This window comes from Tardiphaga sp. GW822-FHT04G09 (genome assembly GCF_058800725.1).
Window position 1 is genome coordinate 224,814 of record NZ_JBXAMO010000007.1, and the last position, 44,786, is coordinate 269,599.

The following is a 44,786-nucleotide window of genomic DNA, read 5'->3' on the forward strand; positions in this document are numbered from 1 at the left end:
TAACCGAGCGCGATGGCGTCCCATTCGTCGAGCGGGAAGGCGCTGGTGAAATCGGGGCTGCCCTCGGCAAGGGCGGCTTCATATTCGAGTTCCCCGATCCGCTGGCCACCGGCGAAGGACACATCGTCGACGTCGATCACGGCCGGCTTCGGCCCGGTCATCAGTGTGAGGGCTTCGCTGATCACGCCGGAGAATTCCGGATCGACCAGCAGCAGCCTGGCGCCGCCATGGTCGAGCTGGAATGCAATGGCCGCGGCGTCGAGCCGGATGTTGAGGGCGTTGAGGACGGCGCCGGCCATGGGCACAGCGAAGTGCACCTCGTTCATCGCGGGCAGGTTCGGCAGCATCGCCGCGACGGTGTCGCCGCGTCCGATGCCGCGCCCGGTCAGGAACGAGGCGAAGCGCCGGCAGCGCTCATAGGTCTGTGCCCAGGTGAAGCGGCGGCCCTCATAGACGGTACTGGTCAGGTCCGGATAGACCGCCGCGCTGCGCCTGAGAAAGCTCAGCGGCGACAGCGGCACGAAGTTGGCCGGTGTCTGGTCGAGGCCGACGCCATAAGCGCCTTGATCTGGGATCATGTTGACACTCTTTTATTTTAATCAGTGAGTTACGGATAATATTTCACTTATTAGTTTATCGCAGGGATGATCTTCCAAAACCACACGAGATATTGGTCGCAACTTTCTGAAATCGAACGGTTTAGAGGAATCCGATCGAAATCCAGGGGAAGATCGCGACGATGATCAGACCGATCAGCAGAGCCAGCAGATAACCGAGGATCGGCTTGATGCCTTCCGCCGGATCGACGCGCCCGATGGCGCAAGCGGCATAATAGCCGACGCCGAACGGCGGTGCGAACAGGCCGATGCCCATGGCGAGGATCACGACCATCGCATAATGCACCTCATGGACGCCGACCAGGCGGGCGATCGGAAACAGCAGGGGGCCGAACAGCACGATGGCCGGGATGCCCTCGAGCACGCTGCCAAGGATCACGAAGGCGACGATGGAGACCGCGATGAAGGTGGCGCCGCCGCCCGGCAGGCCGGTCATGGCCGCGGCCAGCGAGCGCGAAAAGCCGGACTGGGTGAGACCCCATGCCATCCCGGTCGCGGTTCCAATGATCAGCAGGATTGCGCCGGAGAGACAGGCCGTATCGACCAGCATCGGCTTCAGCCGGTTCCAGTCGAACTGACGATAGATCAACAGGCCGGCTAGCACGGCATAGACGATGCCGATGGTGGAGACCTCAGTGGCGGTCGCCACACCCTCGACCACGGCGGCGCGGATCACGAAAGGCAGCGCGATGGCCGGCACCGACACGATGAATGCCTTGCCGATGTCGCGGCCTGACGCCCGTTTGACGTGGCTGAGATCCTCGCCGCGATAGCGCCACCACACCAGCGCGCCCAGCGTGATCGCAAGCACCACGCCGGGCAGCAATCCGCCGGTGAACAGCGCCGAGATCGAGACGCCTGTGACAGAGCCGATGGTGATCAGGACGAGGCTCGGCGGAATGGTCTCGGTCTGCGCGCCGGTTGCCGCGAGGAGGGCGACCAGATCGCCCGGCTTGGCGCCGCGTTGCTTCATCTCCGGGAACAGAACCGGGGCCACAGCCGCCATGTCGGCGGCCTTGGAGCCGGAAATGCCTGACACCAGATACATCGCGCCGATCAGCACATAATGCAGCCCGCCGCGGACATGGCCGAGCAGGCTGGCGAGGAACGCCACCATGGCGCGCGCCATGCCGGTCATCTCGATGAGCAGCCCCAGGAACACGAAAAGCGGCACCGACAGCAGGATCAGATGGCTCATGCCCTCGTCCATGCGGCCGACCAGCACCATCATCGGGGTGCGTGTGGTCAGCGCCATATAGCCGAAGATAGCGAGGCCAAATCCAAAGGCAATCGGCACGCCGGAGAACACGCAGAGCGCCACGACGCCGACGAAGAAGATGATCAGGTTGAGATTGCCGAGGGTGCGCAGCAAGGGTTCGGCGAGCCAGAATACAGCCATGATCGCCACGACCGTCCCGAGCGCCATCAGCACGGTGCGGACCTGCCCGTAGCGCAACAGCCGCAGCACCGCGAAGACGACCATCAGCGAGATGCCGACCGGCAGCGCGGCCGCGCGGAAGCTGTTGGCGATCTGCAGCGCCGGCGTCGTGATGTAGCTTTCCTCATAGGCGTATTCGTAGGACGGCACGACGATCATCAGCAGGAACGCCAGCGCCGCGCAGGTCCCGACGACGTCGAGAAAGGCCCACATCCGGGGGCCGGCCGATGCCACCAGCGCGGTCATCCGCATATGTTCGCCGCGCCGGAACGCAACGGCGGAGCCGAGCATCGCTAGCCACAGGAACAGGATCGAGGACAGTTCGTCCGACCAGATCAGCGGACGGTGGAAGCCGTAACGGGCCACCACGCCGATGAACAGGATGATCACCTCCGCCACCACCAGCAGCGCCGCGGGAATCTCGACCAGATGGCCGAGGGTGCGGTCGACGGATGTCAGGATAGCGTCGCGGCGGGAGAGGGGCGCCCTCTCCACGCTGGACGCCCCGCTTTCGAGGGCGGAGATGTCATGCACGGCCATAATGGTTCCGATCAGCCCAGCTTGCCGACGGCTTTCTCGAGGATGGCCCAGGCTTCGTCGCCATACTTGCCCTGCCATTCCTTGTAGAAACCGGCCGACTTCAGCTTGTCGCGGAACGGGCCCGGCTCGAGCTCATTGAAGGCCAGGCCCTTGGATTCCAGCTCGCCGCGTAGATTGGCGTTGAGCTTGGCGACGTCCTCGCGCTCCTTCATGCCGGCGGCATTGATGTTCCTGGCGACGATGTCGCGCAGGTCGGCGGGCAGCTTCTCCCAGGCACGACGGTTGGCTAGGAACCAGTAGCCATCCCACATGTGGTTGGTCAGCGAGCAGTATTTCTGCACTTCATAGAACTTGGCGGTCGAGATGATCGCCAGCGGGTTTTCCTGGCCTTCGACCACCTTGGTCTGCATCGCCGAATAGACTTCGCTGATATTGATCGAGGCGGGCGCGCTATCGAACGCCTTGAACATCGAGGTCCACAGCGGCGACACCGGCACGCGGATCTTGAAGCCCTTCAGGTCGTCCGGGCTCTTGATCGGCCTGGTGGACGAGGTGACTTCACGGAAGCCGTTGTCCCAGATTTTGTCCATGACCACGAGATTGGCCTTGGTGATCTCCTTGCGGATATAGGCGCCGAGATCGCCGTCCATGGCCTTCCAGACCGTGTCGTAATTCGGGAAGGCGAAGCCGATGCCGTTGATCGAGGCGGCCGGTACCAGAGTGGCCAGGATCAGGCCGGACAGGGTGAAGAACTCGACGCCGCCGGAGCGGATCTGGCTCAGCATGTCGGTGTCGGAGCCGAGCTGGTTGTTGGGGAACACCTGCAGGTCGACCTTGCCGTTGGTTTCGGTCTTGATCGCCGCCGACATCTCGCGGGCGCGGATGTTCATCGGATGCGTATCGGGCAGGTTATTCGCGTATTTGTAGACGTATTCGGCCTGCTGCGCGCGCGCGATAAATGGCATGCCGACGCCGCCAAACGCGGTCGCCGCGGCCGATGCCTTCAACAGAGTCCGGCGTGAAATCGTCATTTTGTTTCTCCCAACCACTTCTTTGTTTGTCTTTGTAAGGCGAAAAGCCCTTGTCGTCTGGTCATCATGCCCGGGCTGCCCGGTCAAGCCTTTTCGCTGTGCGACCAAAGGCCAAGCCCCAATAGCGGACGCCGGCGCACGGCTTTTGCACTGCGCGAATTTGTGGGAAGCATCACGCGAACGAAGCCGCCGGCAGCCAAGACCGGCCAGAGACCGTCTGCAGGAAACGCAAGGACAGCATATGAGCAAGGATCACGGCGTAGCGATCATCACCGGCGGCGCCTCGGGAATCGGCCTGGCGGTCGCCAAGGCCGCCGTCAGCGAGGGCTGGAAGGTCCTGCTGGCCGACCTCACCCAGGACGCGCTGGACCGTGCCCGCGCGCAGGTCGACGCCATCAAGCCAGGCGTGACCCGCACCGTGGTGATGGACGTCGCCAACGAGGACGCTGTGATCGCCGGATTGAAGGATTGTGAAGCCGGCTTCGGCCCGGTGCGCGGTCTGGTGAATTCCGCCGGGATCGGTCGTCAGGTGCCGTTCTTCGAGACCTCCGTGAAACTGTTTCGCGAGATCCTCGACATCAATCTCGTCGGCACCTTTGCCGTGGCACGTGAAGCCGGCAAACTGATGAAGGCCCATGGTGGCGGCGCCATCGTCAATGTGGCGTCGGTGTCGGGCCTGCGCGGCAATATCGAGCGCGCGGCCTATGGCGCGTCCAAGGGCGGCGTCATCACGCTCACGCAGGTGATGGCGTGCGAACTGGCGCCACTGAAGATACGCGTCAACGCGATTGCGCCGGGCCCGTTCGAGACGCCGATGGTGCAGGAGATGCACACGGCCGCAACGCGTGAAGGCTGGATGCAGGTGGTGCCACAGCGGCGCTATGCCGAGCCGGAGGAGGTCGCCGGCGCCGCGATGTTCCTGCTGGATCACAACAAGTCGAGCTTCGTCACCGGGCACGTGTTGAACGTGGACGGTGGTTTTGCGGCCCATGGATTGCTGCCGAAATATCCGTAGGCAGCAACAAAGCTCCGTCATGCCCGGGCTTGTCCCGGGCATGACGATGGCGTTAGAGCGTTAGCCTTTAGCCTTTAGCCTCAATCAGCATCTTCATCCGCTCGGCGTCCGCGGCCGTTGCCGGCGTGTAGACAACCATGCCCAAATTCGGCTGGCCGTCGACCGAGAAGGTCGAATAGGTCATCACGAAAGGCCCGACCACCGGATGGTTCACATGCTTGCGGCCTTCGCCGTAGCTGCCGACGTCATTGGCGTGCCACATGGTCGCGAAGTCGGGGCTGATCCGGCAGAGCTCATCGATCAGTGTCTGCGCACGCTGCGATGCGCCGCTGCGCGTGATATCCGCGCGGAAGGCCGCCACGGCGAACCGCGCATCATTCTCCCAGTCCGGCATCTTGGCGCGAACATTCGGCCGGCAGAACAGGATGCGCAGCACGTTGCGCTCTTCGGGCGCGATGTTCGGATAGTCGCCGAGCACGGCCAGCGCCGCGCGATTCCAGGCGACGATATCCCAGGTCGCATTGCGCACGACGGCGGCGCTGAATTCCATCGCATCGAGCACCCGTTGCAGTGTTGGCGATACGATATCGGAGGGTTCGAAGCGAATCTCCGGCAGCCGGTGCTGCGCCAGCAGAAACAGATGCTCGCGCTCGACGACAGACAATTCCAGCGCGCGTGAAATCCGGTCGAGCACATCGGCCGACGGCGCACCGCCGCGACCTTGTTCAAGCCATGTGTACCAAGTGGCGCTGACATTGGCGCGCTGTGCGACTTCCTCGCGCCGCAGGCCGGGTGTGCGGCGTCGCTCGGACGAAAAACCGAACGCCACCGGATCGAGCTTGGCGCGGCGATCCCGCAGATAAGTGCCAAGCGGATTAGAGCCTGGGCTGGAAGGTGTTGCGGTGACCGTCATGCTCAGCCTGTTAGTCGCCATACCCGTATAACGTCACGGCTTCACGCACCGTATCGCAGGACCGATACATCGGCGCCTTCACAAGAGGAATATCACATGCGTGTCTTCGTTACCGGTGCTTCGGGCTTTGTCGGATCGGCGGTCGTTCAGGAACTGATCGGCGCCGGTCATCAGGTGGTCGGTCTGGCGCGCTCGGACGCATCCGCCAGGGCGCTGGCTGACGCTGGCGCCCGGATACATCGCGGCGATCTGGAGGATCTGGACAGCCTGCGCTCCGGTGCCGCCAATTCAGATGGCGTGATCCATACGGCTTTCATCCACGACTTCTCCAGATTCAAGGAAAACAGCGCGATCGACGCGCGCGCCATCGAGACGCTGGGCGACGTGCTGGCGGACTCCGAGCGGCCCTTGATCGTAACCTCCGGCATGGCCTTTATCGCGCCTGGAGGTCTGGCGACCGAAGACATGGGCCCGTCGAGCGCGTCGCCGAGCCCGCGCGTATCGGAACAGGTCGCCGAGCGTCTGGCAGCGCGCGGCGTGCGCACGTCATCTGTCCGTCTCCCGCCATCGGTGCATGGCGATGGCGACCATGGCTTCGTGCCGCGGCTGATTGCGATCGCGCGGGAGAAGGGCGCCTCGGCCTATATTGGCGACGGCCGCAACCGCTGGCCCGCGGCACATCGGCTGGACGTCGCCCGGCTCTACAGGCTCGTTCTTGAGCGCCGTTCCGTCGACATTCGCTATCACGGCAGCGCGCAACAAGGCGTCGCGTTCCGGGAGATCGCCGAGGTCATCGGCAAGCACCTGAACCTGCCGGTCGTGTCAAAGTCGCGCGATGACGCCGCCGATCACTTCGGCTGGTTCGCAGGTTTCGCGGCCATGGACGCACCGGCGTCCAGTGCCTGGACACAGCAGCAATTAGGATGGCAACCGACCCAGCCGGGATTGATCGCGGACCTCGACCACGTCAGATATTTCGGCGGCGGAGGCCATATGGGGCCACAATGATGTGGGGCCACAAACTGGCTCAAATAGCCGTTGGTTCAAAGACGATACTGCAACAATTTTATCTAAGTCACTGGAATCGCTATGAGATAATATATTCCATAATATACCTTATGCGAATCCGAGATGTGGCATTTCGGGCTGGTGGACGCCTTGTTTGTTGGTCCCCACATAAGATCGGCATCGACCCCATAAGATCGGCCCAGCCCCCACATAAGACCGACATATGTGCTGCTGGAGTGGCAGTCAGTCATCAACTTTAGGTCGAAAGTCACCTCCGAGGAGGTTTGCTTTGCCTCTGGGCCACGCCGGTGAGCACGGGACCGCAGCGGATTGTCCTGGTCACAGGTCGGTTCAAAAATCATTGGATGGCCCTGCTCCGGAACGCGCTCGCTCGCGTTCAAGGACGCCAATGGCTGCCAGACCAATTTCGTCAGCCTTAGGGTCGGCTACCTGCGTGAGTGACGGGATCAGATTCATCACCCACATCATCCCGACGCAGACGCCAATGCCGGTGCTGATTTTTCCGTTTTCGGCGTCGGAAATGACATGGCGATCCACGCCAATCTTGGACGCGATATCGACGTGGGAAAGGTTTCGGCGGAGCCGTGCTGTTCTCAAGTTTGAACCGAGCAGACGTATTGCATCTTCGACGGCAAACGGAGGCGCGGTGGTGAACTGGCTTCGTGGCGGCATGGTAGCTTAAGCCTCCTCAAAAGCCATTTGCGGCACCTTAAGACGCCAAAAACTGTGACCTTGCTCCAAACCATGCGTCAAGTTTGGCGAATGCGGATGGCTTCACTTGGAGATCCATGTCTCCGGGCGGTTTGATCGCCCTTTCAGGCATTCGTGCTGGCTTCGACGAGCCCCTTTTCCACCTTGGCCATTTTCGCTCAATCCTTGCCGCCAGCGCGGACGAATCCGTCCTGGAGCGAAGTTTAGGCCCCTGAATGCTTGTGTATGGGGTTGCGCCCATCCAGAGCCCATTTAATAGATGATGGTATTCCAATGAAGAATCAGGCGGCTGAAGCCGCCGAGATCTAGAACGCCGGGTGACCCAGGGATGTCGGGAAAGATCGATGCCGCATTATTGCTGCGGCTTATTCGCGACCAAGGTACGCTCGAACAAGCGAGTTCAATCCTTCGTGCCAGAGGTCTCGAATATTCCGGGAGCAACTGGGATGACATGGTCGATAGGCGGCTCCTCGCCAACCTGAAGGACGGCAAGCTTACAGAACAGGACCTGATCGCGATCTTGGCCGAGGTTGAAGAGCATGGTCGGCAGCACGTTTTCCTGTACGAACTGAGGCGCGGACAGACAGTTGATGACCTGTTCAATGAGGCGTCATTACGCCGTTTGCTGAAGCGATCGCCGCGCTTTCCGGAACTTGGCGAGCCGTCCTTCGTGGAAAGCCCCGACAATCCTGTCATCGTCGATGTCCGCTATGAGCCACGCGGCAGAGCCGCCTGTCTCGTGATAAAGGTCGTTGAACCCCGCGAGCAGACTTACAATAAGCAGGAAACGGAAAGCGGCGGACGGCGCACGGTCACCTATGACGTGCGGCGATACCGCGCTGTGAACGTCGTCCGTATATGGAAAAGTGGCTTCGTCGATCTGCGCATTTTCTCACACCGAGACGCCATCAGCTATGAAGGTCTGGCGGCCGCACTTTGGGGGCAAATCGACGCCGTCGTTCAAGAAGATATGTTCCGAATTTATGATCTGGCCCCCTTTCGTGGCGCATTTTGGGACAAGGACCGCCGAGAGGATGTTCGACAGATCTTCGCCTTACGCAGTTCCGATCATAAGAATGCCGCCGGAAATCGCGTTCGAGCAGCCGCAACGGCCTCCGACACGACAATGTTCGATGACCCGGATCTCATCGCCAGTATGGACAGCTTCCATAGCGTAAGGAGCGCTGCCGAATGCGAACGAGCCACTGTTTCCTTGCGGCATGAGGCCAGTGATGGGATACTCAATCGGAATGTGAACCTGCTGTTGCACGGCGAAACAAACGAATTCACCATTACGAGTAAAGTAACTCGAAGCGAGTACGAATTCGTCCTGGGTTCGATCCTGAAAAACAACAAATGAGCGCATCATCCGCGAAATCGGACTGGAAGAGTGAGCTCGACCGAGTTGTCGGCGAGCTTGTTCAATCGACGACGCTGTCCCTTCGTCGGGAATACGACATCAATCGCATTCGCCGACGCGTCGGGGCTCCGGACGCCGAAGCGCTGGCTCTGGAGCTTTCCAGACGCGTGATCGGCGGACAACTTTCAGCCGTTTACAGGGTCATTTCGCCCGAAACTAAAAATGGCATCGCTGAGTTCAAGCGCTTCAGCGACATCCCGGAAGAAATCTACGATGAGACTTCGGATCGGACCGTTCACATCGAGCCATATCGTGATGTCGAACTGATTTATCGCGGTCAGCCAACCGCCCTCTCCCCGAACAAATAGGAATTTCCAGTGTCGGTGGGAGACGGCTGGGAGAGCGTTGGCCACCAGCTCAGCAAAGAACTGAAAAAGATCAAGACTGGCCCTGAGCGCGTCGCGTTCGTGAAGGGGCGTATCTCGATGCTTCCGGAAGATCAGCGTGACAAGGTCGAACAGTTTGTCGTTGCCGTGATGTTCGCCTCAAAGGACGATAGCGTCGTGAATGAAGCAGCCCCAGGTAAATGGGAGAAGCCAGCAGCGGTCGGATTCGGGATCGCGTTTATGGTCGGATTGCTGGCGTTGGCCATTTTCGTGCCGAACCCGACCCCGTTTCAGTATGAGGTCTTCCGTGTCGTACTCTCGGTCGGCGTCGCAGGATTTGCGGCATGTATTCCCGGCCTAATAAACGTGCGGCTCGGTGGAGCTATCCAAGCGACAGGAGCACTTGCCGTCTTTGCTGTCGTCTATTTCTACAATCCGGCCAAGCTGGTCTTGGATCAGAGCGGGTCGACGCAGACAACCGCGCCAGCAAAGTTACCCTCGCGATCACCAGAATGAGGATCGACCTCACTCTGCCCGCCTACCGCCGCTTCTTTGATACGATCTTGGCAAGGTCAATGCACTCGAGAAACGTAGCCCTTGATACGCAATAATCTCGGGGTTTGACCTTTTTCCCGCTGGCCCCAAGCAAGTACGGCGAGTCCAGAAACGGTTGGGTTCTCTCTTTCAGTAACTTGAAAACCTCCCTCTCAAGTTCGGATTTCCAGTGCTGGATTTCGGCCTTCTTGGCTTGCTCCTTGGCCTTTTCACCGATCAAGCGTTGAAGCAATCGCTGCGCTTGATAGGCGGCCTCTTCGCCGGAAATCGTGGCCGCCAGTGGCGTCATTCCCTGCAGTTCGGGATGGGCAACATCGATCCATGGAAGCCATTCATCTCCGCACTTTTGCGCATGCGACCTGAATGCCTCTCCTCGGTCGGAAGCGGCCTTCTGCAGCGCGAGTTCTTTCGCGGCTAGTTCAGCTTGCTTGGCGGCTTCTCTCTCGTCCGCCTCCCGTTGCCGCGCCGTCATTTGACGTGTCTGCTCGGTACTGATGGGAAGGCCCAGCATGTCAGTGACCCGAGAGCCTTTACGGAAGATCATGGCCTCCACTTTGCGGACGGGAACGAGCATCGCGTCGAAGCCGTCGTCGTCGGCCTCGATTGCTTCGGCAAACGAAAAGCCCTCGGCTTGAGTAAGCGCAATCCAGTCGTTGAGTGAGAATTCGCCCAGTTCTTCCTCCGGCAGTACCGCAAGGATCTTTTCGATGCGGTCGACGAGACTGCACCTACGGCTCTGCTTGCGCTCAACGCTCTCCCGAAGCTCGGTCAGTTGCTCGAAAACTGCGGCCGACAGGAGGTAAGATTTGAATTTCTGAAGCACCCCACGACTGACCAGTTCATCGAGATAGGCTTCGATGGCGCGATACGGGCTAAGGAACTGCATGTTCCGTTCACGCATCGCCTCCTCCAATTCCGGCCTGACATAGTGAAAGCCGGACCTGAGCAATCCTTTCTCTTTAATCCACTCGAAGATCGCCTGATGGCGATAGGAAAGGCGTTCTCCTTCCTGCGGAATGAAAGCTCGGAGAACCCGGAACTGCCACTCCTGCTCGGTCACCGTGAAGCCGCCCGCACCCCCGACCGAAGAACCGATGTGAGCTCCGAGACCAATCTTGAAGAATTCCTTGGTCATGTCTGGCGGCCTGGCTTTTCGAATGGCCAAGTCTTTCAAACCGTCGTCATACCTCTGGAGATAGCTTGTAACCTCATCGTCAAATCGCTTTTGCCGCGCATTCTCCTTCGCCTGATGTGCCGCTCGCATCTCGGCGATCCTGGCGTCGATCTGTGGGTGAAACAGCCACTTTCGATCCGCCTGTTCGATTACGGCATCGCGCACCAAAGCCCGTGACGCGTTCCGCGGAAACCGAGACAAATCGATTTCGACGGCAGCGACGCCATTTTCCCGGAGGTTGTTGCGTTTAATTTCGTCGCAAGCGTGCGTCACATAGATTTCGATGAAGAGATGGCGCCCTTCCCGTTCGACGTGAAGGTCGGGAACCAAATTCTGCAACAGACGTGGCTCTTCAACCGCGCTGTCGAAGCTGACAAGTTTGCTGTCGTGAAGACGGTCTTCCTTGCCCCTGAAGGTGGCCTTCACTTCCGGGACGAACAGTTGACGCTCGGTCGCGATGATCTCTTTGGCGAGCTTATGCAATGCGGATTCTGGACCGTTCGCGCATGAGAAGGACGAACGGTGGCCGAAGTGGTGAGTGTTGCGATCACCCTTTCTTGCATTGAGCGGTGCTTTACAAGCCGGGCAACGGCAACCGCATGCCGAGCCACTCTCGACCTCGGAAACGTGCCGGATGTGTCCGGCCGCATCTATAGCGTAGACGAGTTCGGCGGAGCCTTCGGAATACTTTCTCGGAACATGGCTCGTCATTTGACAATTAACTTCAGGGGAATTCCGACACGGCCGACAGAAGCTAGGACGTTTCGATGCCCAAGCCTCAGCCGAAAAATCCAACCCTGCCCTGATCCGGGTTTCGCGTAAAGCGGGTGTTCGGATACGGTTCGACGACCTGCTGGTCCGATTTGTGGTTCTCGATGACGATCAATTGCGCGCGGTCGCGAAGGCCATGGAGATGCGCGTAGAAATGGACGGCGAGGTTGGCTCGTCGAAGCTCCATTTCCTCATCGGTCACTTCTCCGTATTCTTCCGTCTCATCGGCCGGGCGATAAGCAAGCAATGGCGAGTCGAGTACGATGAAACCAGGGTGCGGTCGGCCGGCGTCCTTGCAATAAACAAGAAGGGCGACTTTGAACGCCGCGTGAAGGATTGCCCGTATGCCAGCCCCGTTGTTCCGCCTGTTTTTTCCATCGACGACGATGTCCTGATCTTGCGGAGAGAAGTGAACCGCCTCCCCGCCGGGATAATTCCAAGCTTTCAGGACTTTCTTGATGGCCTTGGAGAGTTCGTTGGCCTCACTTGGAGTGAGGTTGAGGTTTAGATCAAGGCCCGCCGCTCGTTGACGGGATTCCACGCGCTGCCTCGACACCAACTCGATTTCCGCTTCGTAGGACGCCAGCAGGCTCCGATCGTTCAACTCGTTCTCAAGCTCACGCATGCGGTCGGACGCTCCAGCGAACACGGAACGGGCGCTGGTTTCAATAAGTTGTGCCTCCTCCAAAAGGCGTTGCGCTTCGGATCGCCTGACTAGAATGGCTTCGATATCCTGCAAGCGATCGCGTCTTTCCGCCTCGGCCCCAGCGATCGTATTGCTGAGTTCGGTTTCTTCTCTGCGTATTTTGGCGATTTCAGCTTCGGCGGCGGTTCGTTGAATCTCGAGGTCTCCAAGACCATGATCATGGTCTTGATGTTCCGGCGCAGCGCCACACACCGGACAGCTCATCTTCGCGAATTTTTGGACCAGGAAACCGCCTTCCTCCAATCCGGAAAGGCGATTGAGGTCCGACGCAAAAATGCTTGCCAGCTCTTCGAAACGAATGATCATCGCTGAGATGTCCGCTATCTCAGACTCCTCCGCCAAGAGCGAAGACGTCTCCGTTTTGACGCGTGTCGTCAATACGTCGATTGCTTCCTGTCTCTCAACCAGGACTGTCTGAAGGTCGTCGCGCTCTTGGCGGGAAATTTCCAACATCGCGTCGACGTCGTCATCGGTGCGGTCCGGATGGATTTTTTCTCGGATTTTCTCCGCCAGTCGGGATAGCAGTTCGACCTTCGCCTCTTTGGCCGCTTTTAGCTGATCGCCTGATCGCACTTGCTCGACCGAGGAGCCATCGACACCCGTGAGCAAAAACTTGATCAGGCCCTTATCTTCCGAAGTGACCGTAGTGCTGTGGTGCAGCAGGATACTTTTTTCGTCAATCATCCTCGTCTCATCGACAATCAGATATCGGATGAGAACCCTGAGGGAGAACGGCGCTTTCTCAGCTCGCTCGTTCTTCAGCAGGCGTGCCTCTCGAAAGCCGCTCTCCTGAAGAATGAACTTCGACACATTTGCCGACTGAACGTGCGTAGCCTTCAGCTCCTCGTAGCCATCAGCTCCGCGATCAGTGGTCTCGGAATGTCCCCTTACGATGTAAATGTCGCCGCCATGTACGGATCGGCGCAGTGAAATCAGTCCCGATTTTGGAGTGGTGAGCCACACGACGAAGTTGTCGTAGCCAATCCCCTCTTGCGGGATATCTACCCGTTCGCCGCCAAAAACATAGTCGATGGCCCGTCTGACGAATGATTTGCCTGCATTGGATGCGCCCCAAATGATGTTCACGCCATCGACGAACCGGACGTCAACGGTCTCCCTGTCGGGACCGGTCATCGCCACGCGATCGATGCGGATGTAGGAAGTCTGGGCGCTCACTGCTGCGTTTCCCCGATAATCTCAAGCGTCCATCGGTCGATCCCTGCCTTCAGGTCTCCGAGGAATGCCTCAAGCCCCTTTTCGCTGGCGCTGTCGGCGAGCCATTGCGCCGCGCCTTTGAGTCGCGTGTTGTATGGCGTGTTCATCAGATCGACCATGGCCCCAGCATTATCGGAGGCACGAAATGAGATACCGGACGCGTCGTGTACCCGGTCTATCAAGAAACTGCGAACCATCAACGCTGCGCCTTCTTCGATGAGGCGTCGCCTGATGAAGTATTCGCCTGCTCTCGCTTCCAGGTCGGGGTGAACGCTATCCGGTCCTCCGGCGTCCCCGGCGTGTACCAGAAAGTAGTCGAGCAGGGAAAGGTTCGCGAGGTCGATTGCCTCTGGTGCGAATGCATCGAGGATGATGACGACTCTGAGACCCGCTTCCAGCGGACTGTTGAAAAGCGGCGGCGCCCTTTCGGTGCTCATTACCAGGGCAACTTTCCTGTGTTCGCAAAATGATGGCACGCACCTTGCCGTACGCTCACCGTGACTCGATTGTGCTTCCCGAGCGGGCCGGACACAACGACCGCCGACGCGTCACTCATCAGTCTCGCCAAACGATCGTACTTAGGGTCTTTCCCCATGCGGTGATATTGATCAACGACGGAATCGTAGACATCATTGTCCACTTGCATGATATGTCGTTCAAGTAGGCTATCTCGGTAGTGAAGGCCGAACGCGCGATGCTCCAGATAGCGTCTCCGCGCCGTGGTCAGTTGAGGGCCGTACTGAGCATCGGATGAGACGTCGGCGAAGCCGGCGAATTCTGCGCCCCTGTGTTCGCCGAAAACGACGACAAGCTGGCCTATGTAGGCATGTTCATGCTCCGTGGCTTCGTGCGGAACGTCTTCATCTTTCAATATCGGCGCTTCACCGGGATCGATGTCGATATGCTCCGACATGACCGCGCGCATGGACGGCTTCTCCACCAACTCGCTGGCCTTCCAAAGCTCCACCTTCGTGAAATCGAAATTTGCGATCGCCTGACGAATCTCGTTCGTAAGCGGCGACAACGTGGCGTCCGAAATGCCTTTCAGGCAGTGATCGCCCCAATGATCGATCAAATATGGGCCAATGGTCGCGGGTCGATCGATCATTTTCTTCACCGACCCTACCCCGCCATTTGGCGCGACGAAGACGTACTTGGTGGGCATCGTAAATTCGCCCACACAGTGGTGATGGAAAATCTTTCCGAGCTCCAAGACGAACTTGCCCACGCCCAGAGGCTTCGCCAATTGCTTGCACTGGTAATTGTGCCACTCGCCGTCATAGCGAGCTTTCGACAGGAAGCCGACGGCATCCCGCCCCATGTCGGCCGATCGCGAGGCCTGCTCAAAGTCCACGTAGTCGGTCTTCAGACGCGCAAGCCACTTCTTGACCAGGCTCTCCAATTCCGGTGCCATCAAGGTCAGAATGTAACGGTCTTCATTGAGCGGCATACGCGGAATCCCCAGCACCCTTGATGGCTCTGTTTCGCAAAATCGACGGAGACTTTCAACGTATGGTGGTGACCTTCAAAGGGAGAAAGTCCCTCAATATGCCGATTTGCCCCGGAGTATGGTCCGATTCGAGCGTTTTTCTTGCTTGCGTAAAACCTCGCTAGATTTCGGGGGACAGAGGGAGGAATTCATATGGGCAATGCGTTCGACATGCGCGAAACCGTCGAGATATCTGGGGACGTCAGCGAGGCTATCGAGGCCCATCTGGATGAGGAGTTCGGCGACGACGTCCTCGATTTTCAGATTTACTACAATGATCGTGGCGAACACAGCGTAGCCATTGCGTTGCAGACAGGCGACGTCGTTGATGGTGGCGTTCTTCTGGTCATGCCCAAGCCTGCATTGGGCGAGAACGTGTACGAGCTCAGCGGCATTTATGAAGACGAAGGTCCAGTGTCAGATTTCTGCCCGCAGCGCATTCTAGATCTTTTGTCTCCAACGGAGAACAAGGAAGCGATCTATTGGCGCGAGCGCTGTCGGCACCGGCTCGCGCGCGAGGCAGGCCAAACCGACGCACCTCCACCTGAGCATAATCCCGACATTCGCTGGGATCCGGAAGAATCGAAAAACCCCATCGGCTCGTATGACCTGGGAAATTTGGATTCTAAGATCGTCACCGCCGAGCCGTCGGGGCTGAAACTCTAGGGACTATCCCGCCCTGAAGCTCTAGTAGGCACATGCTACAGTGCGGGGCGAGCCTAATGCCGGACCGCTTGTTTCTATCGCGGGTGCCGATCTCGAACAACGCCCCGATCTCTTCGGTGTTGGCCGTTTTCATTGCTGAATCGTAGAAAGATAAATGGCCGGATCAAAATATTCGGATGCTCGTTTCGAGGTGGAAAGCGCGGCGTCTGCCACGAAGAAGTCGCTGGCTTGCTGGAGCCATCTCATGACTGTCCCGTCGGAATAGAGCCTCCTCCATTCGCGCGACGAAAACATTTTTTGGGCCTTTAGCGCTTCGGCGATGTCTGCGATCGACGCCTGCTGGTAGTGCCGCTGCTGCAGCGCCTCCGCCGCTGCCTTAGGATTACGCACCATGTAGTCGTTGGCTTCCGCCCAACCGCGGATGATCCGCTTGAACACATCTTGGTTGGCGGCAAAATAATCTTGCCCCGCGACCCAGCCGCCAACCACAGCCGACTGCGGATAGAAGGCCGACGCATCCACCAGCTTGATGGCATCCGGAAGCTTTTCGCGGACGCGCAGGTTAAACGGCACCCATAGCGCGACGGCAGGCACCTCTCCGGCAATGAATGCCTCGACGGCCTGCGGCATGCTGCTGTTGACCACCTGAACATCGGAAAGACTAAGGCCGTTGGCACGCAAGGCGCGGTCAAGAAAGATATGTGCCGTAGTCCGAGTGGTCGTCGCAATGGGCTTGCCGCGAAGGTCGGCAAAGGACCTGACGCCGCGGTCCGGCCGCACCCAGAGCTCTGCGGTCGCGACCTCGATATCGTTGATCAGGAAGCCCCGTCCGGCGCCCAACGCCAGATTGCTCGAGATCACCGCACCGGCCGAAAGCACGTCCACCTCCCCTCGCGCCAGCGCCTCGAACACTTCTGGCCCGGTGTTGCGCTCGACGAGCTCGAAATCGATGCCCTGCTTGTCGAACGTACCGCGATCGAGACCGGTAAAAATCTGGCCGTCAACGGCCACGACATGCAAATACCCCAGTCGGACCCGCGTCCGGGCCTGTGCAATAGCTGGTGCGGCAAAAGCGGCGCCTGCCGCAAGCCCACCAGCCAGTACCTGACGCCTGTCCAATCGCCCAAGGAAGCGCGTCATTGGATGGCTCCTCCAGTCATTAGCCGTGGCGCCTGCAATACGGTGCGAAGCGCTTCCGCATGGTATTGCGCAACGCCGTCGCCGGGATACTGGGCTAGAAAGTCGGTGACCCGCACAAGTGCTGCGGCCGGGGGATCCTTCCGGATCGCAGCGTAGACGATTTCCCAGCGCTGGCAGAAGGCATGCTCCGAAGTTCCATCCTCCTCGCAACGCAGTTCAAAGATCCGCACGTCCTCCGCAAAGCCCTTCGGCCTGATTTCGTCGATGCTCCGGAAAGCGAAGCGTCCTTCGACGCGCTCCTTCACGGCGGCGCTGACCAGCACCTGTGTCCCGTAATTTTTGTTGAGCCCTTCCAGCCGGGCGGCGAGGTTAACGGTCGCGCCGAGCGCGGTATAGTTCATGCGGTCGGAGGAGCCGACATTGCCGACGACGGCGTCGCCGACATGCAGGCCGAAGCGGGTCCCGTAGGCGGGCCATCCAGCGCTGCGGAATTGCTCGTTCAGATCACTGTTTGCCTTGACGCAGGCAAGCACGGCTTCGCAAGCATGGGCGACATGGTCGGGATCGTCATCGGGGGCGTTCCAGAATGCCATTACGGCATCGCCAATGAATTTATCGATTGTGCCCTGATATTTCATAATCACCTCGGACAGCGCCGCGAAATAGCGCGACGTGAAGATCATGACCTCGGAAGGATCAGCCTTCTCCGTTTTCGCCGTGAAATCGGCGACATCCGTGAAGAGTACGGTGATTTCCTGCCGCGCTCCTCCAAGCTCGATCGAGGCTCCGGACTCGATGAGCTGCCGCACGATCTGCCGCGGCACGAAGTTTGAGAAATTGCGGATCGCCGTCCGCATCGTGAATACCGACAGGCCGAGGTCGTTAATCTCATCGATGACCGAATGCAGGCGCGGACGATCCGCGAGCCTGAAATGCTGGATCTCGTCGGTTTGTTGGGCGAGGCTGCGCAGCGACCTCGCGAGCATCGAGCCAAGCCAGATCGCGAGCGGCAGCATGCCGAGCACAAAACCGAGAGCCAGCGCAAACAAGCCGCGGCGCTCCGAAAGGATCTTCGCGAAAAATTCGTCGAGCGGCGCGATCACAGCGAGCTTGATACCGGCGTCGCCCGCTGTCTCGATGCCGTGGAAGGCGGCGACATAGGTTCGCCCGGCATCATCCGCAAAAAACTGCTGAGAGGCGCCGCCCGTTCGCCACGTTTCAACCGCCTGCGAAATACCGGGCAGCCTGATCGCACTCATTGATGGTAGCTCGTTGCCGCGCTCGGGGATTTCCTCCATCAGCCGGTTCATCTCGGGATGCGCAACGATCCGCGTCGAGTCATTGAATAGAAAGGCAACCCCGGAGACGCCGAGCCTTTGCTCGTCCAGCATCACCTCAAGGCGATTGAGCAGGAGATCGGCGGCCACCACGCCACGGCGGCCCTCCTTCAGCGCTGTGCGCAAAGTATAACCAGGCTGGCCGGTCGCAAAGAAAACATACGGCCCGGTCAGCAGCGTTTTCTCATCCTTGAAGGCCTCGATGTACCATGGCCGCAGACGAGGATCATAGGTCGCGGGGCCTTTGGTTTCGGCAACCTGGATCAGATTATCCGAAAGGAAGATGGTTACGGGCGACGATGATGCGTTGCCAGTGCGTGAAATGATGACCACGCGGAAGGCGGCATCCTCATCCACACCGAGGCTTGCACGGAACGCGGGCTTGGCGCGGTCGATCACATCCATTTCAAGGAATGAGCCGTCCTCATAGCCGACATAGAGATTGAATATCTGCGGATTGTTGCGCAGCATCGAAGCCATCAGGCCGTAGAGCCGCGAATTGTCCTCGATTTCCGCCGATTGGATCGACGGAAGGCCAGCGAGAATTTCGAGATTATCTCGCACGTTTCGGAATTTTGAATCGATCCGGTCGGCGCCGAGCTGCGCCACCTTGTCGATGAAAGTGCTTGCCGCCGTCTGCGTGATCAGCGAGACACGGCTGAAGCTGAGATAGACCAGCGTCAATCCGACAATCAGCACCACCGCCACGAAAAGCGTGACGATCGACGTGCGGAATCCGATACGTAGTTTTCGCTGCTCTAGCGCTGGACGGCCTGTCATCTCATATGTCGATCATTTGTGTCGCTCGTCTCATTATTTCCACGATGGCTTGGAAGATTCTGCGAAGTGCGTCACGACTTGTCGAAGTATTGTTGCGTGGGCCGGACTAATCGATGGCAGAAACATCTGCCTGCCTCGGTCGAAGAAAGGAGGGAAACCGGCGTTGTACCGAAGCCTTCACTTCCCTGACGGGAAAATCGTCTTCCAATCCCGCTTCATGTCGATGACCGCCCAGCCCTTCGCGGTCGCCTCGTCGAGTGCCTTGTCGAGCTTGCCGATCTTCGATTGCCGGTCGTAGGCGTATTCGCGCTCCGCATCGGTGTGATGGACAATCCCGGCAAAACGCGCGCCTGCGCCTGCGGTCGTCCATTGCAGCATCTGCAGGTCGCCGTCGGAATTTCCGAACGCGAAGATCGGACGGCGTCCGATGAACCGGTTGATGCCGACGGGCTTGCCGGGGCCGTCATCGACAAATTCGACCTTCGGTGTCTTGAGCAGCGACGGTTTACCGTTGGCGTCCATCTGGAATTTGACGACCCCGGACGAGCCGACGACCTGCTCCGGTGGAATGCCATAGACCCTCTCCATCCATGGCCGCATGAATTCTACGCCGCCTCCCGACACTACGAAGGTCTTGAAGCCGTTAGCGCGCAGGTAAGCCAGCAGCTCGAGCATCGGCTGGTAAACGAGATGAGTGTAGGGACGATCGAAGCGTGGATGACGCGCGCTGGCCGTCCAGCCGAGGACGGCCTCGTTGAACTCTTCCGTGGTCATGCCGCTGTGGGTAGCGGCCACGATCTGCATTAGGCCTTTCTCACCCGCGGCGGCTAGTGCCTTCATATCCTTTTCCAAGATCGCCTTGAACGGCGGCGTTGTCTTCCATTCCGGATGCTGGGAAGCCATGAGCTTGATGCGATCGAAGGCAAACGCGACCTGAAAGTAAACCGGCTGCTCGCACCACAGCGTTCCGTCATTGTCGAAGGTCGCGATGCGCTGCGCGATCGGGACAAAGTCGGTACTGCCTTGCTCCGTGACGCGCGAGACGAAATCGGTGATGGACTTCTTGACCGCGCCATCGTTCCAGGACGGCAAAGGATCAGTCTGCGCCTGGCTGGTGCCGCCAGCCAAGCCGCATAGACTGCCAAGCAACATCAGCAGGAGGACGCGCCTTGCTATCGTGTTCATTACGGGACCTCGCTTCTCCAGGAAGGATTGAGGGCGGGAAGCATAGTTTGTTTTCGACCGCGCACTTGCCGCTTGAGAGAATGTTGACGCGCTTGCACGAGTTCGCTCTCCAGCGATCCTGCCTTCCAGTCGGCGGACGCAACTCGGCCGGAAAACAGATCTCGATCGAGCCGATCGATCTCGGCTACGAGTTTCGCTTTCCCGAATAGGTGCGCCCAAGCGGAAATCGACGTGATGCGGGCAGCCTGCGCCCATGCCACCAATGCCTGATAGACCAGCATCCGATCCGTTCCCCGGCACGCTGTCCTCAATCTCCTGAAATGGGCCGGTTCGGACTGTCGGTACGCCTCGCGTCGCACTGCAATCGACGAGCGTATCCGCGGCAGATAGCGCGTGCCAGCCAAAGCGAGAGCCACGACGATCAGGAACGCGGCAAGTCCTCGCTGCAACCAGGATCCCCGGCCGACCGGTGCTGACGGCTCTTCGCGCTCCGGCGCAATCGCCGGCGCCGTGTCGGGTGCGGCTACAATGCTGACTGTGACCTCCGGCGTTTGCGCCACCTCAGCCTTTCCGGTCGCGACATTGTACCAATCGATCATCACCGCCGGAAAAACATAGTTGCCCGGTCTCATGAACTTGTAGGTGACCTGGTCAACGCGGCGGCCCCCAGCGAAATCCCGGCCGTTTGTCTTTTCGCTCGAAAGAACAGGGTCGTGCGGATAGGCCTTGACCCCATCAGGCGTGTCGAGCCTCGGCGGCGGTATCATCATCGCCTGCATCCCTATGGCGAAAATGCTCACCGTTCGCGTCAGGGTGTCTCCGGTTTGCAGGCCGGTTGGAGCTCGATCCCACTGTTGCGTAATTTCGAGAGGTGCCAGCGGTAACGGACCGTTTGGCCCCATCGCTTCCGCGGGCAGTCTGACTTCGAAGGTTTGCGCCGGAATCAATACGGAAGCCTGGGTCGCCTGTCCCGGAACAGCCGCATAGGAAAACGTGACTCGCGCCTGCGGCACGCGGAAGGTCCCGGCCTGCTCGGGCACAATCACGTAGCTCTTGCGGATTCCGGAATAGGTTTCGCCACCAATGGTCTCGTTGAAGTTGAGAGCGCGGTCGTCGGACAGCGTGACCACTGCACCGGGGATATCCAGGGTCGGGAATTGCAGCGGCGACATGAAAAAGTTCGGCACCAGGACCTGAACTTCCAGATTGATCGGCTGGCCGGCAAGATACGGCGTCGCGGGGGGCATCACGATACGAACAAACGGTTCGGCGGCATCTGCCGTCGTCGCGACCAGCAACGCCACCAGCGACAAAAGAAACTGTCCCATCCGCGTCATGGCCTGATCCCCCGCGCTTCGATGGAGAACCGGCGCGCCAGCAGATCGGTTGGCGTAATCTGGATGTTGCGCATCCACATCTCGGCGGTCTGCCGACCGACATCGACGATGCCGCTTTTGCCCTTCTTGCCCTTGTCGTCAAACTGAATTTGATCGGGCTTGTCCGCCTGCTCGTTGCTTTCCTGAGGATCATCCTTCTTGGCCGCCGTGATCGCATCCTGAAGCAATTTCAGGTTGGCCTTGGCCTCCGGCCAGTCCGGCCGCTTCTTCAAGGCTTGCTGATAGCTGGCAATCGCCTGCGGCAGCTTGCCGAGATGCGCCAGAGCATTGCCTTGATTGTACCAGGACTCCGCAGTGTCCAATCGTGCGAAGGAATCCACGGCGGCGTCGTATTTGCCGCCGCGATATAGCGCTATGCCCTTCCACATGGGATCGGCAAACAATCCGGAAGCCTGATCGAAATCATTGCGATCGAACGCCATGCGTCCCTGCTGGTCTGGCGTCAGCCAGACGTCCGCGAACCGCCATTCGGCCGCTTGCGCGCGCGGCTGTGGCATCATCAGCGTGACCAGAATGATCGCCCCGGCCCAGCGGATGGTCCAGCCCCGGCGGAACCAGAGCGCGCCGAGCAGCGCGATCGGGATCACCAGCCACCAGCCGACATCCTCCCAACGGGTGCCGGCCTCCGCCTGCCCCTTCTGCAAATGCGCCTGCGCACGCCGGGCAATCCAATGCACGTCCTGATCGTCGGTCGTGATCGTCGCCAGTTGGATGCCCGCCTCGCTTTTGAGCCGCTTCAGCGCGTCGATATCGAGCTTCGCAAACACGCGCGCGCCCGCCGCGTTCGTAAGATATTCGCCATTGCCGGTTTTGACCGGGCCGCCTTGGGCGGTGCCGACGCCCAGCACCATGATCTCGTTGCGGCCGATATGATGCGCGAACGCGTTAAATGCCGCGGGCTCGATGCCATCGGTCATGAACAGGATCGTGCCAGGCACCGTCTCGCGGGCCAGCGCCGCCTCGATCACCTCGAGCGCCTTCGCAGTGTTCTTGCCGGCCACCGGCATGATCCGGGTCGCCAGCGAGTCCACGTAGGTTTCGATCAGCTTCGCGTCATCGGTCAGCGGCAGCACCATGTGGGCCGATCCAGCATAGGCGAAAATCGCCGTGCGGGCCCCTTGCCGCAGCGCCAGCAGGTCCCTGACTTTCAACTTCACGCGCTCCAGTCTCGATGGGGAGACGTCGGTCGCGTCCATGGCCTGCGACAGATCGATCGCAATCGCGAGCGGCGCTGTGTCTTCGACGAAGGGCGAGCGCTCGTGTCGCCAGGTCGGTCCGGCAGCCGCAATGGCGCCGGTCACCAGCAGCAGGATCGTGAGATGAACCGGTCGGATGCGCCGCGTATTGCCACGATCGAGCAGCAAGTGATCAAGCAGATGCGGGGCGATAGCGTGCCGCCATTTGGTCCGCATGTCATCGTGATGCGAAACGACCCACGCCAGCGCGGCTGCCGCCGCAAGCGTCAACAGCCAAGCTGGCCGCAGGAAATGAAAATCCCCGATCATGGCGCGATCACCTCACGCGAGCCACGAATGGCCGATAACAGCCACATCAGGAGGTGATACGCCATCAGCAGCCCGAGCGCCGCGCCGAGCGGATACTGGAACAGTTCGCGGCGCGGCCGCCACGACAGCGTGGTCGCGTTCGACGGCGTGATACGGTCGAGTGTCGCGTAGATTTGCTCGAGCTGGCTCTGGTCCTGGCCGAAGAAATATTGCCCGCCCGTCGTCGCAGCGATTTTCTGTAGTGCGGATGTATCGAGCTTGTCTTCACCACTGGCATCGGGATTGCCGATGCCGACAGTGTGGATGCGGATGCCGTTCTGTTTGGCGATGTCGGCAGCGCGGTCGCTCGGCATCTTGCTTGCGGTATCGTTGCCGTCGGTCAGCACCACCAGCACCTTCTCCGGAGCCTTGCTGTCCGCGAACATCTTGATGGCCAGCCCGATGGCATCACCCAGCGCCGTGCGCGGCCCGGCCATGCCTGGCAAGGCATTCGCGATCATGATTTCTACCGTGACGTGATCCAGTGTAAATGGCGCTTCCGGATAAGGCGCATCGCCGAACACGATCATGCCGATTCGATCCGCGGTCCGCCGTGTGACAAAGTCGGTCACGACACCACGCACGGCCTCGACGCGGGGTATCAATTCGCCCGCCGGATTCCTGAAATCCCTGGTGTCCATGGATTGCGACAGGTCGAGGGCGAGCAAGAGATCGCGTGCCGGCTGCACCTTCCGGATGGGCGGATCGACAAACTGCGGGCGCGCCAACGCGAACACGACCAATGCCCAGCAGACTGGGGCGATCAGTTTTTCGAGCCAGTTTGTCTTGGGAATGATGGCGCCGCGCGTCGGCGTCATTCCGGAAGCTTCGGCTACTTCCTGAAAGAACGGCAGCCGGATCGATGCCGTCTCCTCGCGATAGGGTGGCAACAGCCACCAGATCAGGATCGGGAGCGGAAGCAACGCCAACAGCCAAGGGTAGTCAAGCTGATACAACGTGGTCCTCGATCCAGTTGCGTGCGGCCTTGGCAACAAGAGTGGCCTCATCCGCGCTCATCGTGGGGGCGTGTGAGCGATATTCGAGGTCAACCAGCGGGCGTGCGGCGGCGGCGGGAAAACCCTGCGCGCCACCGTGCGCCTTCAGGAACGCGATCCACGGCTCCTCCGACAGCGAGGCGACTTCGGTTCGCGGCCACGCGGCGAGTGCGACGCGCTTTAGCAATTCAGGCATCGCTGCCAGTGCCTCGCCTCGCTGACTATCATCGGCGAGCCGGGCTTCGATGTGGGCAAGTTCGCCCAATGCATCACGGCGATAACGGTTCACTGCATAACGCCGCAAGCCTCGCACTGACAGCCAGCCGACCAACGCCAGCGCGGCGGCGGCGAGAACCGCCCATCCCCAGGTCTGCGGCATCCAGGACACTGGCGGCGGCACGGAAATGTCCACCAGCTTTTGCAGCGCGACGCGGGTAGTGGCGTCAAGGGAAACGTTGGTTTCAGCCATGTCAGCGCCTCCGCGCCTGCACGGCCGCTTGGCCGAGCAACCGGCGCACCTGCGGCGCCACCTCTTCCGCGGCGGAAACCGGCATGACGGTGACCCCGATTTCGCGTTGCCACCCAAGGATTTCCCTCGCGCGGGCATCGGCGAAGTCCGCCAGATTTTTCCTCATTCCACCATGCGTCAATCCCAGTTCGACCTGAAGCTCGCCGTCGCTGACGACGAGATCTCCGGATTGCGGCAGCTTGAGCAGGAATGGATCGTAGATCAGAACCGCCATCACCTCGTTGTCACCGGCAAGGCGCAGCAGCAGATCACGGGTCCGGGCATCGTGTCCGTCGAAATCGCTGATCACCATGACGAGGTGATCGTGGGTGGCGATGTTGGCCGCGGCATCAAGAACCGCGTTCAATTGCCCGGGCATCCGGCGCGCGTTGGTATCTGCACGCAATTCCCGGTTTCGGCCCGTGACCGTTTCGGCAAGGCGCATCACTGCGGCCCGGCTGCGGTGCGGGCGTAGTTCGTCAATCTGCGTATCGTTAAAGACGAAGCTCCCGATCCGGTCTCCTTGAGCAAGCGTCCTCCACGCGCTCAGCGCGGCAACCTCAGCCGCCGCCACGGATTTGGTCGCACGCACCGATCCGAAAAACATGTTGATACGTTGATCGACGATGAGGATCGTCGGCCTGTCCTTCTCCTCGGTGTAGACGCGGATATAGGGCTTGCCCGTCCGGGCGGTGACGCGCCAGTCCATCGTCCTGACGTCATCCCCGGGCAAATATTGGCGCAACTCTTCAAAGGCGAGCCCCCGTCCCCGCACCCGCGAGCCATGGCGGCCGGAAAGCAAGCTGTGGACGGGTTGTCGACGCAGAAAACTGAAATCCCGCGCCGAGATTTCCAATCCCGCGAGTTCGGGCACCGACGTATAGACGCCGCGGTCGGAAACCGCGGATGTTTCGCGCTGTCGGCGTCCCCTCGAAGTCCGTCCCATCGCCGCAAGAGCGAACCGCATGCAGTCCCCCTCAAGCAACCGCGACGCGCTCAACGATTCGGTCGATCGCCTGATCGGCCGAGATGCCCGCGGCGTGCGCCTCGTAAGACAGCACCAATCGGTGACGGAAGACGTCATGCACGACGCTCTTTACGTCATCCGGCGTCACGAAATCCTTTCCGTTCAGCCAGGCATGTGCGCGGGAGACCTTGTCGAGGCCTATCGCCCCGCGCGGGCTGACGCCGATCTGGATCCATTTTGCGAGCTCCGCATCGAGCTTATCCGGATAGCGCGTGGCGAACACCAGCGCGACGATGTATTCGTCGATGGCTGGTGAGACGGTGATCGTATTGACCTCGTCACGCGCGTCCAGCACCACCTGCTGCGCCAGCTTTTGTGAGATCGAGGATGATCCCTTGTCGCCGCGTTCCTCGCTCCGCACCAGGCGCATGATGTCGCCCTCCGACTTTTCGTCGGTGTATCCGACCTGGATATGCATCAAGAAGCGATCGAGCTGCGCTTCGGGCAGCGGATACGTGCCTTCCTGCTCGATCGGATTTTGCGTCGCCATCACCATGAAGAGCGGTGGCAATTTGTGGGTCTCGGCGCCGACCGTGACCTGCCGCTCCTCCATCGCCTCCAGCAACGCAGCTTGCACCTTCGCCGGCGCACGATTGACCTCGTCGGCGAGCACCAGATTGGCGAAAATCGGTCCCTGCTGAAACTTGAACTCACCCTTGCCGCCGTCGGAAAAATACACCTCGGATCCCGTGATATCGGAGGGCAGCAAATCCGGCGTGAACTGAATGCGCGAGAACTGTGCGTCTAGATTCTTCGAAAGACTCTTGATCGCCCGTGTCTTGGCGAGGCCCGGCAACCCTTCGACCAAAAGATTGCCGTTGCTCAGCAAACCAAGCACGAGCCGCTCGACCATTTCATCTTGGCCGATAATGGAAGCACCGATGCGCGTCTTCAGGGCAAGGACGCCATCGCGGACAGTCGATGCAGGATCAGGCCCGGCGTTGCGTGACGTAACCACGGTATCCGATACACCCATTCAATTCTTTCATGGTATTATTGCCAGTTGCACCCGACGATATATTGCTTCCTCACTCTCGGGACCGCTCTTGAATTGGCTCTCACACAGTGCCTTTTCCAAAATGGATTGCAGACGAATTGGAGACAGGCCTGGGGTTCGCCCTACAGTGTCCCGATAGACTTCACTCACCTCACTTCGCAAAGAACGGATGTGCCGGCCGGCACGAAACTGACCGGCAACTTCGCGTCCTGGATTATTTCTCGATGCCACGGTCCTTGAAAGACTTGTCGATCGCCTTGTCGACCTGTTTGCGTACGCCCTCCACGTTGAAGCTTGCCGGACGTTGGCTGGGTGGATAATCCACGAAGGTCTGCAGGAAGGCAGCGGCCTTCAATTGCCCCTTCACCAGAAGATAATCGTTCTTGGAGAACCAGTCGTAATACTGATCGGAGACGACGTCTGCGCGCTCATACGGATCCATCCGGAGGTTGAACAGCTTCGGTACGCGCAACGTCGTGAACGGCTCGGCCCAGACTTGCAGACCGCCGGGCTTTCGCTGTTCGGAAAAAACCACCTTCCAGTCGTCATACCGCATCGCCACCAGATCGCCGTCGTCGCTGAAATAGTAAAAATCGGTGCGCGCGCTTTTCGGCGACTTGCCCGTCAGGTAGTCGAGCTGATTGTAGCCGTCGAGATGGTTTCTGAAGGTGGTTGGATTGCCCGCCGGCTGCCATCCCTTGAGCAGTCGGTCTTTGATGTCGAGGTCGCCAGCGGCAGCTAGCAGTGTCGGAAACCAGTCGAGGCCTGAGACTATCCCATTGGATACCTGACCCGGCGCGACGCGGCCGGGCCAGCGTATCATCGCCGGAACGCGAAAGGCGCCTTCCCAGTTCGTGTCTTTTTCGCTGCGGAAAGGCGTCGTGGCAGCATCCGGCCACGACCATTGGTTCGGGCCGTTGTCAGTCGTGTAGATGACAATGGTATTGTCGGTGATGCCGAGATCGTCGAGCGTCTTCAAAAGCTTGCCGACGTCGCCGTCATGTTCCACCATGCCGTCGGCATATTCGTTGCCGACCATGCCACTCTGTCCGCGCATCGACTCGCGCACATGCGTGAAGGCATGCATGCGAGTCGTGTTCATCCAGGTGAAGAACGGTTTGTTGGCCTGCACTTGGCGCTTCATGAAGTCGATCGCCGCGGCGGTGGTCTCGTCGTCGATGGTCTCCATCCGCTTCCTGGTCAGCGGCCCGCTGTCCTCGATCTTGCCGTCTGCGAAGCTTCGGATCACGCCGCGCACGTTGTAGACCTTTAGAAACTCCTTATCATCCTTCGGCCAATAGGGTTGTTCCGGCTCCTCCTCGGCGTTGAGGTGATACAAATTGCCGAAGAACTCGTCGAAACCGTGATTGGTCGGCAGATACTCGTCGAGGTCACCGAGGTGGTTCTTGCCGAACTGTCCGGTCGCATAGCCCAGCGGCTTGAGTGCTTGGGCAATGGTGATGTCCCCCTTCTGAAGGCCGACTGGCGCCCCGGGCGCACCTACCTTGGAGAGGCCGGTGCGCAGGCATGCCTGGCCGGTAATGAATGTCGATCGGCCGGCCGTGCAACTGTTCTCCGCATAATAGTCGGTGAACATCATGCCTTCCTTGGCAATGCGGTCGATGTTCGGCGTTTTGTAACCCACCACCCCGAACGAATAGGCGCTGATATTGGTCTGGCCGACATCGTCGCCGAAGATGACGAGAATATTCGGCTTGCGCCCGGAAGCCGTGGCAGGCGTCGGAGAGGCCGCGGAAGGCGCCGCCTTTTGGGCCTGTGCGAGCGCGCCGGATGTCAGCGTTGTCGCGACAACCAGGGCGGACGAGCCAAGTAGAATATTGCGGCGGCTGAGCGCGCGGTCTTCAGTCTCTGTCGATGGCGCTTCGTGTCGGCTTGGTTGCTGGGAGTCACCGGGCATTCTAGGCTCCTTCTTCACTGTGAGAACTGAACATTACGACGCCGGTGGCTTCCTCTTCACGCACCGGAATCCGAGGTGGCTGGTGGACGTATCGATCGCTTCCACGTGCCGCGCGGCCGGGCGATAACGCCGACAGTAATTCGGCGCGCAGAGGTGCGAGCCGCCCTTGATGACCTTGCGGGGAATCTTGATGTTCGGCTGGCGAGGGTCGTAACTTGCATCCTCACGGCCACCACGCGGGTTCTGCGGGATGCAGCAGGCCTTCGGCGCGTCGGCCTCATGCTGCTGGGCGTACCAGTCCGACGTCCATTCCCAGACATTGCCGATCATGTCGTGCACACCGTAGCCGTTCGGCGGAAAAGCCGTCACCGGCGAGGTGCGCTCATAGCCATCGGCATTCAGATTCTGTCGGGGGAATTCGCCCTGCCAGGTATTGGCCATGTGCACGCCACCGGGCGTAAATTCGTTGCCCCAAGCGAACTCGGCGCCATCAAGGCCGCCGCGCGCGGCGAACTCCCACTCCGCTTCGGTTGGCAATTCTTTCCCGGCCCACACCGCATAGGCGGCCGCGTCGGCAAATGAGACATGGACAACAGGATGGTGATCCAGAACGTTGATATTGCTTTTAGATCCATAGGGATGACGCCAATCTGCGCCTTTAAGGAATTTCCACCACTGGCCCCAGTCGCGCAGATCGACGGCGCCCTGGGGCGGTGAAAAAGTCAGCGAGCCCGCATAGAGCATATGCGGAAGCGCGCCGGGATAATCCTTCGGGTCCGGTGCAATTTCCGCGGTCGTGACATAACCGGTTGCCTTCACAAACGCCTTGAACTGGCGGTTTGTGACGGGCGTCGCATCCACCCAGAACTCGCTCACGCTCACGCGATGTGCGGGAGCTTCTTCCGGATAATGACGATTCGATCCCATCAGGAATGTGCCACCGGGAATCCGGATCATGTCCCGACCATCCCGGTCAACGACGCCGGAATGACCTCGTGTCGTTTCTTCTGGCGCTATCGCATCCATGGCATTCCCACCAGCCTGCTTTCGACGCTAGCGTGGACAGGCGTCCCAGAAGCCCTGCTGCCGGCTGGCGTCGGTGTAGTACCAGCAATAGCCCGCGGCAGGCGGAGCACCTGCCCATGCAACTGCGGTTGCGGCGGTGACGAAGCCCAAGGCAGCACCTGCAGCAATTGCGCCGCCTGGAGCCCAACGATACCACGTCGGTCGCACCCACGCCCCGGGACGCACCACGCCGGGCCGTACGACGGCTCCTCGACGCACGACCGTTCTGCTCGCGACGCCGCCGCGCGGACCAACCACCGTGGTGCGCCGCGCAACTGCCCCGCGCCGCACCACAGCAACTGGTGTAACGATATTCTGCGCGCCATAGCCCGCATCTGTATCCATGAGCGCGGCGCGACCCACCAACGGACCCATCGCGAATACATCAGAGATATTTATGTTCGCGACTGTTATGCCAACTGCTGCGGAAAACAGGGCGTGAACAACGCGTTTTTTCTCAAAGAATCGAAATGGGAGTGCGCTTGACTTCATAGGACGCCCTTTCATTAACTCGCTCGCTCTCGCTGGCGGTGAGTCAGTGTCTCTTCCCCAATCAGCACTGCAATATGAGTTGTGGCGGCCGCTATCACTCATACTAACCAAGCAACTGTAGCCGAGCCCTGCAGTTTTGTGATGTCCAGTTTGTGCCAATCTTCACGGGACACCGCAGAGGGCTTAAGATATTTTGTCGCAGGCCCCTCAAATTGTCAGATCAGTCGATCCAATTGCGGATGTTGCGCGGCGCGACCGCAACACCCTATGAAGAACGTAGATGGCGTGGAAATTCGGCGTGACGAACATCGATTTACGCGTATGTTGATACTGTCGCTCTTTGTGCTGTTCTGCCAAGTGGAGTTCGTTGATGCGCTTCTCTTTGACAATGACGGTCGCTGCCAGCGCCCTGCTTTGCCTATCGGAGTCTCCAGTCATAGCAGCAGAAGGCGGCGTAGGTGTCTTCCTCCTTGGATCACACGCGACCGGCGCAGGCATCACGCCCCCGCCCGGCGTCTTCTTTCAAAATGACTTCTATTATTATGACGGTAAGCTCGGCGGCGGCAGAACGCTGCCCACCGGTGGTCTTCTCGTCGCAGACGTCTCGGCCCAGAGCTGGATCGAGTTGCCAACAACGCTATGGGTTACACCGGCCAAGATTCTGGGCGGCAATCTTGCATTCTCGTTGACGGTGCCCGTGGGCGAGCCGCGCGTGAATGCGAATTTGCTGGTGAACTCGCCGCGCTTCGGACCGATCGGCGTTGGCGTGACGGACAAGAATGCCAACCTCAGCGACTTCTTTCTCCAGTCCTTTGTCGGATGGCAGTCGGGCAATTTCCACTGGCAGCTCGGCGTCGGCGGCGTGATCCCGTCCGGAACCTATGTGGCCGGCCAGCTCTCGAACGCCTCGCTGAACAGACCGGCACTCGACGTCTTCGGCACGTTCACGTGGCTTGATCCTGCTATCGGCTGGGATCTGTCCGCCGCGGTGGGCGTCACCTTCAACCAGACCAACACGGCGACCGACTACAAGAGTGGCGATGAATTCCACCTCGAATGGGCAGCAACCAAATACATCACCAAGGAATTCACGCTCGGGCTCGTCGGTTACTACTACCAGCAACTGACGGCAGACTCCGGCACAGGCGCGCGGCTGGGCGCCTTTGAAGGTCGGGTCATGGCACTCGGCGGCTCGATCGGATACACCTTCGAGGTCGGCAAGCTCCCCGTCTCAACCCGTTTGAAAATCTATCGTGAATTCGATGCCGTGAATCGCATGGAAGGCACCGCCGGTTACTTCACTGTGTCCGTGCCCGTGGCGCTGGATACCAATGCCATGGCGCTTGCCGATGGGCGGGCGATAAAAACCAAATTCTAGGTCCTTCACCTCGGGAGACCCCTGGCTAGTTCATTGAGGCACGATGGGTGGGATTGATGACGGGCATATCAGTCAGGACGCGCCGACTCACAAATTTCGAAGAACTAAATGCCGCGGTTGAGGGAGCACGCAGCGAAGTCGTGCAGCTCGATCCCGGTCGCGTCACAGGTTTCATCTCGCATTTGTCGGTCGACGGCCTGCCCGTCAATGTGGGTGAGTTCTCCGTCGGGGTCAGATCGAGCGGCGTTCTCAGCCCCGACAGAACCACGATCGGCATGTTGACGGCCACCCGAGGGCGCGTCACGCACTGGTCTCGCGAAATGTATCCCGGCGACGTTCTGGTGACACCGCCCGGTGTCGAACATGGCGGGCGCTATTACGGCGGCGCGGCCTTCGCGACGATGTCACTCTCCCATCGGGATATTTCTATGCTCTTCGGACAGGAGCCGCGCATCTGCGATCCGCAAACTTGGCAAAGGAGTCATTGGCGTAACGTTCCCGATCCAGGCTTCGTTTCGCGTATTCTGGAAACCTTGCGACAGGTGACAACCATGCATGCGGTCCTCACCAGCGATGCTATCCGGTTCTGGCGTTGCGCTTTCGTGGAAATGATGACGCACCCCGTGATTCAAAACGTACCGGCAGATGGGCCCGTTCACTTGCCGTCAGCGCGGAGGATCGCTCGGGAAGCCGAACACTACATCGATCTGAACAGCGCCAAGCCGCTTCACATTTCAGAAGTCTGCAACGAGCTGAAGGTCTCAAGACGCAGCCTGCACCGGGCCTTCCATGAGACGTTGGGGATCGGGCCAGTCACATTCCTTCGCCGCAAGAGACTCTGTTCGGTACACACCGCACTGCTCCAAGGCCCGCCACGCGTTACGACAATTGCCGAGATCGCCATGCAACATGGCTTCCTCAACCTCGGCCGATTTTCAGGCGAATACCGGACCATGTTTGGCGAATATCCGTCCCAAACCTTCGGTCAACGAAATCGCAAAGCTCGATTTCCGGATGCGCATTTGCCCAATGGCTTCGCGCCGCACTGAGGATTTCGTCCCGCCGGTACGAGACTTCGACCTCTTAAATGTCGTCGATTACACGTTTATCATGCTGCTCTATTTCAAGTGAAATCTGCTGCGCCCACTCAAGTGAGTGACGTTAATGTACTGTAAATATGAGGGTTTTCAAGAATGTTGCCCTTAGCCATACTATATAGAGCCGCAAAAATGGTCTCTTCAGTCCGCCCAAAACAGCGTGGCTTCGTGACTAGGAGCTTTGTGAAACGGTCATCTCGATGTTCTGATCGAAAACAAAATCCATTGACACTCGAGCAAAGTTCGCTATTTGTTCTATTATGATGAACGCGATCTCCCACTTCTGGACCGCCTGGATGCGCCCTCTGCGCACCACGGAAACGCGTGCATCGCTCATACGAATACGCTGACTCCTTAGACCTTAGCATTCCAAGGATTCCCGGATGATTTCATCCGCTTCGGGACGAGCGTATCCATGCCCAAACCCCAGCGTAATCTTGAACGGCAAGACTCCACCTCGAAGTTGCTGACAAGCATCCGAGAAGAAGCCTCCGCCCTTTCCTTCCCGCCGCGGAATGTCGTGCGGTGCACGGCCTATCCAGTCTTCCGGACACAGGCTGCGCGCGACGTCGGCGTCCTTCTCGATCTGGACCCGACGGTCACTTCGTGGTCGTGCCTTCCTCTGGTCCTGAGTCATCGAAATCGAAGGCACGTCCCAGACTTTGCGGTGACACGGGCTACAGGCCAAGGCCTGATCGATGTGATCCCCACCTTGCGCAACCGTATTCCTCCTGAATGGGCCAACTCAGCCGCCCAGGCGCTCGGCTACGGCTATGAGACCCGTCGTGAAGCTGACTTGCGTGGCGACGTCAGGCTCGAGAACGCGCGCGATCTCGTCCAATACGCCTCCTACAGAGCATCCCTCGGTGACCGAGTCCGGATTCTCGGTCTGCTGGAGGAATACGGCTCCGTGCCGCTCTCGACCTGTCTTCAAGTCGTCCGGAGTGGACACGATGCCATAGGCGTCGTCGCCGCACTGGTCCTGCGCCGTTTCATCGAAATGGACATCGACGAGGCCCGTATCGGCCCCGACACCAGAGTGTCCGCCTTCCGAGGCTGATCGCCCTCTCCCTTACGAATAATGGTTCGCCGGCGACGCGATGCGTGGCCGAAGGCGACGGAGCACGTCGATGTCACGGATGAACAGGAAATCGAGACGGCGGGTAATGAAGCGTCCCATTCTGGACGTCGGAATCGCCATCGCCCGGTGCATGCTTGTTCGCGCTCTCCGCCGCGGCGGCATGCATCACGCCCTCGCCGGCACCCCGTTTGTTGTCGGGGTCGTCGTCAAAAATCCAAGTGATATCGACATCGTGGGCAAGGTTGGTCGGCTGATGTTGCAGAGGATGCACCGCGAGACCTCCGTTCACGGTTACAAGGTCCTGCAGTGGACCGACAACGGCAAGCGAAAGCGTCCCCGCGACGACGAAGCGGATACCGCAGAAAATATCGCGGCGAACAGCCACGTCTTTGGGATTGCTACGGACATCGACGCTTTCCCTGCAACCTTCAGGTTCGCAGCCGATGGCATCGTGACGATTCCGGCGACCGACATGAGCGCCATTCTGGCGGCAAGTCGTGCCGTGGGCTTCCATGGTATTTCGACGGACCTCCTTCAGGCCGTCGTAGAGGCGCCACTTTCCATGCTTGGTGCTGTGATCAGGCAGGGGCGCAACTCGAATCTTGTCGTTCGCGGCCTCGAGCAACTGAAGAATGCCTCCCAGAAAAACCTGAAATCCGACCCGCCCAATGAGACGCGTCTCGAGCACATGCATGGCCTCGGATATGCGGCAGTCTGGGGGCTCGAACTTGCTGAGGACCTGAAGGCTTATCTGGCTGGAGACCTGCCTTGGGCGGACGTCGACCGCGGCGTCCTCCTCAGCGGTCCCACGGGAACGGGGAAGACGACATTCGCGCAGGCATTGGCCAACACAGGCGGCGTGCCCATCCACATCCATTCGCTCGCCCGCTGGCAGGCTAAGGGGTATCTGAACGACCTCTTAAAGGCGATGCGCGGGGCATTCGATGCTGCACGCCATGACGCTCCCTGCATCCTGTTCATCGACGAGTTGGACAGCTTCGGGGATCGTGAAACGCTGAATGGAAGGAATGAGACTTACGAGCGCGAGGTCATCAACGCTTTGCTCGAATGCCTTGATGGCATCGATGGTCGCGAAGGGGTCGTGGTGGTCGGCGCTACCAACATGCCGGACAAGATCGACAGCGCAATCCTGCGTCCCGGTCGTCTCGGCAAGCACATCCGCATCGAGCTTCCGGACGTAACGGCAAGGCTTGGCATCCTGAGGCATCATCTGCGCGAGGACCGGCATCTCAGCGGCCTGATGGACATTGCTATCCGTCTCGAAGGAGCGTCCGGTGCCGTGATCGAGCAGACCGTGCGCGATGCCCGCCGGAAGGCTCGGGTGGAGCGCCGTCCGCTGACGACAGCCGATCTCGAGCTCGGGCTTCCTCCTCGCGTTCGGCTGTCCGACGATGCCTTCCGCAAGGCGTGCGTCCATGAGGCTGGCCACGTCGTCGTCGGTCGTCTTCTGGCGGCAGAAACGCGCCGGAACGTGGTCGAAGCTCGTGTGTTCCGGGAAGTGACCCAAAACGGCAACGGAGGCTGGACCGCCTTCCATCAAACCCCCAGCGTCAATTTCACCAAGAAGGCGTACCTCGCGCAGATCACGGTGCTTCTTTCGGGCATCGCCGCCGAGGTTCACGTCTACGACGACTACGGCGACGGCGGCGGAGGTGGTGATGATTGCGACCTCCGGCACGCCACGCTGATCGCCGCAGCAATGCAAGTCTCCTACGGCCTCGGCGACGATCTCGTCTACGTTGCGGCGAGCAAGCCTGATCAAGTGTTCGCAAGAATTCGTGCCGACCCGATCCTTCGTCGTCAGGTTGCTGTCGTGCTGGATGCTTGCTTGCAGCGCGCGAAGGACGAGATCGCCAAACATTGGCGATACCTGGACGACATCGCGCGAATTCTTACGGAGCGCGGCACGATCGAAGCCGAGGAGATCATGCGGATCATCGATCCAGAAAATTTTCCCGAATTTTCCAACCAATCGAAGAACGACGCGGTAACCGTCGAGCAAACGAGTACCCCATGATGCATCGTCAGAACTGGATCTCAGAATTCGCTGTTGGTATGTGGATCGTGCTGTCGCGTTTCAAAGGACCTAGTCCTTGGGCGCGGCTTCATCCACACCATCCCGGTGTGGAAAGGTCAATCACGACCGAACTGTCGCGGTTGCAAACTGAAGGAGAAACGCGATGCAAACGCTCATCAACTCGTTTTTTCTTTCGCGCCCGTCGATCCAATCCTCAAAGCCGTCTATGTCAGCGTCAACCCCTAACCTTGCGGAGAAACTTTCGCACCGCTGACACGTGCCAGAACTCTGGCAACGACAAAGACGCTCGGCGCTTTGCAGGCGTTGAGATGAGGAGTCGTGTGCAATGACTAACCAGAAGAAAGCTAAAGCCTTCACTCACCCCACCAACGCCTTTGAACCCATTGATGCACCCAATCATTTCGGGATCGCATCCGGTGCTCACGTCGATGACACCTCCGGGGGCTGCCTCATAACAGGCTGACGGTCGATCCGGCGCTATCCGGAACGAACGAGGACACATGTCCGCGTGCCTGCCAGGAGGCAGAGGTCTTTACCCAGAAGAAGCAGAAGCCGCACCGTGAGGTCCGGCATCGCCGCGTCACGCCATCGAGGCATGACATCACACCGGCTCGTTTCGCGCCGGTGCCCAGCACGACCAAGCCGTCGAGCAAACCGAAGGCAAACAAAAAACAGCGCGGTCACCGCGTGGGAGCCCAACCTGGAGCAGTCCGGTCCGGGCAAGAGGATCACTATGTCGGAGAAGTCCCGATGATGGGTATCGGACAGAAGCTGATCGGTGGACGGTCTTTGCTCGCAATCGAGTTTCTCACCGTCACCGATGCGTTCACACGCGACATCACCGACATCGTAGTCGATCCTCAGCCTCTTGCGGTCAATGTGCGCGGCGAGATGAAGGAGTGGAAGCCCGACTACATGTTCGCCCACAAAGACGGTCGGCGGGACTTGGTGACGGTCCGTACGGTGAAGTGGTTGACGGGCGAGAACGCAAAAGACGCGGCTTGCCAGCGGGACCTCGTTGACGGCATGCAATCCGCCGCCGCTCGCAAGGGCCACGGCTTTCGCCTCGTCACCGAAGAGCAGGTCTTCGTTAAACCGCGTCTGTACAACGCAAGACTTCTTCGTCGCCACCTGGCCCCGTATCGGTCGGACCACGATGAAACCAAAGCGATCGAAGCCTTGGGGCAGTTGCCTAAGGCGTCTTCCGTTGCCGCCCTTCAGGGCATCCTCGGGAAAACGATCGACGCGTTTGTCGCTGCCATCCGCTTGGATTGGTTGGGGCACCTCGAATTGGATCGGGACACGAAGTTCAGCCGCGGCTCGACCTTCGTCAAAACCTGATCAACGGGAGTTTACATGAAGACAAACGTGGTCCCGGTTCGTTTTCGCACCTGTGACATCGTTCGCATCGACACGAGACGATACATTGTCGGCCCTCCCGGCGATCAGTTTCGTGTTTTTACGGAGCAGGAAAGCGGGACCGAACTCCCGCTCCGAAATGACGCATTGATGCACATGGTTCGTGCGGGCCGCATCACGACCGATGCGGCCTATCGCGCGCTGAGCCCCGACGTAGTCGAGAATTTGAACGTCTCATGGGACGCATTTTCCGATCTCGAACGTGTTTCGGCGCAGCAGAAGGCACCATACGTCAAAGCAGTGGACGGACTTGCGCAGCATGTTCGTGACAGATCTAAACTGATCGATCCGCTGATTGATGAGGTCTGGAAGGATCCCAAAACCTCGTATCCACGAAAACGGCGGCCGCGCGCCCGTCTCGTCAGGGATTGGCACACCCGGTGGGTTGTCGCCGGGAAGGATATCCGCGCGCTCGTGGACAATCACCGTAACAAAGGAAACCGTACGGATCGATACAACGAAAGCATCCGAACAGTCATCCATACCGCAATCCTGAAAAAGTTTGCTCCGGATCATCGCGACGCCCCTCCCGGCACCAAGGCCATGGCCCAGGACGCTGCCGTGAAGGCATTGGATCTGTTGATTGAAGAACAGGGTTGGGTCGTCCCGGACAACGGCGCCGATGGAACGATCGGCAAACATCTGGTTGCCCGAACGATCGACAAGATGGATCAGTACGGTTTGATGGTCCGCAGGGAAGGTCGGAGGGAAGCGGACCTGTGGGCGAAGGCCGTCCGCAATGGGCCGAATCCCACTCGCCCGCTCGAGGAAGTCGAAGTGGATCACACCCGCCTCGATCTCCTGGTCTGCGACAAAGAGGGCAACGTTCTTCCACGCCCGTGGATCACGACTATTATCGATCGTTATTCCCGAATGATCCTTGGATTCTCAATTTCGTTTACCGCGCCGTCTTGGGTGAGCGTCATGGAGGCGATGCGCATCGCGCTTCAGCCGAAGGAAGCTTTCCTAGAATCGGTGTGCCGGGCTATCGGCAAAGAAACGAAGTTCGAATTCCAATACCCCGCCTTCGGTACGTGGGAACGGATGTACGTCGATAACGGACCGGAGTTTCGCTCAGCATCGATGAGGGCAACCGAAGGTCCTCTCAATATGACGATCGTCGATCTGCCGCGCGCCGCCGGTTGGTTGAAGGGGCGCATCGAGAGCTGGTTCCGTACGTTCAACCTGCGGCTGGTCCACGGCCTTCCGGGCACGACCAAATCGAACCCCGCGGGACGCGGGAACTATAAATCCGAAAAGCACGCCTACCTGACGCTCGATGAGGTGATCTGGATCGTCACGAAGTGGATCGTGGACGAGTATCATTCGACGGAGCATGGAGAGACGGGTGAGACGCCGCTTCTGATGTACGAGCGCGGCATTGAGGAAAGCGGCCAACCTGCCGCACCTCCCAAGGACCTGATCGCGCCACTCACGGGAACTGTCGTCAAGCGAAAGCTCACTCGCGACGGCATTGCATGGAAAAAGCTGCGGTGGCAGTCCGACGATTTCTCCGCCCTCCTCAACCGCACCACCAAGCTCGAGACAGGAAGAGGGAAGCGCATCAAAGGGCAAATCATGACTGTCCGCCTTGATCCGCTCGATCTCAAGAAGATCTACGTTCTCGATCCGACCCGCGAAGGTAAGCGCAACGCTTGGATCGAAGGAGATCTCGAAACCGATGATCCGAACATCATCAACATGACGCTGGCACAGTACGAACACTATCGGAAGACGAAACTCACGACCCGCCCTCCCTATGATCGGGAGAAAGCCGTCAAGCGCGCGCGGGCATCCCGCGACATCTCCGAATTCCTCGAAAGCAAGCGTCCCCCTAGAAAGGTGCCTGCAAAGCTTCGTCACCTGCGTACCGATGGTCGCAATGCGTCTCATCATGTCCGCGGATCGCGCTTCTCCGCCGAGGAAAGTCGCCTTCCCGTCGGATCGCACGACCATCACGATCCGAAGTTGCTGTCTCCGCCGTCCGATCCCCGCGGACCATATCGGGGACGTTCTCCCGATCCTATGCCGTCGGATGCTCGGGAAATCCCCATTCAGCCGTTGGACACAGAGGCATTCAACGAAACCAAACGCGACGCCGATCGCGCAGCAGCATCCGTAGAACCGGCAAAGTCGAACTCACGGCCGAAGATGGTTGTGAAATTTCTGCCGAAACGCAAATGACAGGAGAATTGCAATGAAGTGGAGCACGCAGTCCGCAGAGGAACGACGCGGTCATCTCGGAGGGTTTGTTATCGTAACCGAGATGATGAAGGAAGCAAGCGACGTTCTCCGTCGTTGCTACCGCCGTCATGGCACCGAGCGTCAGGCAAGCTGTTCGTTCATCGTTGGCATCACCGGTGTTGGCAAATCGACCACAGCCGACGATTTCCTCGAAGAAATTCGCGAGGAATATCGCGGCACGCTGAAGAACGGCAAGGACTTGAAGATCGCCGATGACGAGCAGTACGACCACACGATGAGTGTGACCTTCGAGAAGCCCGGCCATGGTCTCGTTCGTCCTGTAGTCAAGGTCGAAGTGGATGACGGGACGAAAAGACAGCTTTTCAGCGACACCCTTTTGGCCATTGGCATTGCGGTCAGAGCGCGGGCCACCACCGGTGAGATGACGGCGATCGCTCGCCAGCAAATCAAGGAACAGGGCATTCGCATGATCATCTTCGACGATTGCCAGCACATCGCCGAAGGAAAGCGGGCGAACACCGCATACAGTGCGGCGGATGTTTTCAAGACCCTGATGAAGCAGACCGGCGTGCAGATTGTTTGCATGGGCTTGCCGCACGCGACCGATTTTCTGATCGAGAATGGGCAGCTCGAGACTCTCAAGGACGAAGAACTTCACATGAAGCCGTTCGATCTCGATCTCGATGAAGATAGCGAATATTGCGTGTTTTTGTCGCATCTTTCCGAGCACCTCCCCTTCGACCAGAAGACCCCTCTTCAGGAACGTTCGCTAGCATTGGCATTGTTCAAAGCCTCCGATGGTTACATCGGAACGCTGACGAAGCTCGTCAATCGTGCAGCCGAGCTCGCTATCGATGAAGGAGCGAAGTCGGTAACGGTTAAGCATTTGGCCAAGGTATATGTCCGCAAAGCCAACGCACCGAAGTACGAGAATCCGTTCGAGAATATGGAACTCACGGCGGAGGCGTTTGCTGAGGTGAAGGAAGCGCGCTTGGCGGACCGCCGTGCAGAGGCGCGGAAATCGCGCGCCGTGCGCCAGGCCGCCGCTCGGAAAACCACTCTGGCCAAGGAAACGGCATAATGGTTTCTCAGTCGCTTCCATTGTGGGTCGTCCCGGCAAAGGACGAGCCTGCACATGGGATCTTGTTGCGCCTCGCGGCCCGAAACGGGATCCAAACGCGTGGTCTTGTGGCCGAGCTGACAGGTCTAACACCGTCTGAACTGCGAAAAGGCATCGGGCTCGATCGTTTGGCCAGCATTATTCAATGTGACGCTGACGTTCTCAGGTATTCTACGATCACCGAGGACGCATCGGGGCATCAGATGATCCGCGGTCATCGCGTCGGTGCTAAGCGCGATGTTGATCGCACACATCGACGACACTGCCCGCAGTGCACTTGCGAATATGGTCATCACCGCTTCTGGTTTGACCTACGGTTCGTGACGTCATGCCCGGAACACGGTATTGAATTGACCCAGCGTTGCTCTTGCGGCGAAGACCTAAGTTGGAGCGATGTCGATATCGCAAAATGCCATCACTGTGCGGATGGGCACGCATCACTCTTGCCACGTGTCGTTGCAGATTCCGACGTGCTTGCGATGGATGCGTGGGTGTTGGGACGACTCGGTGTTCGCGCATCCGTGCCTTTCGCGATATTGGATGCGATGCCGTTCAGCGGCGCCTTGGACACCATAGGACGCATAGGCGTACTGGCGATTAGCGGCTTCCAAAGAAATTGGCCGGGTACGGAATGCTTCGAGATGCCGATACAATCCATTCGCGCGCATGGATTCCGGGTCCTTCAAGACGATGGATTGGATGCGGTGTTCGACAATGTCTATGAGGGTTTCATTGCATCTGGAGGCTCGGATAAACCAACTCTCCATATCGCTTACGGCTGGTTTGCCTTCTGGCTCAACGTAAAGGGCGGCGAAGGGTTTTCTCCCGAGATCGCAACAGCCTTCATGCACAATGCTTCAAAGCGATTTCAGGTACACTCGAAAGCATTTCCTACGCTTGAGCGGGCAGACACCGCTGCCAAACCATTAGCGAGGTCTGCGCGGCAAGTCGGCATGTCCAACATGACACTTCGAAGATTGCTTGAGGCACGCGGAAAGCTCAGCGCTGAGCGCCAACGAGGCCGTCCGATCGGGGTTGATTTAGAAATTGTCCGCGAGTTGGCGGATGACTATCGCGACGCAATCACATTCAAGGATGTGTGCAAGTTGCTGGGACTTTCTTACGTAGCGACGAGAAAGCTTCGCGAAGCCAAGGAAATTCCCGTGTGGATTCCTGGAGGCCTGGAAGGAAGTAAGCACGAGTATGTCATCCGCAAACATGACGTTGAAGCGTGGGTGGACAATCTCCTGGGCGCTGTTCCCGTGCTCGACGTGCAACCGCCGGATACAGTGGCTCTCGCGAGAATTGGTAAGGTGGTCAAACTCGACACAATGAGCGCCATCAACGGCATCCGAGACAAGAGTCTGACGGTGATTGGTTGTCTGTCCGGCCAGCCAAGGTTAGGGGGCGCAGTTGTCTCTCTTGAGCAGGCAAAGTCCTGTGTTCCAGAAGAGATCAGAGCCAAATGGGGAGCGAGCCGACCATGGGCTCGCGTTCCGCGCGGGCCATACAAGAAAAAGCCAAAAGATCATTGCGCGGCCAATACCGTCATGCGGTCCCCGTCGTTGGCGCCAGAATTGCCGGGACCCGAAACCGCTGCTCCGGCGAAACAACTGGGATTTGAGTATTGATTGAAGTTGGGCTTCCTCTCTGGATTGTGCCTGCGCAGGACGAACCCGCGTACGGCATGCTGATCCGTTTGTCGGAACGGAATGGCCTCAGTGCTCCGAACCATGTGTCATCATTGACGGGACTGAGCGTGCGAGACCTCCGGCGCGGTGTCGGCATTGATCGTCTCGCATCACTCCTACAATGCGATGAAGCGCGAATCCGCAACTCAACGCCCTTGGTCAAGAACGGTGCTATCGAGTTGCGGGGGCAAAAGATCGCATGCGCGAGCGAGCTTAAATCGAGCGTGCGCCGTCTCTGTGCGGAATGTGTCAACGAGTCGGCGCACCACCGGTTCTGGTTCGACTTCGAGTTCGTATCGACCTGTCCTCATCACAAACGGTTGCTCACACATGTCTGCTCGTGTGGGCAAAAGCTTGGCTGGACCGATGTAAATATCCGAAAGTGCCGTCAATGCCGAGGCGGTGACGTCACTCGAATTGCCGGAATGCATCCCGGACCAGAAGTGTTGGAACTGGATCAATGGATCCTGAGCCGAATGGGTGTGGGCGTGGCGCGAGGCGTCCCAATCCTGGATGCCCTCCCCTTGGGTCGAGTTCTCGACACTCTGACTCAGATCGGCATCCTCGACCTCGGAGGCTATCGGAAGCACTGGACGGAGCCTCGCGATCTCAACCTGACCGTATCCAATGTGCGGTCTCAAGGTTTCCGCATTCTGCGTGATGACACCTTGGATGAAGTGCTCGATCGAGTTTACAGCGAGTTTCTGGCTAGCCCGGAAGCAAAAGCGCCTACGATGAAAACCGCTTATGGCTGGTTCGGCCATTGGTTTTCATCCTTGAGGACCGAAGGACTTCCCCAGGAAATTGCAGATATCGTATTCTCGAACGCCTCTCGGAAGTTCTATGTTCGACGTGGAAGCGTGGATACGGTGAGGATGATGTCGGAGGCCGCCTAAGGCTCACGAAAGAGAACGAGTACCGATCCCTTGCCATCAAAGGACTCGGTGCTCGTTCGAATGATGGGCGTTTTCAAATCAAGGCGGATTCAGAGCCACCTATCGTGGCCTATTACTGGATTTGGTTTCCTCTTCCGGAATTAAAGTTCTCAACTCCGCTAGGGCTTCGAGCGCGATCTCGCATGACCGATCGATAAATTCCTCGCCTCGTACCGTTGGGTTGATCACGTCTCGCATTTCGGCCTGATACCTGCCTTTCATGAGGTTCAATCGATTGAGCGCAGAGGCCAAGACGGCGTCCGAAATCGCAGGACATTCCGCAACCTCGCGCAAGGCCTCACGGTCATGTAAATAAATGGCCGCCAAATCAAACGCATCGCGCGGCGTGTAGGTCGAAGCCCGGTACTTGAGTTTTTTGGTCGCGATCTCGGCCGATCTCTCGGCTGAAATGGTACGGTCTCCAAACCGTAGCTCGTAGGTCGGATGATCGACGTAGGTTGGCGCAGTCAAAAAATCGATCTCACCGACGTCCCGAAGTATGAGCTTGAGATACTTCCCCGGCCAATTCCACGTGTCGCATAGCGATTTAGTCACCGGATTCATGTTGGGCGCAAGATTCTTCAACGCGGTGCTGGAATCGAGAAAAATATCCACATCGTAGCTGACGCGATGGTCCAGGATTTGCGCCAATGCGGTGCCGCCGCCGAACGTCCATATTGCAGGCGCGCCAGGAAGACTATCGAGAGCGATCAAGGCTTTCCGCATGAGGTCTTCCCACTTCGAAGGAAGCCATTTCCCTGACCCATCTCTCATTTTCAGACTCCGTCACCTGCCAAATGTCGATTGCCTTAGATAGATCGTCGAATGTCACGAATTGATCAAGGACGAGCTTGTGGATGACGGACATATCAACCTCGTCGAACAACGCCTGTACGTACACTCGCCACTTCGGGTCAGACACTTCGCCTTTCAGGCCCGCGATCAACGTCTCTTCATCAATGCGGAACGGCATCGGCGTGTTGATCGTGGTCACCGCCGTGGTGAGGTTGTCGAGCGCTGCCCTGTACTTCGGATCTGCGCTCCTTGAACGTTTGGTGACCGCGCCATCGATTACCTTGGCGTTGTCGTCGCCCCACTTACAGAGAGGCAACAGCGCGCGTGCCAGCGTCTCTCCAATAGGACTGAGCGCATAGTCAACTCGCGGCGGGAGCTCCTTATAATCCGTGCGCTTAACGAGGCTGTCCGCCTCCAATTCCTTCAACTGCTGGGTCAGCACCTTTTCGCTTGCGTAGCGCACAGCCCTCTTCAACTCGCCGAACCGTTTGGGGCCGGGCAAGAGGAAATACAGGATGAACGGCTTCCACTTCCCCCCGATGACTCGAAAGGTGGTGTCGAGCCCGCAACTGGGTTCCAAAAGAGACTGAGTATCGACCGTCATTCGCTTATACTTACAAAAGATGCTGTACGGGTCAAATAGAAAGTGCGTCCAGCCCGGACTTTGCGCCTTGTTTGAGCGCCGGTTGTTCAGTCCGCACCGAGCCACGCAATTCAACACAACCTTAAATCGGTCTTTCCCGAGCTTGGCGGCTCTTAAATCGACCGCGGAAAAAATATGCCGGTCTTATGTGGGGGGAATGCAGATATGCCGATCTTATGCGGGGGATGGCGCGGTCTTATGCGGGGAGGCACTCCCGCAATCGTTGGGGAATTTTCATTTTCAGGTCGGTCTTATGTGGGGGCCAACATTGTTCTTCCTGTCGATCTGACGTGCCCCCGCCAAATTAGGCCAGTCTGAACTGGAATTTTCCAATTATGATCCCCTGACGGGGACGAGGAGAG

At 59.1% G+C, this 44,786-nt stretch carries 39 protein-coding genes (1 of these 39 only partly in view); 16 read left to right on the top strand and 23 right to left on the bottom strand.

Going from position 1 to position 44,786, the window contains the following annotated elements; translation table 11 throughout:
• From AC1RLZ_RS15470 to AC1RLZ_RS15480, 3 genes are all read right to left on the bottom strand, one after another.
• Nucleotides 1–578 carry the 5' end (the start) of an acyl-CoA synthetase gene (locus tag AC1RLZ_RS15470; RefSeq protein WP_493189312.1) on the bottom strand. 1,072 nt of this gene lie to the left of the window's left edge, so 578 of the gene's 1,650 nt are visible here — the first part of the coding sequence; it begins with the start codon at nucleotides 576–578; its stop codon lies off the left edge, out of view.
• A gap of 121 nt (nucleotides 579–699) precedes the next feature.
• Nucleotides 700–2,595, bottom strand: a complete 1,896-nt coding sequence (locus AC1RLZ_RS15475) for a TRAP transporter large permease (protein ID WP_493189313.1) — start codon at nucleotides 2,593–2,595, stop codon at nucleotides 700–702.
• Nucleotides 2,596–2,606: 11 nt separating this feature from the next.
• Nucleotides 2,607–3,626, bottom strand: a complete 1,020-nt coding sequence (locus AC1RLZ_RS15480; RefSeq protein WP_371424626.1) for a TRAP transporter substrate-binding protein — start codon at nucleotides 3,624–3,626, stop codon at nucleotides 2,607–2,609.
• A gap of 241 nt (nucleotides 3,627–3,867) precedes the next feature.
• Between AC1RLZ_RS15480 and AC1RLZ_RS15485 the strand changes: the two genes are divergently transcribed.
• Complete coding sequence (locus tag AC1RLZ_RS15485) at nucleotides 3,868–4,641, top strand: SDR family NAD(P)-dependent oxidoreductase (RefSeq protein ID WP_493189314.1); 774 nt, start codon at nucleotides 3,868–3,870, stop codon at nucleotides 4,639–4,641.
• Nucleotides 4,642–4,708: 67 nt separating this feature from the next.
• On the opposite strand, the gene AC1RLZ_RS15490 is transcribed toward AC1RLZ_RS15485, so the two are convergent.
• Nucleotides 4,709–5,554: a helix-turn-helix transcriptional regulator gene (locus tag AC1RLZ_RS15490; protein WP_493189315.1), complete on the bottom strand. Its 846-nt coding sequence runs from the start codon at nucleotides 5,552–5,554 to the stop codon at nucleotides 4,709–4,711.
• Between the two features lie 96 nt (nucleotides 5,555–5,650).
• On the opposite strand from AC1RLZ_RS15490, the gene AC1RLZ_RS15495 reads away from it, so the two are divergent.
• Nucleotides 5,651–6,562: an SDR family oxidoreductase gene (locus tag AC1RLZ_RS15495; RefSeq protein ID WP_493189316.1), complete on the top strand. Its 912-nt coding sequence runs from the start codon at nucleotides 5,651–5,653 to the stop codon at nucleotides 6,560–6,562.
• A gap of 351 nt (nucleotides 6,563–6,913) precedes the next feature.
• Here the strand turns inward: AC1RLZ_RS15495 and AC1RLZ_RS15500 are convergent, their stop codons facing one another.
• A complete protein-coding gene (locus AC1RLZ_RS15500) occupies nucleotides 6,914–7,255 on the bottom strand; it encodes a helix-turn-helix transcriptional regulator (protein WP_493189317.1) in 342 nt (113 codons plus the stop codon).
• 367 nt (nucleotides 7,256–7,622) lie between these two features.
• Between AC1RLZ_RS15500 and AC1RLZ_RS15505 the strand changes: the two genes are divergently transcribed.
• Genes AC1RLZ_RS15505 through AC1RLZ_RS15515 form a run of 3 tightly spaced genes read left to right on the top strand, consistent with a single transcriptional unit; the run spans nucleotide 7,623 to nucleotide 9,556 of the window.
• On the top strand, nucleotides 7,623–8,654 hold the full coding sequence (locus AC1RLZ_RS15505) for a hypothetical protein (RefSeq protein WP_493189318.1): 1,032 nt from the start codon (nucleotides 7,623–7,625) through the stop codon (nucleotides 8,652–8,654).
• Nucleotides 8,651–9,022 carry a hypothetical protein gene (locus tag AC1RLZ_RS15510; protein WP_493189319.1) on the top strand — a complete coding sequence of 124 codons (372 nt, stop codon included), beginning with the start codon at nucleotides 8,651–8,653 and terminating at the stop codon, nucleotides 9,020–9,022. Before AC1RLZ_RS15505 ends, AC1RLZ_RS15510 begins: the two co-directional genes overlap by 4 nt.
• A 9-nt stretch (nucleotides 9,023–9,031) precedes the next feature.
• On the top strand, nucleotides 9,032–9,556 hold the full coding sequence (locus tag AC1RLZ_RS15515) for a hypothetical protein (protein WP_493189320.1): 525 nt from the start codon (nucleotides 9,032–9,034) through the stop codon (nucleotides 9,554–9,556).
• 22 nt (nucleotides 9,557–9,578) lie between these two features.
• Here the strand turns inward: AC1RLZ_RS15515 and AC1RLZ_RS15520 are convergent, their stop codons facing one another.
• From AC1RLZ_RS15520 to AC1RLZ_RS15535, 4 genes are all read right to left on the bottom strand, one after another.
• A complete protein-coding gene (locus AC1RLZ_RS15520) occupies nucleotides 9,579–11,480 on the bottom strand; it encodes a competence protein CoiA family protein (RefSeq protein WP_493189321.1) in 1,902 nt (633 codons plus the stop codon).
• Between the two features lie 67 nt (nucleotides 11,481–11,547).
• Nucleotides 11,548–13,422 (bottom strand): hypothetical protein, encoded by a 1,875-nt coding sequence (locus tag AC1RLZ_RS15525; RefSeq protein ID WP_493189322.1) that lies wholly within the window; start codon nucleotides 13,420–13,422, stop codon nucleotides 11,548–11,550.
• Nucleotides 13,419–13,898 carry an ABC-three component system middle component 2 gene (locus tag AC1RLZ_RS15530; protein ID WP_493189323.1) on the bottom strand — a complete coding sequence of 160 codons (480 nt, stop codon included), beginning with the start codon at nucleotides 13,896–13,898 and terminating at the stop codon, nucleotides 13,419–13,421. The genes AC1RLZ_RS15525 and AC1RLZ_RS15530 overlap by 4 nt, the downstream gene beginning before the upstream one ends.
• Entirely contained in the window at nucleotides 13,898–14,911 is a 1,014-nt protein-coding gene (locus tag AC1RLZ_RS15535) for an ABC-three component system protein (RefSeq protein ID WP_493189324.1), read from the bottom strand. Before AC1RLZ_RS15535 ends, AC1RLZ_RS15530 begins: the two co-directional genes overlap by 1 nt.
• 192 nt (nucleotides 14,912–15,103) lie before the next feature.
• Between AC1RLZ_RS15535 and AC1RLZ_RS15540 the strand changes: the two genes are divergently transcribed.
• Nucleotides 15,104–15,616 (top strand): hypothetical protein, encoded by a 513-nt coding sequence (locus AC1RLZ_RS15540; RefSeq protein WP_493189325.1) that lies wholly within the window; start codon nucleotides 15,104–15,106, stop codon nucleotides 15,614–15,616.
• Nucleotides 15,617–15,745: 129 nt separating this feature from the next.
• Here AC1RLZ_RS15540 and AC1RLZ_RS15545 read toward each other — a convergent pair whose 3' ends face one another.
• The 12 genes from AC1RLZ_RS15545 to AC1RLZ_RS15600 all read right to left on the bottom strand — a co-directional run bounded on the left by AC1RLZ_RS15545 (nucleotide 15,746) and on the right by AC1RLZ_RS15600 (nucleotide 29,854).
• Nucleotides 15,746–16,756 (bottom strand): ABC transporter substrate-binding protein, encoded by a 1,011-nt coding sequence (locus AC1RLZ_RS15545; RefSeq protein ID WP_493189326.1) that lies wholly within the window; start codon nucleotides 16,754–16,756, stop codon nucleotides 15,746–15,748.
• Entirely contained in the window at nucleotides 16,753–18,873 is a 2,121-nt protein-coding gene (locus AC1RLZ_RS15550) for an adenylate/guanylate cyclase domain-containing protein (RefSeq protein ID WP_493189327.1), read from the bottom strand. Before AC1RLZ_RS15550 ends, AC1RLZ_RS15545 begins: the two co-directional genes overlap by 4 nt.
• 177 nt (nucleotides 18,874–19,050) lie before the next feature.
• Nucleotides 19,051–20,025, bottom strand: a complete 975-nt coding sequence (locus AC1RLZ_RS15555) for an HAD family hydrolase (RefSeq protein ID WP_493189356.1) — start codon at nucleotides 20,023–20,025, stop codon at nucleotides 19,051–19,053.
• Between the two features lie 32 nt (nucleotides 20,026–20,057).
• The gene (locus AC1RLZ_RS15560; protein WP_493189328.1) at nucleotides 20,058–21,395 is read right to left on the bottom strand and encodes a BatD family protein; all 1,338 of its coding nucleotides are present in this window, start codon (nucleotides 21,393–21,395) and stop codon (nucleotides 20,058–20,060) included.
• Nucleotides 21,392–22,960 carry a VWA domain-containing protein gene (locus AC1RLZ_RS15565; protein WP_493189329.1) on the bottom strand — a complete coding sequence of 523 codons (1,569 nt, stop codon included), beginning with the start codon at nucleotides 22,958–22,960 and terminating at the stop codon, nucleotides 21,392–21,394. The genes AC1RLZ_RS15560 and AC1RLZ_RS15565 overlap by 4 nt, the downstream gene beginning before the upstream one ends.
• Complete coding sequence (locus AC1RLZ_RS15570; RefSeq protein ID WP_493189330.1) at nucleotides 22,957–23,955, bottom strand: VWA domain-containing protein; 999 nt, start codon at nucleotides 23,953–23,955, stop codon at nucleotides 22,957–22,959. Before AC1RLZ_RS15570 ends, AC1RLZ_RS15565 begins: the two co-directional genes overlap by 4 nt.
• Nucleotides 23,942–24,463, bottom strand: a complete 522-nt coding sequence (locus AC1RLZ_RS15575) for a DUF4381 domain-containing protein (protein WP_493189331.1) — start codon at nucleotides 24,461–24,463, stop codon at nucleotides 23,942–23,944. Before AC1RLZ_RS15575 ends, AC1RLZ_RS15570 begins: the two co-directional genes overlap by 14 nt.
• Nucleotide 24,464: 1 nt before the next feature.
• Nucleotides 24,465–25,469 (bottom strand): DUF58 domain-containing protein, encoded by a 1,005-nt coding sequence (locus AC1RLZ_RS15580; protein ID WP_493189332.1) that lies wholly within the window; start codon nucleotides 25,467–25,469, stop codon nucleotides 24,465–24,467.
• A gap of 10 nt (nucleotides 25,470–25,479) precedes the next feature.
• Nucleotides 25,480–26,505 (bottom strand): AAA family ATPase, encoded by a 1,026-nt coding sequence (locus tag AC1RLZ_RS15585; protein ID WP_493189333.1) that lies wholly within the window; start codon nucleotides 26,503–26,505, stop codon nucleotides 25,480–25,482.
• A gap of 235 nt (nucleotides 26,506–26,740) precedes the next feature.
• Nucleotides 26,741–28,444 (bottom strand): arylsulfatase, encoded by a 1,704-nt coding sequence (locus AC1RLZ_RS15590; RefSeq protein WP_493189334.1) that lies wholly within the window; start codon nucleotides 28,442–28,444, stop codon nucleotides 26,741–26,743.
• Nucleotides 28,445–28,477: 33 nt separating this feature from the next.
• Complete coding sequence (locus tag AC1RLZ_RS15595) at nucleotides 28,478–29,401, bottom strand: formylglycine-generating enzyme family protein (RefSeq protein WP_493189335.1); 924 nt, start codon at nucleotides 29,399–29,401, stop codon at nucleotides 28,478–28,480.
• A 96-nt stretch (nucleotides 29,402–29,497) separates the two neighbouring features.
• Complete coding sequence (locus tag AC1RLZ_RS15600) at nucleotides 29,498–29,854, bottom strand: hypothetical protein (protein WP_493189336.1); 357 nt, start codon at nucleotides 29,852–29,854, stop codon at nucleotides 29,498–29,500.
• A gap of 517 nt (nucleotides 29,855–30,371) precedes the next feature.
• On the opposite strand from AC1RLZ_RS15600, the gene AC1RLZ_RS15605 reads away from it, so the two are divergent.
• From AC1RLZ_RS15605 to AC1RLZ_RS15650, 10 genes are all read left to right on the top strand, one after another.
• Nucleotides 30,372–31,379 carry a SphA family protein gene (locus AC1RLZ_RS15605; RefSeq protein WP_493189337.1) on the top strand — a complete coding sequence of 336 codons (1,008 nt, stop codon included), beginning with the start codon at nucleotides 30,372–30,374 and terminating at the stop codon, nucleotides 31,377–31,379.
• A 56-nt stretch (nucleotides 31,380–31,435) separates the two neighbouring features.
• Entirely contained in the window at nucleotides 31,436–32,428 is a 993-nt protein-coding gene (locus AC1RLZ_RS15610; RefSeq protein ID WP_493189338.1) for a helix-turn-helix domain-containing protein, read from the top strand.
• A gap of 463 nt (nucleotides 32,429–32,891) precedes the next feature.
• Nucleotides 32,892–33,536 (top strand): hypothetical protein, encoded by a 645-nt coding sequence (locus AC1RLZ_RS15615; RefSeq protein ID WP_493189339.1) that lies wholly within the window; start codon nucleotides 32,892–32,894, stop codon nucleotides 33,534–33,536.
• A 106-nt stretch (nucleotides 33,537–33,642) separates the two neighbouring features.
• Nucleotides 33,643–35,595: an AAA family ATPase gene (locus tag AC1RLZ_RS15620; protein WP_493189340.1), complete on the top strand. Its 1,953-nt coding sequence runs from the start codon at nucleotides 33,643–33,645 to the stop codon at nucleotides 35,593–35,595.
• A gap of 346 nt (nucleotides 35,596–35,941) precedes the next feature.
• Complete coding sequence (locus AC1RLZ_RS15625; protein ID WP_493189341.1) at nucleotides 35,942–36,079, top strand: hypothetical protein; 138 nt, start codon at nucleotides 35,942–35,944, stop codon at nucleotides 36,077–36,079.
• 287 nt (nucleotides 36,080–36,366) lie between these two features.
• Nucleotides 36,367–36,957, top strand: a complete 591-nt coding sequence (locus tag AC1RLZ_RS15630) for a hypothetical protein (protein ID WP_493189342.1) — start codon at nucleotides 36,367–36,369, stop codon at nucleotides 36,955–36,957.
• A gap of 15 nt (nucleotides 36,958–36,972) precedes the next feature.
• Nucleotides 36,973–39,219 (top strand): TnsB C-terminal domain-containing protein, encoded by a 2,247-nt coding sequence (locus tag AC1RLZ_RS15635; RefSeq protein WP_493189343.1) that lies wholly within the window; start codon nucleotides 36,973–36,975, stop codon nucleotides 39,217–39,219.
• Between the two features lie 13 nt (nucleotides 39,220–39,232).
• Complete coding sequence (locus tag AC1RLZ_RS15640; protein ID WP_493189344.1) at nucleotides 39,233–40,321, top strand: TniB family NTP-binding protein; 1,089 nt, start codon at nucleotides 39,233–39,235, stop codon at nucleotides 40,319–40,321.
• Nucleotides 40,321–41,991, top strand: coding sequence for a TniQ family protein (locus AC1RLZ_RS15645; RefSeq protein ID WP_493189345.1), 1,671 nt, complete (start codon nucleotides 40,321–40,323; stop codon nucleotides 41,989–41,991). The genes AC1RLZ_RS15640 and AC1RLZ_RS15645 overlap by 1 nt, the downstream gene beginning before the upstream one ends.
• Nucleotides 41,988–42,947 carry a TniQ family protein gene (locus AC1RLZ_RS15650; protein ID WP_493189346.1) on the top strand — a complete coding sequence of 320 codons (960 nt, stop codon included), beginning with the start codon at nucleotides 41,988–41,990 and terminating at the stop codon, nucleotides 42,945–42,947. The genes AC1RLZ_RS15645 and AC1RLZ_RS15650 overlap by 4 nt, the downstream gene beginning before the upstream one ends.
• Nucleotides 42,948–43,046: 99 nt before the next feature.
• On the opposite strand, the gene AC1RLZ_RS15655 is transcribed toward AC1RLZ_RS15650, so the two are convergent.
• Together AC1RLZ_RS15655 and AC1RLZ_RS15660 are read right to left on the bottom strand one after the other, a co-directional pair.
• On the bottom strand, nucleotides 43,047–43,712 hold the full coding sequence (locus tag AC1RLZ_RS15655) for a hypothetical protein (RefSeq protein WP_493189347.1): 666 nt from the start codon (nucleotides 43,710–43,712) through the stop codon (nucleotides 43,047–43,049).
• Nucleotides 43,684–44,385, bottom strand: a complete 702-nt coding sequence (locus AC1RLZ_RS15660) for a winged helix-turn-helix transcriptional regulator (protein WP_493189348.1) — start codon at nucleotides 44,383–44,385, stop codon at nucleotides 43,684–43,686. Before AC1RLZ_RS15660 ends, AC1RLZ_RS15655 begins: the two co-directional genes overlap by 29 nt.
• Nucleotides 44,386–44,786 lie beyond the last annotated feature (401 nt).

What these genes read in the sequence shown, in the direction of transcription:
- AC1RLZ_RS15545 (WP_493189326.1), bottom strand. Translation starts at nt 16,756, where the DNA reads ATGACGCGCTTCCTTGGGCGATTGGACAGGCGTCAGGTACTGGCTGGT.
- AC1RLZ_RS15620 (WP_493189340.1), top strand. Translation starts at nt 33,643, where the DNA reads ATGAAGCGTCCCATTCTGGACGTCGGAATCGCCATCGCCCGGTGCATG.
- AC1RLZ_RS15485 (WP_493189314.1), top strand. Translation starts at nt 3,868, where the DNA reads ATGAGCAAGGATCACGGCGTAGCGATCATCACCGGCGGCGCCTCGGGA.
- AC1RLZ_RS15590 (WP_493189334.1), bottom strand. Translation starts at nt 28,444, where the DNA reads ATGCCCGGTGACTCCCAGCAACCAAGCCGACACGAAGCGCCATCGACA.
- AC1RLZ_RS15575 (WP_493189331.1), bottom strand. Translation starts at nt 24,463, where the DNA reads ATGGCTGAAACCAACGTTTCCCTTGACGCCACTACCCGCGTCGCGCTG.
- AC1RLZ_RS15640 (WP_493189344.1), top strand. Translation starts at nt 39,233, where the DNA reads ATGAAGTGGAGCACGCAGTCCGCAGAGGAACGACGCGGTCATCTCGGA.
- AC1RLZ_RS15510 (WP_493189319.1), top strand. Translation starts at nt 8,651, where the DNA reads ATGAGCGCATCATCCGCGAAATCGGACTGGAAGAGTGAGCTCGACCGA.
- AC1RLZ_RS15535 (WP_493189324.1), bottom strand. Translation starts at nt 14,911, where the DNA reads ATGCCGCTCAATGAAGACCGTTACATTCTGACCTTGATGGCACCGGAA.
- AC1RLZ_RS15540 (WP_493189325.1), top strand. Translation starts at nt 15,104, where the DNA reads ATGGGCAATGCGTTCGACATGCGCGAAACCGTCGAGATATCTGGGGAC.
- AC1RLZ_RS15530 (WP_493189323.1), bottom strand. Translation starts at nt 13,898, where the DNA reads ATGAGCACCGAAAGGGCGCCGCCGCTTTTCAACAGTCCGCTGGAAGCG.
- AC1RLZ_RS15500 (WP_493189317.1), bottom strand. Translation starts at nt 7,255, where the DNA reads ATGCCGCCACGAAGCCAGTTCACCACCGCGCCTCCGTTTGCCGTCGAA.
- AC1RLZ_RS15555 (WP_493189356.1), bottom strand. Translation starts at nt 20,025, where the DNA reads ATGTTGCTTGGCAGTCTATGCGGCTTGGCTGGCGGCACCAGCCAGGCG.
- AC1RLZ_RS15630 (WP_493189342.1), top strand. Translation starts at nt 36,367, where the DNA reads ATGATGGGTATCGGACAGAAGCTGATCGGTGGACGGTCTTTGCTCGCA.
- AC1RLZ_RS15635 (WP_493189343.1), top strand. Translation starts at nt 36,973, where the DNA reads ATGAAGACAAACGTGGTCCCGGTTCGTTTTCGCACCTGTGACATCGTT.
- AC1RLZ_RS15660 (WP_493189348.1), bottom strand. Translation starts at nt 44,385, where the DNA reads ATGACGGTCGATACTCAGTCTCTTTTGGAACCCAGTTGCGGGCTCGAC.
- AC1RLZ_RS15475 (WP_493189313.1), bottom strand. Translation starts at nt 2,595, where the DNA reads ATGGCCGTGCATGACATCTCCGCCCTCGAAAGCGGGGCGTCCAGCGTG.
- AC1RLZ_RS15600 (WP_493189336.1), bottom strand. Translation starts at nt 29,854, where the DNA reads ATGGATACAGATGCGGGCTATGGCGCGCAGAATATCGTTACACCAGTT.
- AC1RLZ_RS15585 (WP_493189333.1), bottom strand. Translation starts at nt 26,505, where the DNA reads ATGGGTGTATCGGATACCGTGGTTACGTCACGCAACGCCGGGCCTGAT.
- AC1RLZ_RS15550 (WP_493189327.1), bottom strand. Translation starts at nt 18,873, where the DNA reads ATGACAGGCCGTCCAGCGCTAGAGCAGCGAAAACTACGTATCGGATTC.
- AC1RLZ_RS15605 (WP_493189337.1), top strand. Translation starts at nt 30,372, where the DNA reads ATGCGCTTCTCTTTGACAATGACGGTCGCTGCCAGCGCCCTGCTTTGC.
- AC1RLZ_RS15580 (WP_493189332.1), bottom strand. Translation starts at nt 25,469, where the DNA reads ATGCGGTTCGCTCTTGCGGCGATGGGACGGACTTCGAGGGGACGCCGA.
- AC1RLZ_RS15645 (WP_493189345.1), top strand. Translation starts at nt 40,321, where the DNA reads ATGGTTTCTCAGTCGCTTCCATTGTGGGTCGTCCCGGCAAAGGACGAG.
- AC1RLZ_RS15495 (WP_493189316.1), top strand. Translation starts at nt 5,651, where the DNA reads ATGCGTGTCTTCGTTACCGGTGCTTCGGGCTTTGTCGGATCGGCGGTC.
- AC1RLZ_RS15490 (WP_493189315.1), bottom strand. Translation starts at nt 5,554, where the DNA reads ATGACGGTCACCGCAACACCTTCCAGCCCAGGCTCTAATCCGCTTGGC.
- AC1RLZ_RS15615 (WP_493189339.1), top strand. Translation starts at nt 32,892, where the DNA reads ATGCCCAAACCCCAGCGTAATCTTGAACGGCAAGACTCCACCTCGAAG.
- AC1RLZ_RS15610 (WP_493189338.1), top strand. Translation starts at nt 31,436, where the DNA reads ATGACGGGCATATCAGTCAGGACGCGCCGACTCACAAATTTCGAAGAA.
- AC1RLZ_RS15655 (WP_493189347.1), bottom strand. Translation starts at nt 43,712, where the DNA reads ATGCGGAAAGCCTTGATCGCTCTCGATAGTCTTCCTGGCGCGCCTGCA.
- AC1RLZ_RS15625 (WP_493189341.1), top strand. Translation starts at nt 35,942, where the DNA reads ATGACTAACCAGAAGAAAGCTAAAGCCTTCACTCACCCCACCAACGCC.
- AC1RLZ_RS15560 (WP_493189328.1), bottom strand. Translation starts at nt 21,395, where the DNA reads ATGACGCGGATGGGACAGTTTCTTTTGTCGCTGGTGGCGTTGCTGGTC.
- AC1RLZ_RS15565 (WP_493189329.1), bottom strand. Translation starts at nt 22,960, where the DNA reads ATGATCGGGGATTTTCATTTCCTGCGGCCAGCTTGGCTGTTGACGCTT.
- AC1RLZ_RS15595 (WP_493189335.1), bottom strand. Translation starts at nt 29,401, where the DNA reads ATGATCCGGATTCCCGGTGGCACATTCCTGATGGGATCGAATCGTCAT.
- AC1RLZ_RS15505 (WP_493189318.1), top strand. Translation starts at nt 7,623, where the DNA reads ATGTCGGGAAAGATCGATGCCGCATTATTGCTGCGGCTTATTCGCGAC.
- AC1RLZ_RS15480 (WP_371424626.1), bottom strand. Translation starts at nt 3,626, where the DNA reads ATGACGATTTCACGCCGGACTCTGTTGAAGGCATCGGCCGCGGCGACC.
- AC1RLZ_RS15520 (WP_493189321.1), bottom strand. Translation starts at nt 11,480, where the DNA reads ATGACGAGCCATGTTCCGAGAAAGTATTCCGAAGGCTCCGCCGAACTC.